The sequence below is a fragment of the Tateyamaria omphalii genome, from assembly GCF_019802125.1.
Classification (GTDB): Bacteria; Pseudomonadota; Alphaproteobacteria; order Rhodobacterales; family Rhodobacteraceae; genus Tateyamaria; species Tateyamaria omphalii_B.
Window position 1 is genome coordinate 226,144 of sequence record NZ_JAHVHT010000003.1, and the last position, 56,015, is coordinate 282,158.

At 60.9% G+C, this 56,015-nt stretch carries 55 protein-coding genes and 2 tRNA genes (2 of these 57 only partly in view); 24 read left to right on the forward strand and 33 right to left on the reverse strand.

Annotated features, from left to right (window positions below):
* The 3 genes in view from KUV51_RS13515 to KUV51_RS13525 are tightly spaced (each overlapping or abutting the next) and all read left to right on the forward strand, a layout consistent with a single transcriptional unit that may run on beyond the window.
* Positions 1-181: the 3' portion of a heme ABC transporter permease gene (locus KUV51_RS13515; protein ID WP_222522167.1), read on the forward strand. Its footprint begins 572 nt before the window's first position; only the last 181 of its 753 coding nucleotides appear in the window; its start codon lies off the left edge, out of view; the stop codon is at positions 179-181.
* Positions 181-336, forward strand: coding sequence for a heme exporter protein CcmD (gene ccmD / locus KUV51_RS13520; protein ID WP_222522168.1), 156 nt, complete (start codon positions 181-183; stop codon positions 334-336). Before KUV51_RS13515 ends, ccmD begins: the two co-directional genes overlap by 1 nt.
* Positions 329-868 carry a DsbE family thiol:disulfide interchange protein gene (locus KUV51_RS13525; protein WP_222522169.1) on the forward strand — a complete coding sequence of 180 codons (540 nt, stop codon included), beginning with the start codon at positions 329-331 and terminating at the stop codon, positions 866-868. The genes ccmD and KUV51_RS13525 overlap by 8 nt, the downstream gene beginning before the upstream one ends.
* Before the next feature lie 301 nt (positions 869-1,169).
* Here the strand turns inward: KUV51_RS13525 and KUV51_RS13530 are convergent, their stop codons facing one another.
* Both KUV51_RS13530 and acnA read right to left on the reverse strand, forming a co-directional pair.
* The gene (locus tag KUV51_RS13530) at positions 1,170-1,871 is read right to left on the reverse strand and encodes an SDR family NAD(P)-dependent oxidoreductase (protein ID WP_222522170.1); all 702 of its coding nucleotides are present in this window, start codon (positions 1,869-1,871) and stop codon (positions 1,170-1,172) included.
* Between the two features lie 62 nt (positions 1,872-1,933).
* Complete coding sequence (acnA, locus tag KUV51_RS13535; RefSeq protein ID WP_222522171.1) at positions 1,934-4,621, reverse strand: aconitate hydratase AcnA; 2,688 nt, start codon at positions 4,619-4,621, stop codon at positions 1,934-1,936.
* A 252-nt stretch (positions 4,622-4,873) separates the two neighbouring features.
* Between acnA and KUV51_RS13540 the strand changes: the two genes are divergently transcribed.
* Positions 4,874-5,566, forward strand: a complete 693-nt coding sequence (locus KUV51_RS13540) for a DUF1223 domain-containing protein (protein WP_222522172.1) — start codon at positions 4,874-4,876, stop codon at positions 5,564-5,566.
* Here the strand turns inward: KUV51_RS13540 and KUV51_RS13545 are convergent.
* The 5 genes from KUV51_RS13545 to purB all read right to left on the reverse strand — a co-directional run bounded on the left by KUV51_RS13545 (position 5,559) and on the right by purB (position 10,165).
* Entirely contained in the window at positions 5,559-6,473 is a 915-nt protein-coding gene (locus KUV51_RS13545) for a lysophospholipid acyltransferase family protein (RefSeq protein WP_222522173.1), read from the reverse strand. The genes KUV51_RS13540 and KUV51_RS13545 overlap by 8 nt on opposite strands.
* Positions 6,474-6,709: 236 nt before the next feature.
* Entirely contained in the window at positions 6,710-7,801 is a 1,092-nt protein-coding gene (locus KUV51_RS13550; protein ID WP_222522174.1) for a flagellar motor switch protein FliG, read from the reverse strand.
* 71 nt (positions 7,802-7,872) lie between these two features.
* Entirely contained in the window at positions 7,873-8,478 is a 606-nt protein-coding gene (locus KUV51_RS13555) for a tetratricopeptide repeat protein (protein WP_222522175.1), read from the reverse strand.
* Between the two features lie 88 nt (positions 8,479-8,566).
* Entirely contained in the window at positions 8,567-8,731 is a 165-nt protein-coding gene (locus tag KUV51_RS13560) for a carbohydrate-binding module family 14 protein (RefSeq protein WP_152612928.1), read from the reverse strand.
* Positions 8,732-8,857: 126 nt separating this feature from the next.
* Positions 8,858-10,165, reverse strand: a complete 1,308-nt coding sequence (purB, locus tag KUV51_RS13565) for an adenylosuccinate lyase (protein WP_222522176.1) — start codon at positions 10,163-10,165, stop codon at positions 8,858-8,860.
* Between the two features lie 148 nt (positions 10,166-10,313).
* Here purB and KUV51_RS13570 point away from each other — a divergent pair, with 148 nt between their 5' ends.
* Together KUV51_RS13570 and KUV51_RS13575 are read left to right on the forward strand one after the other, a co-directional pair.
* On the forward strand, positions 10,314-10,724 hold the full coding sequence (locus tag KUV51_RS13570; RefSeq protein WP_222522177.1) for a DUF6314 family protein: 411 nt from the start codon (positions 10,314-10,316) through the stop codon (positions 10,722-10,724).
* Positions 10,725-10,833: 109 nt separating this feature from the next.
* On the forward strand, positions 10,834-11,433 hold the full coding sequence (locus KUV51_RS13575; RefSeq protein ID WP_222522178.1) for a biotin transporter BioY: 600 nt from the start codon (positions 10,834-10,836) through the stop codon (positions 11,431-11,433).
* Positions 11,434-11,529: 96 nt separating this feature from the next.
* On the opposite strand, the gene KUV51_RS13580 is transcribed toward KUV51_RS13575, so the two are convergent.
* From KUV51_RS13580 to dddP, 4 genes are all read right to left on the reverse strand, one after another.
* Positions 11,530-12,765, reverse strand: a complete 1,236-nt coding sequence (locus tag KUV51_RS13580) for a bifunctional alpha/beta hydrolase/OsmC family protein (RefSeq protein WP_222522179.1) — start codon at positions 12,763-12,765, stop codon at positions 11,530-11,532.
* Positions 12,766-12,882: 117 nt separating this feature from the next.
* Positions 12,883-13,977, reverse strand: a complete 1,095-nt coding sequence (locus tag KUV51_RS13585; protein WP_222522180.1) for a tryptophan 7-halogenase — start codon at positions 13,975-13,977, stop codon at positions 12,883-12,885.
* A complete protein-coding gene (locus tag KUV51_RS13590; protein ID WP_222522181.1) occupies positions 13,977-15,935 on the reverse strand; it encodes a LodA/GoxA family CTQ-dependent oxidase in 1,959 nt (652 codons plus the stop codon). Before KUV51_RS13590 ends, KUV51_RS13585 begins: the two co-directional genes overlap by 1 nt.
* 274 nt (positions 15,936-16,209) lie before the next feature.
* Positions 16,210-17,553, reverse strand: a complete 1,344-nt coding sequence (gene dddP / locus KUV51_RS13595) for a dimethylsulfonioproprionate lyase DddP (protein ID WP_222522182.1) — start codon at positions 17,551-17,553, stop codon at positions 16,210-16,212.
* Between the two features lie 120 nt (positions 17,554-17,673).
* Between dddP and KUV51_RS13600 the strand changes: the two genes are divergently transcribed.
* Positions 17,674-18,420: a heme-dependent oxidative N-demethylase family protein gene (locus KUV51_RS13600; RefSeq protein WP_222522183.1), complete on the forward strand. Its 747-nt coding sequence runs from the start codon at positions 17,674-17,676 to the stop codon at positions 18,418-18,420.
* A 28-nt stretch (positions 18,421-18,448) separates the two neighbouring features.
* Here the strand turns inward: KUV51_RS13600 and KUV51_RS13605 are convergent, their stop codons facing one another.
* The 4 genes from KUV51_RS13605 to KUV51_RS13620 all read right to left on the reverse strand — a co-directional run bounded on the left by KUV51_RS13605 (position 18,449) and on the right by KUV51_RS13620 (position 22,377).
* Positions 18,449-18,892 (reverse strand): glyoxalase superfamily protein, encoded by a 444-nt coding sequence (locus KUV51_RS13605; RefSeq protein ID WP_222522184.1) that lies wholly within the window; start codon positions 18,890-18,892, stop codon positions 18,449-18,451.
* A gap of 195 nt (positions 18,893-19,087) precedes the next feature.
* Positions 19,088-19,891, reverse strand: coding sequence for a lytic transglycosylase domain-containing protein (locus KUV51_RS13610; protein WP_222522185.1), 804 nt, complete (start codon positions 19,889-19,891; stop codon positions 19,088-19,090).
* 710 nt (positions 19,892-20,601) lie between these two features.
* Complete coding sequence (gene glnA / locus KUV51_RS13615) at positions 20,602-22,005, reverse strand: type I glutamate--ammonia ligase (RefSeq protein ID WP_222522186.1); 1,404 nt, start codon at positions 22,003-22,005, stop codon at positions 20,602-20,604.
* A gap of 33 nt (positions 22,006-22,038) precedes the next feature.
* Positions 22,039-22,377, reverse strand: a complete 339-nt coding sequence (locus tag KUV51_RS13620; protein ID WP_039683188.1) for a P-II family nitrogen regulator — start codon at positions 22,375-22,377, stop codon at positions 22,039-22,041.
* Between the two features lie 144 nt (positions 22,378-22,521).
* Here KUV51_RS13620 and KUV51_RS22355 point away from each other — a divergent pair, with 144 nt between their 5' ends.
* Together KUV51_RS22355 and KUV51_RS22360 are read left to right on the forward strand one after the other, a co-directional pair.
* Positions 22,522-23,334 (forward strand): NAD(P)H-hydrate epimerase, encoded by an 813-nt coding sequence (locus KUV51_RS22355; protein ID WP_410001077.1) that lies wholly within the window; start codon positions 22,522-22,524, stop codon positions 23,332-23,334.
* Between the two features lies 1 nt (position 23,335).
* Positions 23,336-24,217 carry an NAD(P)H-hydrate dehydratase gene (locus KUV51_RS22360; protein ID WP_410001078.1) on the forward strand — a complete coding sequence of 294 codons (882 nt, stop codon included), beginning with the start codon at positions 23,336-23,338 and terminating at the stop codon, positions 24,215-24,217.
* On the opposite strand, the gene KUV51_RS13630 is transcribed toward KUV51_RS22360, so the two are convergent.
* The gene (locus KUV51_RS13630; protein ID WP_261385845.1) at positions 24,214-24,717 is read right to left on the reverse strand and encodes a Hint domain-containing protein; all 504 of its coding nucleotides are present in this window, start codon (positions 24,715-24,717) and stop codon (positions 24,214-24,216) included. The two genes, KUV51_RS22360 and KUV51_RS13630, sit on opposite strands and share 4 nt — an antisense overlap.
* 126 nt (positions 24,718-24,843) lie before the next feature.
* On the opposite strand from KUV51_RS13630, the gene KUV51_RS13635 reads away from it, so the two are divergent.
* Together KUV51_RS13635 and KUV51_RS13640 are read left to right on the forward strand one after the other, a co-directional pair.
* Positions 24,844-24,928: transfer RNA gene (locus tag KUV51_RS13635), tRNA-Leu, on the forward strand.
* Positions 24,929-25,028: 100 nt separating this feature from the next.
* Positions 25,029-25,889 (forward strand): YihY/virulence factor BrkB family protein, encoded by an 861-nt coding sequence (locus tag KUV51_RS13640; RefSeq protein ID WP_222522187.1) that lies wholly within the window; start codon positions 25,029-25,031, stop codon positions 25,887-25,889.
* Here KUV51_RS13640 and KUV51_RS13645 read toward each other — a convergent pair.
* From KUV51_RS13645 to KUV51_RS13675, 7 genes are all read right to left on the reverse strand, one after another.
* On the reverse strand, positions 25,849-26,778 hold the full coding sequence (locus KUV51_RS13645) for an AEC family transporter (protein WP_222522188.1): 930 nt from the start codon (positions 26,776-26,778) through the stop codon (positions 25,849-25,851). The genes KUV51_RS13640 and KUV51_RS13645 overlap by 41 nt on opposite strands.
* A 68-nt stretch (positions 26,779-26,846) precedes the next feature.
* Positions 26,847-27,650 (reverse strand): MBL fold metallo-hydrolase, encoded by an 804-nt coding sequence (locus tag KUV51_RS13650; protein WP_222522189.1) that lies wholly within the window; start codon positions 27,648-27,650, stop codon positions 26,847-26,849.
* Positions 27,647-28,447, reverse strand: coding sequence for a TatD family hydrolase (locus tag KUV51_RS13655; protein ID WP_222522190.1), 801 nt, complete (start codon positions 28,445-28,447; stop codon positions 27,647-27,649). Before KUV51_RS13655 ends, KUV51_RS13650 begins: the two co-directional genes overlap by 4 nt.
* Positions 28,444-29,562: a DNA polymerase III subunit delta' gene (locus tag KUV51_RS13660; protein ID WP_222522191.1), complete on the reverse strand. Its 1,119-nt coding sequence runs from the start codon at positions 29,560-29,562 to the stop codon at positions 28,444-28,446. The genes KUV51_RS13655 and KUV51_RS13660 overlap by 4 nt, the downstream gene beginning before the upstream one ends.
* Positions 29,563-29,635: 73 nt before the next feature.
* Positions 29,636-30,271, reverse strand: coding sequence for a dTMP kinase (tmk, locus tag KUV51_RS13665; RefSeq protein ID WP_222522192.1), 636 nt, complete (start codon positions 30,269-30,271; stop codon positions 29,636-29,638).
* Complete coding sequence (locus tag KUV51_RS13670) at positions 30,268-31,434, reverse strand: D-alanyl-D-alanine carboxypeptidase family protein (RefSeq protein WP_222522193.1); 1,167 nt, start codon at positions 31,432-31,434, stop codon at positions 30,268-30,270. Before KUV51_RS13670 ends, tmk begins: the two co-directional genes overlap by 4 nt.
* Positions 31,435-31,451: 17 nt before the next feature.
* Positions 31,452-32,348 (reverse strand): SPOR domain-containing protein, encoded by an 897-nt coding sequence (locus tag KUV51_RS13675; protein ID WP_222522194.1) that lies wholly within the window; start codon positions 32,346-32,348, stop codon positions 31,452-31,454.
* A 216-nt stretch (positions 32,349-32,564) separates the two neighbouring features.
* Between KUV51_RS13675 and KUV51_RS13680 the strand changes: the two genes are divergently transcribed.
* The 7 genes from KUV51_RS13680 to KUV51_RS13710 all read left to right on the forward strand — a co-directional run bounded on the left by KUV51_RS13680 (position 32,565) and on the right by KUV51_RS13710 (position 42,427).
* A tRNA-Ser gene (locus KUV51_RS13680) sits at positions 32,565-32,654 on the forward strand.
* 858 nt (positions 32,655-33,512) lie between these two features.
* A complete protein-coding gene (locus tag KUV51_RS13685) occupies positions 33,513-37,652 on the forward strand; it encodes a calcium-binding protein (protein WP_222522195.1) in 4,140 nt (1,379 codons plus the stop codon).
* 224 nt (positions 37,653-37,876) lie between these two features.
* Positions 37,877-39,004: an ABC transporter substrate-binding protein gene (locus KUV51_RS13690; RefSeq protein ID WP_222522196.1), complete on the forward strand. Its 1,128-nt coding sequence runs from the start codon at positions 37,877-37,879 to the stop codon at positions 39,002-39,004.
* A gap of 88 nt (positions 39,005-39,092) precedes the next feature.
* Positions 39,093-40,010: a branched-chain amino acid ABC transporter permease gene (locus KUV51_RS13695; RefSeq protein WP_222522197.1), complete on the forward strand. Its 918-nt coding sequence runs from the start codon at positions 39,093-39,095 to the stop codon at positions 40,008-40,010.
* Complete coding sequence (locus KUV51_RS13700; protein ID WP_222522198.1) at positions 40,010-40,993, forward strand: branched-chain amino acid ABC transporter permease; 984 nt, start codon at positions 40,010-40,012, stop codon at positions 40,991-40,993. The genes KUV51_RS13695 and KUV51_RS13700 overlap by 1 nt, the downstream gene beginning before the upstream one ends.
* A complete protein-coding gene (locus KUV51_RS13705) occupies positions 40,986-41,741 on the forward strand; it encodes an ABC transporter ATP-binding protein (protein ID WP_222522199.1) in 756 nt (251 codons plus the stop codon). Before KUV51_RS13700 ends, KUV51_RS13705 begins: the two co-directional genes overlap by 8 nt.
* A complete protein-coding gene (locus KUV51_RS13710) occupies positions 41,738-42,427 on the forward strand; it encodes an ABC transporter ATP-binding protein (protein WP_222522200.1) in 690 nt (229 codons plus the stop codon). Before KUV51_RS13705 ends, KUV51_RS13710 begins: the two co-directional genes overlap by 4 nt.
* 14 nt (positions 42,428-42,441) lie before the next feature.
* On the opposite strand, the gene KUV51_RS13715 is transcribed toward KUV51_RS13710, so the two are convergent.
* Positions 42,442-43,671, reverse strand: a complete 1,230-nt coding sequence (locus KUV51_RS13715) for an FAD-binding domain-containing protein (RefSeq protein WP_222522201.1) — start codon at positions 43,669-43,671, stop codon at positions 42,442-42,444.
* 132 nt (positions 43,672-43,803) lie between these two features.
* On the opposite strand from KUV51_RS13715, the gene KUV51_RS13720 reads away from it, so the two are divergent.
* The 6 genes from KUV51_RS13720 (at position 43,804) to KUV51_RS13745 (ending at position 47,645) form a co-directional block, all read left to right on the forward strand.
* Entirely contained in the window at positions 43,804-44,445 is a 642-nt protein-coding gene (locus tag KUV51_RS13720; RefSeq protein ID WP_222522416.1) for an ATP-dependent Clp protease proteolytic subunit, read from the forward strand.
* 162 nt (positions 44,446-44,607) lie between these two features.
* Positions 44,608-45,873: an ATP-dependent Clp protease ATP-binding subunit ClpX gene (gene clpX / locus KUV51_RS13725; RefSeq protein WP_147110934.1), complete on the forward strand. Its 1,266-nt coding sequence runs from the start codon at positions 44,608-44,610 to the stop codon at positions 45,871-45,873.
* Between the two features lie 111 nt (positions 45,874-45,984).
* Positions 45,985-46,347, forward strand: a complete 363-nt coding sequence (locus KUV51_RS13730; protein WP_222522202.1) for a RidA family protein — start codon at positions 45,985-45,987, stop codon at positions 46,345-46,347.
* A gap of 95 nt (positions 46,348-46,442) precedes the next feature.
* Positions 46,443-46,826 carry an NADH:ubiquinone oxidoreductase subunit NDUFA12 gene (locus tag KUV51_RS13735; protein ID WP_222522203.1) on the forward strand — a complete coding sequence of 128 codons (384 nt, stop codon included), beginning with the start codon at positions 46,443-46,445 and terminating at the stop codon, positions 46,824-46,826.
* A gap of 1 nt (position 46,827) precedes the next feature.
* The gene (gene mlaD / locus KUV51_RS13740; protein ID WP_222522204.1) at positions 46,828-47,280 is read left to right on the forward strand and encodes an outer membrane lipid asymmetry maintenance protein MlaD; all 453 of its coding nucleotides are present in this window, start codon (positions 46,828-46,830) and stop codon (positions 47,278-47,280) included.
* Positions 47,277-47,645 (forward strand): DUF2155 domain-containing protein, encoded by a 369-nt coding sequence (locus KUV51_RS13745; RefSeq protein ID WP_222522205.1) that lies wholly within the window; start codon positions 47,277-47,279, stop codon positions 47,643-47,645. The genes mlaD and KUV51_RS13745 overlap by 4 nt, the downstream gene beginning before the upstream one ends.
* On the opposite strand, the gene aat is transcribed toward KUV51_RS13745, so the two are convergent.
* The 9 genes from aat to KUV51_RS13790 all read right to left on the reverse strand — a co-directional run.
* Positions 47,609-48,244, reverse strand: a complete 636-nt coding sequence (aat, locus tag KUV51_RS13750) for a leucyl/phenylalanyl-tRNA--protein transferase (RefSeq protein WP_222522417.1) — start codon at positions 48,242-48,244, stop codon at positions 47,609-47,611. The two genes, KUV51_RS13745 and aat, sit on opposite strands and share 37 nt — an antisense overlap.
* Before the next feature lie 108 nt (positions 48,245-48,352).
* Positions 48,353-49,699 carry an acetyl-CoA carboxylase biotin carboxylase subunit gene (accC, locus tag KUV51_RS13755; RefSeq protein WP_222522206.1) on the reverse strand — a complete coding sequence of 449 codons (1,347 nt, stop codon included), beginning with the start codon at positions 49,697-49,699 and terminating at the stop codon, positions 48,353-48,355.
* Positions 49,700-49,709: 10 nt separating this feature from the next.
* On the reverse strand, positions 49,710-50,204 hold the full coding sequence (gene accB, locus KUV51_RS13760) for an acetyl-CoA carboxylase biotin carboxyl carrier protein (RefSeq protein WP_222522207.1): 495 nt from the start codon (positions 50,202-50,204) through the stop codon (positions 49,710-49,712).
* A gap of 173 nt (positions 50,205-50,377) precedes the next feature.
* The gene (locus tag KUV51_RS13765) at positions 50,378-51,568 is read right to left on the reverse strand and encodes a calcium-binding protein (RefSeq protein ID WP_222522208.1); all 1,191 of its coding nucleotides are present in this window, start codon (positions 51,566-51,568) and stop codon (positions 50,378-50,380) included.
* Positions 51,569-51,758: 190 nt separating this feature from the next.
* Positions 51,759-52,514 carry an ABC transporter ATP-binding protein gene (locus KUV51_RS13770; protein ID WP_222522209.1) on the reverse strand — a complete coding sequence of 252 codons (756 nt, stop codon included), beginning with the start codon at positions 52,512-52,514 and terminating at the stop codon, positions 51,759-51,761.
* A gap of 12 nt (positions 52,515-52,526) precedes the next feature.
* Positions 52,527-53,291: an ABC transporter ATP-binding protein gene (locus KUV51_RS13775; RefSeq protein ID WP_222522210.1), complete on the reverse strand. Its 765-nt coding sequence runs from the start codon at positions 53,289-53,291 to the stop codon at positions 52,527-52,529.
* Positions 53,292-53,303: 12 nt separating this feature from the next.
* Positions 53,304-54,503, reverse strand: coding sequence for a branched-chain amino acid ABC transporter permease (locus KUV51_RS13780; RefSeq protein WP_222522211.1), 1,200 nt, complete (start codon positions 54,501-54,503; stop codon positions 53,304-53,306).
* A 3-nt stretch (positions 54,504-54,506) separates the two neighbouring features.
* Positions 54,507-55,538 (reverse strand): branched-chain amino acid ABC transporter permease, encoded by a 1,032-nt coding sequence (locus KUV51_RS13785; RefSeq protein WP_222522212.1) that lies wholly within the window; start codon positions 55,536-55,538, stop codon positions 54,507-54,509.
* Positions 55,539-55,664: 126 nt separating this feature from the next.
* Positions 55,665-56,015, reverse strand: the end of a protein-coding gene (locus KUV51_RS13790) for a substrate-binding protein (protein ID WP_222522213.1). The gene runs 987 nt beyond the window's last position; 351 of the gene's 1,338 nt are visible here — the last part of the coding sequence; the start codon falls outside the window, past its right edge; the stop codon is at positions 55,665-55,667.

Genomic DNA, 56,015 nt, shown 5'->3' on the forward strand with positions numbered 1-56,015 from the left:
CAAGGAAGAGAACGTGGCGGACGTGTTCTATTTCCCGCTGCTGGTCTGCATTGGTGGGTTTGTCCTGCTGTTTCTGGCGCTGGTGCTGTACCGGACGGGGACGGAGATACGGGTACGCCGGACGCGCGCCTTGATGGCGCGTGAGACGCGGGGCGCGCCCCTGCAGGCGGAGGAAGCGTGATGCCTGATCTGGGGAAGTATGCTGAAGCGGTGCTGTCGGCCTATGCCGTGTCGATTGTGCTGCTCGTGGCCATTGTCGTGCTGACCGTCTGGCGTGGGCGCAAGGTGCGCGCCGAGATGGAGGCGGTTGAGCGGCGGAGTGCGCGCAATGGCTAAGCTGTCGCCGTTGATGCTGGCGCCCATTGGGATTTTCGCGGGTTTTGTGGCGCTCGCGGCCGTGGGGATGTTCCGTGAGAACCCGAACGAATTGCCGTCAACCCGGATTGGCGCGCCTGCGCCGCCGCTGACCGATGCGCAGCTTGCAGATTACGCGCCGGTGGCAGCGGGCGACCTGGTGCGGGGTGAGGTGACGCTGGTGAACTTCTGGGCGTCATGGTGCCCGCCCTGCCGGGCCGAGCATCCTAAGCTTTTGGAGATGGCGGCGGAGGGGATGCCGATCATCGGGGTGAATTTCCGCGATACCGAGGGGCCCGCGTCCAAATATCTGGAGGAAGATGGCAATCCGTTTGTGGCTGTCGCCTTTGATCCGGCGGCACGGTCGGCCATCGATTGGGGGGTGACCGCGCCGCCTGAGACTTTCATTCTGGATGGGGACGGGACGGTACTCTACCGCTTCCAGGGGCCGCTCGTAGGGTCGGATTATGAAAACCGTTTCCTGCCCGCGCTGGAAAAAGCGATGTCAAATTGAGCGCCTCAGGGCGCATTCTATTCTGATCCGTCCTGTTTCTTCTGACTGAAAATACGACTGCCCACTGCCCGGCAGGTGGGTTTCCCCACCGAGAGGGGAGGCTCCTGCCGCTTATGACGGGAGCCTCCGGCGGGGATTTTTTGAAACAGGGAATTCGGACCGGTCCGCGCAGCGGCAAACACTCTGGGAGAGTGTCCCTCTCGCGCATCGCTTTGCGATACACTGCCGGGCATCGCGCGCCGCTGTGCGGCACGCTTGTTGAGGTCCGACTGGGCGGGGCGCCTGGACGGTCCCGCGCTGGTTACAGGCGGTAACCCGCGTTAACGTCGAGGATTGCGCCTGTGATCGCGCCTGCCGCGTCGGAGGCGAGGAAGCGGACGGCGGCTGCGATGTCGTCTGGCTTGGCCATGCGGCGCAGGGCGCTGTCGTTGATGATCATGTCGGTGATGTCGTCTGGTCGCGTTGCTTCGGGGGTGTTGACGGCGCCGGGGGCGACAGCGTTGACGCGGATGCCTTTGGGGCCGAGCGCTTTGGCGGCGACCTTGGTCCATGTGTCAAGCGCGGCTTTGCTTGCGGAATAGCTGTGCGCGACCATGGCGGGCAGGCGGGCGTTTTGGGACGAGATGTTGACGATGGCGGCACCAGGTTCGAGGTGCGGCAGTGCTGCGGCGACGAGGCCCATGGGGGCGTTTACGTTGACGTTGAAATTGGTTGCGATCTTTTGGGCATCGTAATTTTCCGCATCATCGGTGAGGATGCTGCCTGCGTTGTTCACAATCACGTCGAGACTGCCGAACCGGTCGATGACACGTTTGGGCAGGGCCGCCGTCGCATCCGGGTTGGCGAGGTCGATCTGGAAGTCTGCGGTATTGGGGTGATCGGTGAGCAGGCCGGTCGGCGCGGTGCCGCGCCATGTGATGGCGACGTTGTGGTCCTTGGCGAGATCGAGGGCGATGGCGTGTCCGAGGCCACGGGTGGCGCCGGTGACAAGTGCGGTTTTCATGGTATTCTCCCAACAAAAAGGGCGCCCCGAGGGGCGCCCGTTCTGGTAGTATCACACCCGCTTTAGGCGGCGGAGGCAAGGTTGCGCAGCACGTAGTGCAGAACGCCGCCATGTTCGATGTACTCGATCTCGATCGCGGTATCGATCCGGCACTTGAGCATGATCTCTTTCACGGTCCCGTCACCCATGGTGATGGTGCAGGGCACTTCCTGTAGCGGCTGGATGGTGTCGAGGCCGGAAATGGAGACGGTTTCGTCGCCCTTGAGGCCCAGCGATTTGCGGGTGTCGCCGTTCGTGAACTCGAACGGGATGACGCCCATGCCGACGAGGTTCGAGCGGTGGATGCGTTCGAACGATTCCGCGATAACCGCCTTGACGCCCAGGAGGGCTGTGCCCTTGGCTGCCCAGTCGCGGGACGACCCGGCGCCGTATTGCTCGCCGCCGAAGATCACCAGCGGGGTGCCGTTTTCCTGGTGCGCCATGGACGCGTCGAAGATCGAGGTCTGGTCGCCGTCCGGCCCAAGCGTGTAGCCACCTTCGACCCCATCCAGCATCTCGTTCTTGATGCGGATGTTGGCGAAAGTGCCGCGCATCATGATCTCGTGGTTGCCGCGGCGGGAGCCGTAGGAGTTGAACTCGCGCGGTTGAACCTGGCGGTCTGTCAGGTAGCGACCGGCGGGAGTCGATTCCTTGAACGAGCCCGCGGGGCTGATGTGGTCGGTTGTGATCATGTCGCCGAGGATGGCCAGAACCTTGGCCCCTTCGATGTTGGTGATCACGCCCGGTTCGGGCGACATGCCCTGGAAATACGGCGGGTTTTGCACGTAAGTGGAGGTTGGCGGCCAGTCGTAGGTTTTCTGGTCGGTCGTTTCCACGCCCTGCCACTTTTCGTCACCGGTGAAGACTTCGGCGTATTTCTCCTGGAAGGACGCGCGTGTCACGGTCGCTTCGACCAGTTCGGCGATCTCCTGGCTGCTGGGCCAGATGTCTTTGAGGAAGACATCGTTGCCATTCTTGTCCTGGCCTAGCGGTTCGGACGTGAGGTCGATGTCCAGCGTGCCGGCAAGTGCGTAGGCCACCACGAGGGGCGGGGAAGCGAGGTAGTTTGCGCGGACGTCGGGGCTGATCCGGCCCTCGAAGTTGCGGTTGCCGGACAGGACCGAGGTGGCGACCAGATCGCCGTCTGCGATGGCCTTGCTGATCTCTTCCTGAATCGGGCCGGAGTTGCCGATGCAGGTGGTGCAGCCATAGCCCACGAGGTTGAAGCCGATCTTGTCGAGGTCTTCTTGCAGACCTGCGGCTTCGAGGTAGGCGGAGACGACTTGGCTGCCGGGGGCCAGCGAGGTTTTGACCCATGGTTTGCGGTCGAGACCCAGGGCCGCGGCCTTGCGTGCCACGAGGCCCGCGCCGATCATCACATAAGGGTTCGACGTGTTGGTGCAGGAGGTGATCGAGGCGATCACGACCTTGCCCGATTCCATGGTGTAGTCTTCGCCCTCGACCGAAACCTCTTTGCCCATGGGGCGCTTGAAGGTTTCTTCCATTTCCTTGGTGAACGCCGCCTTGGCGTCGGTCAGCGCGACGTAGTCCTGCGGGCGTTTGGGGCCCGAGATGGCGGGCACGATCGTGCCCATGTCGAGGTGCAGCGTATCGGTATAGATCGGCGCATAATCCGCGCCGCGCCAGAAGCCGTTTTCCTTTGCGTAGGCTTCGACCAGCGCGATGCGGTCCTCGTCCCGGCCGGTGTTGCGCAGGTAGCGCAGGGTTTCGTCGTCGATGGGGAAGAAGCCGCAGGTGGCGCCGTATTCGGGGGCCATGTTGGCGATGGTCGCGCGGTCGGCGAGCGGCAGGCGGTCGAGCCCTTCGCCGTAAAATTCGACGAATTTGCCGACGACGCCTTTGGCGCGCAGCATTTCGACCACTTTCAGGACGAGGTCGGTGCCTGTGGTCCCTTCGACCATGGAGCCGGTCAGCTCAAAGCCCACGACTTCGGGGATCAGCATGGAGATCGGTTGGCCGAGCATGGCGGCTTCCGCCTCGATCCCGCCGACGCCCCAACCAAGGACTGCGGCGCCGTTGACCATGGTGGTGTGGCTGTCGGTGCCCACCAGCGTGTCGGGGTAGGCGACTTCGGCGCCGTTCTGGTCGTGGTCGGTCCAGACGGTTTGGGCGAGGTATTCGAGGTTTACCTGGTGGCAGATGCCGGTGCCGGGCGGCACGACGCGGAAGTTGTTGAACGCCGACTGGCCCCATTTGAGGAACGTGTAGCGTTCCATGTTCCGTTCGTATTCACGGTCCACGTTCATCTGGAAGGCGCGCGGGTTGCCGAACTCGTCAATCATCACCGAGTGGTCGATCACGAGGTCGACGGGGTTGAGCGGGTTGATCTTTTCCGGGTCACCGCCCAGGGCCACCAGACCGTCGCGCATGGCGGCGAGGTCCACGACCGCAGGCACACCGGTGAAGTCCTGCATCAGCACGCGCGCTGGTCGGTAGGCAATCTCGCGGGGGTTCTTGCCGCCCTGTGCGCCCCATGTCGCGAAGGCCTTGATGTCGTCGACGCTGACGGTCTTGCCATCCTCGAACCGCAGCATGTTTTCCAGAACGACCTTGAGCGCGGCGGGCAGTTTGGCGAAATCGCCCAGGCCTGCTTCGGTCGCGGCGGGGATTGAATAGTAGTCTACGGACTGACCGCCGACGGTCAGCGTCTTGCGCGTCTTGGCGGTATCATGGCCTACGGTGATGGGCATAAAGTCTTCCTTTCCTGAAACGGATGGGGCAACGAATTGGGTGCGTCATGCCCCAACTGGGCGGATTCGATCAACTGTATTTGGGGCTTCTGCGACGATTTTGTATACTATTGCATACAATTTATTTGCTCGGACCCGTCCAGGGGCTGTCACATACGCTCAACAAACCTTGATTGGCGCTGTGACCGAGTCTCCCATAGGTACGCTATACTGCTCGAACATCTCTCCCGACACAGGTAGCTTGCGACCTTGATGAAACGTCTGATTCCCTATGCCCTTGCGGCTCTTTCCAGTCTTGTCATGCCCGCTGCCGCGCAATCGCCTGTGGTGGTCGAGTTGTTTACCTCGCAGGGTTGTTCGTCTTGCCCGCCTGCTGACAAGCTGATGCATGAACTGGCAAAGCGCGACGATGTGATCGCCCTGGCGCTGCACGTGGACTACTGGGACTACATTGGCTGGAAGGACGAGTTTGCCGACCCTGATTATGCCAAGCGGCAACGCGGCTATGCGGTCGCGGCAGGGCGTCGGTCCGTCTACACTCCGCAGATGATCATCAACGGGCAAGCGGACATTGTCGGTGCGCGTCCGATGGAGTTGTCCAAGGTCATTTCTGAATACGCGGTCAAGACAACGCCGGTCAGCCTGGTCGTCACCAAATCCGGTGATCGCGTGCGCATCGTCGCCGAGAGCGCCGAGCCAGCCGGACCGTTGGTTGTGCAGATGCTGCGCTATACCCCCGAGCGCACGGCGCGGATCACGCGGGGCGAGAATGCGGGTCACACGATCACCTATGCGAATGTCACCGAGGGTTGGAAGATCTTGCAGCAGTGGGATGGCATCACCGATCTGGCGATCGAGGCGGATGCCCCCGGTGACAAGCCGCTTGTGGTGCTGGTGCAGCAAGGGGTCGATGGCCCCATTCTGGCAGCCACTCAGCTCAGGTAGTCATGTCGGGGTAGTACTCGTCCGTGCGCCAGCGTCTGGCCACCCACAACCACTGCTCTGGATTGGCTCGGATACGTGCACCGATGCTGTCGTTCATCGCTTGCGTCATCGTTTCAGGATCGGAATGCGCAATGGGCGCTTCCATCACGCAATCAAAGCTGAGCCCGTCGGGTCTGCGGATGCCGTAGAAGGGGATCAGCAGCGCTTTGTAGCGCAGGGCCAGTTCGGCGGCCGAGACGGCTGTGCGTGCCGGATGGCCGAGGAAGTCGAGAATAGGTGCCTTCTGCACGTGTTGATCAAAGAGCAGGACGAGTTGGCCGCCTGATTTGAGGTGCCGGACAAAGCCCGCCGTGCCCTTGCGTCCCTGGGCAAAGACGGGACCACCAAAGGCCTGCATCGTGCGCACGTAATGGGCGTTGAAATAGGGGTTCGACATGTCGCGGTAGAGCCCGCCGACGTCATAGCCGCGCCCGACAAGGGTGGCGCGCAGCGCTTCGTAATTGCCGAAATGGCCGGTGACGAGGATGACCGGCTGGCCGGTTTGCGCCGCCTGCTCAAGCGCATCGATGCCGGGGCCGTCGATCTGGGCCGTCTTTTGGCGCGCCAGCAGCGCGCCGGTCGAATAGTTTTCGATCAGAGTACGACCCGCATTGTTCAGGCTTTCACGCGCGATGCGCTCGTGCTCGGCGGTGGGCAGGTCCGGCAGGACAAAGGCGATATGTTCGGTGGCGCGCCGTTTGAAGCCAGCGGCGGGTCCGACGATGTGGGACAGAATCCATCCCATGAAGGGGACGCGCCATTTGTAGGGCAGTGCGAGTGCCGCGCCGATACATCCACGTGCCACGGCGTTCGTTGCCAGATAGGCCAGTCTGGTCTGCCACGGCAAAACTTCTGGGTCGTGTCGCATTCGGGTCCATGTGTTGAGCGCACTGCCTGGCAATGCGCGAAATCACGGACAGACATAGAACCAGGCCCACAGGTTCACAAGAAGACCGTTCGGTGATCGCCGTGTCAGCGATGTTTCCGCGCGTGAGGGGGTGTTTCGATACGCTTCTGATCAGGCGTCTTTACCAGTGCCGGATCCGTGCGCGTGGTGCCTGCCAACCTGGGTCACCTACGGTGCGCATCCATGCCGGTTATGCCCTATTCTTCCTCTTCGGTGATGAGCATGAGGTCGCCGCTGGCTTCCATGTCGCGGATCGCCTTGACGATACTGCCCATGGCCTCTTCGACCTCTGCCGGTTTCTGTTTGCCGGCGTCCTGTACCTCTTCCCTGAGTTGGTCGGCCATCCGCGCCGACATGTTGTTCAGCACGAATTCCACTGATTGATCGAGCCCCATGTCTGGTGCGCCCGCGAAGGCCGTGATCAGATCTTCCTGTTCGACGTTGCGCAGAATGCGTGGGATATCGCGCGGTGCGATGCGGTTGGGGATGTTGGCGAAGGTGAAGATCGCCTTGCGGACTGCCGTAGCGAACCCTTCGTCCGTTTCTTCAAGCCCTGCGAGCATGTCGTCGCGCGTGGACGAGGTAGAGGAGTTCAGAATCGCGCCCACACGCTCGACCGGGCCGTTGTCGAAGGCGCGCAGCGGTTCTGCATCCATCTGGCTGGCAAGCGAAAGACCAATGCGTTCGACGGCCTCGGGCGTCACAGCGCCGGTTTGCGAAACGGCATAGGTGATCGCGCGGGCGCGCGGGCCGGGCAGAAGGCCAAGGAGTTCGGCTGCCTTGGCGACATCGAGTTTCGAGAGCATGACGGCTGCGATTTCAACGCTTTCCTCTTCGAGGATCGGGAGCAGTTTGTCCGCGCCCATGTCGCGAATGCGCTGCCAGGGATCGCCGCCCCGTTTCACGCCCGCCTCCTTGCGCAGCCGGGCGGCGGTTTGGGCGCTGATCTTTCCATCCAGCGCGTCGAGCGCGCCTGCCATGCTGCCCGGCAGGCTGAGCCCGATGCGTTCAACTTCTTCCGCGAATTCGGCGGCGACCAATTGCAGCGTGTCGCGGTCAACGACACGCATGGAGCCCATCGCCTTGGTCAGATGTGCTTGAAGGTCCTCTGGCAACTCTTCGAGCGGGATGTCGGCCCCTTCGTTCAGCAAGAGCCGCACGACGATGGCCGCCTTGGCACGGCGGGACAGGGTCGCGGGCGGCCGCGGTGCCGGAGCAGGGGTCAAAGAAGCGCCGCCGCCCGGCTGCATGGGTGCAGGGGCGGCGGACATGGGTACCAAGTCTGTCATGTCCTGCCTCGAAACGATTTGGCGTCGTTGTGGCAGGCAAAGGTTGAGAATCCCTCAACCCGGGCGCGGGTTTAGTAGTTGTAGGTGGTACCGGTTTCGATCGCGTCGCGCAGGCTGGCTTCGGCCCATGTGCCGGCCCCACCGCGCTCTTGGATCTCGCGCAGCTGGATCATGGCCGCCACGGTGTCCCCTTCGACGACCTTTCCCTGACCCATGTAGGAACGGGCGAGGATGTTGTCGGGGTTCGCGTCGATGGCCTGCTTGTAGTAGACGTTTGCCAACTCGAGCTGGCCGGTCTTGCGGGCCGTGAAGCCGCGATAGGTCAGCACGCGGTCTTCGGCCTGATCAGGCATCTGGTCGAGCACGGTGTTGGCTTCGTTGTAGCGCCCGGCATAGGCCAGCTCGCGCACGGCTTTGTAGAGCTCATCGGCGTCCAGATAGGACGTCTTGTCGGGGCGCACGCACTTGCCGATCTTGGCGTCCCAAACCCCGTTCACGGGCTGCGAAAAGCGGACATAGGCGTTCTTGTCCGGGTCCCACTGGCGCACGTTCAGGCAGTTCTGCGTGGTTTGGGTTTTTTTGGGCTTTGCGTTGTCGTCGCTGCCTGCGGCAAAGCCGGTTGTGGGCAGGGCGAGCGCCGAAGCGATGGCGGTGGTCAGGATCAGCGTGCGCAACATTTTAAGTCTCCGTCGTGAGGTGCGTCAGGTTCGATGTTGAGGTAACCCGTCGCACCTCGGTCTTATGCGATCACGAAAACGTGAGCGGTCAGCCTGTCGTCGCCACGCAGCTGTTGGTGTCGGCGTCATAGACAGTGCCTGCGGCGCAGGACATCGCCTGCTGTTCCAGCTTGCCGTAGTTGCAGCCCATCGCGAGGCTGAGTGTGGGGGCGAGGGTGAGGGCCAGCGCCACCAGAACGGTTTTGGTCTTCATCTTTCGTCTCCTTTGTCTTCGGGTGACGTAAGGGTAGGGCAACGCTGCCGTTCTGCAAAAGGAAAACGGGTTTGGGCGCATCAGGATGCGCCTTACTGCATAGAATGCGGGCCGTGTTGGGGCCGGTCAGTCCTCGGCAAAAACGCGGGCGAAGATCGTGTCGACATGTTTGGTGTGGTAACCAAGGTCGAACTTTTCCTCGATCTCTGCGGGGCTGAGCGCTGCCGTGACGTCGGCGTCTGCGAGCAGCTCTTCCTTGAAGTCGGTGCGGTGTTCCCAGACTTTGAGCGCGTTGCGCTGGACGTAGGTATAGGCGTCTTCGCGGCTGACGCCTGCTTGGGTCAGGGCCAGGAGCACCCGCTGGCTCATCACGAGCCCGGGGAACTTGTTCATGTTTTCCAGCATGTTCTCGGGGAAGATCAGCATCTTGTCGACGACGCTGGTCAGACGCGCGAGCGCGAAGTCGAGCGTGATGGTTGCGTCGGGGCCGATCATGCGTTCGACGGAGGAGTGGCTGATGTCACGTTCGTGCCAGAGCGCCACGTTCTCCATCGCGGGGATGACAGCGGAGCGGACCATGCGGGCCAGGCCGGTGAGGTTTTCGGTCAGCACGGGGTTTTTCTTGTGCGGCATCGCCGACGAGCCCTTTTGGCCCATGGAGAAGAATTCGGCGCCTTCCAGCACTTCGGTCCGCTGCATGTGGCGGATTTCGACGGCGATGTTTTCGATGGAGGACGCGACGACGCCGAGGGTGGCGAAGAAGGCCGCGTGACGGTCGCGAGGGATCACCTGCGTGCTGATCGGTTCGGGGACGAGGCCCAGTTTGGCGCAGACGTGATCCTCTACGCCCGGGTCGATATTGGCGAAGGTGCCGACCGCGCCGCTGATGGCACCCGTTGCAATCTCCGCCCGCGCGTCGCGCATGCGGCTGAGGTTGCGGTCCATTTCGGCGTAGAAGCGGGCGAAGGTCAGGCCCATGGTCGTGGGTTCGGCGTGGATGCCGTGGCTGCGCCCGATGCGGACCGTGTCCTTGTGCTCATAGGCGCGGCGCTTGAGGGCGGCGAGCAGCCCTTCGAGATCGGCGATCAGGATGTCGGCGGCGCGGGTGAGCTGGACGTTGAAGCAGGTGTCGAGCACGTCCGAGGATGTCATGCCCTGGTGGACGAAGCGCGCTTCCTCGCTGCCGACATGTTCGGCAAGGTGTGTGAGAAAGGCGATGACGTCGTGTTTGGTGACGGCTTCGATCTCATCGATGCGGGCGACGTCGAACTCGACATCCTTGGCTTTCCAGACGGCGTCGGCGTTTTCGCGGGGGATCACGCCCAGATCGGCCATGGCGTCACAGGCGTGGGCCTCGATCTCGTACCAGATGCGGAACTTGGTGGCCGGGTCCCAGATCGCGACCATCTCGGGGCGGGAATAGCGTGGGATCATGGGGCACCTTTTTATGTCTGTCGGATCGGTTGCCGCGTCCTTAGACTGAGGTCCGGTGAACGACAAGACGAAGGCCGTGATATGAGACGCTTTGCCCTGCTGCTGATCGCCTTGCCGGGTCCGATCTGTGATATCGCCGGGACGAGACATGCCTGTTGAACGGACTCTTGGGGATTTCGAGGGGGCTTGGGAGATCGAGCGGAGCATCACGCCGACGGTTGGACCGCCAGCGCGGTTTTCCGGTGTGGCGACGTGGACGGCGCAGGGCGAGGATCTTGCCTATGCCGAGACTGGCACGCTGTATATGGAGGGTGCTGCGCCAATGCAGGCGGAGCGGCGGTATCTGTGGACGCCGGGGCTGCATGTCTATTTCGATGATGGGCGGTTCTTTCATACGGTGCCTGCAGCCGGGGGTGAGGCATCGCATTGGTGCGACCCGGATGCGTACCGGGTGTCTTATGATTTCGCGGACTGGCCTGCCTTTCGCACGACATGGACCGTGGAGGGGCCGCGCAAGTCCTACGTGATGACCAGTCACTACCGACGTACCGGGCGCTGACCCCACGCCGCAGCGTCTGTGATCGCAAACATCGGCTTTGCACTTGCAGAAAGCGGACGTGCTTGGCACAAGATGCGCAAATTTTTGCCACTTGGACAGGTGAGACCTCATGGAAGCGACATGGAATAACAAGGTGCTGAGCGAAGCGTTCGGCGCAAACGAGGGCACCGCCCTGCGGATCAAGCAAGCTGCTTTGGTGGTGCTGGGCATCGCCTTTCTTGCGGTTGCAGCAAAGATCAAGGTGCCGATGTGGCCCGTTCCGATCACCATGGGGACCTTTGCCGTTCTGACTGTTGGTGCGGCCTATGGCGCGCGTCTGGGTCTGGTGACCATCATGGGTTACATGATCATTGGTGCGCTGGGCTTTGACGTGTTTGCAGGCTCGTCGGCCGAGAAGTTCGGTCTGGAATACATGATGGGCGGCACCGGCGGTTACCTTGTCGGTTACGTTCTGGCGACGCTGGCGCTGGGCGCATTGGCGCGCCGTGGCTGGGACCGGTCGGTTGTTTGGATGGCCGTCGCCATGCTGCTGGGTAACGTGCTGATCTATGTTCCCGGCCTGGCGTGGCTGGGTCAGCTTTATGGCTGGGACAAGCCGATCCTGGAATGGGGTCTGACGCCCTTCCTGATCGGTGATGCGCTGAAACTTGCGCTGGCAGCGCTGGTTCTGCCCCTGGCCTGGAAGCTGGTGGGCCGCGCGCGCGGCTGATCCAACGCTTGAGTTAAAATGAGAGGCGCGGCCCCGGATGGGACCGCGCCTCGTTTCATTTTGGGGGACAGGTGATGGGACTGAGCCCCCACTTTCTCAGGTTGCTTCCAGAACCTCGCTCGCGGGCGCCAGCTCTGTCAGCACCTTTGAACTGCGCTCCAGCGTGCGGTGCACCGGGCATTTGTCGGCAATCTCGAGCAGGCGTTGGCGCTGCGCGTCGTCGAGCTGGCCCGTCAGTGTGATCCGGCGTTTCCATTCATCGACCTTGTCGCCCTCCACGGCACTTGCGTCCTGCGCGTGGACCTTGTTGTGGCTGACGTCCACATGCACGTGGTCGAGCGGCCACTCCTTGCGCCGCGCGTACATGCGGATCGTCATGGACGTGCAGGCGGCGAGGCCAGCGGACAGAAGTCCATAAGGCGATAGCCCTTGATTGGTGCCGCCATAGGCGCGGGGTTCGTCGGCGAGGATGTGGTGCCGCGTGCCGTGGGTGATGTCCTGCAGGAACCCTTTCGGGTCCGCTTCGGAACTGCGCACGACGCCTTCGGGGGCGCCGATGGGCGGGGCGGGGGGCTTCAGCTGCAGGTATTTCTTGGCCCAGGTGGCGATGATGTCGGCGGCGTATTCGGCGTGATCGGCGTTGGTTACGAGGTGGTCGGCATCGTCGAGGGTGACGAAGCTTTTGGGGTGTTTGGCAGCGAGGAAGATCTCGCTTGCGTTGTCGATGCTGACGATGGCGTCGCGGGGGGCGTGCAGGACCAGAAGCGCCGCGTTCAGCCGGGCGATGGCGGGCTGCAGCGCTTCTTCGGTCACGTCCTCGACGAACCCTTTGCCGATGCGGAAGGGGCGGCCGCCGAGGTTCACCTCGGCTTCGCCGTGTTCGAGGATCTTGGGCAGCGCGTCGGAGAAGTTGTGGGTCACGTGTTCTGGGTCGAAGGGTGCGCCGATGGTGGCGACCGCCTTGATCTGATCGAGTTGGGCTGTCGTTTTGAGTACCGCGGCCCCGCCAAGCGAGTGGCCGATCAGCAGTGCGGGCGGCATGTTCCGGTCATTCAGGTAGTCCACCGCCTTGACCAGGTCCTGCACGTTCGAGGTGAAGGACGTGTTGGCGAACTCGCCGTCGCTGTGGCCGAGCCCTGTGAAATCGAAGCGCAGCACGGCGATGCCCATGGTGGTCAGCCGTGCGGCGACACGGCGGGCGGCGGGGATGTCCTTGCCGCAGGTGAAGCAGTGCGCAAAGACGGCCGTGGCCAGATGCGGCCCTTCTGGCAGGTCGAGCCGGGCGTCGAGGGTTCCGGCGTGGCCGGCAAAAGTGATGCGTTCGGTGGGCATATGTCGTCTCCTTGGCATGGAGAATGGGCGCGGCGGGCCGTGCTTGGAAGGGGTTTGACACGTATCTCACGCAGAGGTGTGAGTCTGACACAGTGTGCCGAGGTGCGCGCGGCGGCGCTATTGGCAGTGCGCTTGGGTTTGATGTGTCTTTTCTGCGTGAGGGCGCATGTCGTGTGAAGCCGCACGGTCGCGCCAGAACGGTGTGTCGAAGGGGAGGGCTGCGTATTGAAGGCGAGTGCTGGCGTGGGTGCGTTCGGCAGTGCGGGCAGCCAGCGCGGCGTAGACCATGGGGGCGTCGGTGTTTCCCGCGATGGCATCAGCGACTGCGTTTCCGGCGAAGAACCCGCCGGACAGCGCGTTGAACAGCCCTTGGGACGAGATCGGGTCGAAGGCGGCCATGGCGTCGCCAGTGGCAACCCATCCCATTTCGCAGGCGCGGTCGAGGACGGCACTGCGGCAGTCCATGGTGGCGCTGGGGCTGGCGTTGTTCGGGATTGGAATGCGAGTCAATGCGCGGACCGCACGATCGAGCGTGGAGCCGGGTGACTTCAACATCTGTTTGGCGTTCGCTGCGCTGGTGACAAAGCCGATGGTTGAGCCGGTGCGGCTGGGCACAGCGTACCACCAGCCATCCTTGGCAGCCTCGGCGACCATGATTGGCTCAGCCTCGCTGGGGATATGCCAGAGCAATGCGACCAAGTTCGGTCCATGTAGGGACGTCGCGCCGTTGCGGCGGGCGATGTGGCTGGGGCGGCCGGTTGCGTCGATCAGATACGAGCTTTTGACGGTATGAGCGGTTCCGTTTTCGGAGATGTCCACGTGCCAGCCCGCGCCCATTTTCCGGGTGTGCCCCACCCGCCCTTTGACAATCTTCGCGCCCAAGGCTGTGGCGCGGGTGCGCATGGAGAGGCTCAGCGTGCGACGGTCAACGCCCCAACCGTGCAGACCAAGCCCCGGGATTGCGCCGTGAGACTGCAGATGCGCGCGGCCCCAGACGCTTTCGACAGCCTTGATATGGAGGGCGTCCCGCAACGCTTGGCCGAGGCCAAGGCGCTGCATGATCGCGCCCGCGCCCTGTGCCAGCATTTCGGCGCGCGTTTGAACCACGCCGCCGGTTGGGTCGACGACGGTGACAGCGATGTTGCGTTCAGCTAGCGCGATGGCAGCGGCAAGCCCGGCTGGCCCGCCGCCTGCGATCACGACCTGTGGCACTAGACCTCGCCGCGATCGAAACGCTGGAAGGTCTGGGTTTCGAGTTCTTCCTCAACCTCAACCTTGGGGGCCGTGCGCAAGGCCAGCGTTGTGACCTGTTCTTCTGTCGACTGCAGTGCGACCACGTCCTGAGCAAGCTTGAGGCTCGGATCCCCTCGGGTGAAGGTCGGTGAGCGGCCCGTTTCGACAAAGCACGGATCGGGCAACCCGGACCCTTCGGGCGGCGTATGCGCCTCGACCAGGCCGGTCATCCACCATTTGTGGACCATGTTGTCGATCCGTGCTGCATAGCCCGTGCCCTGAAGATCGCGCAGCCAGAAGCGGCGATGGCTGAAGTGGCGTTGTACCTGAAGCGGGGCCAGTTCCGGAGTGGTGGCAATAGTATAGGCCTCGATCGGTAACACCTGATTCGGGACACGGGCGCCCCAAAAGCTGGGTGAGGAAAGGTACAGGCTGGGGGTATAGACCAGACCTGAATTGCAGGACGCTTCGTCCGTCTGCCAGGGCACACCCATCCAGCGGGTCAGGCTGCCGGGGCCTGTCGGGCCCCATGGGCCGTCCCATGCGAGTGCCTGTTCGCGGCTGAGTGTGTCGCCGTAATCCTGGCGCACGGGCTTGCCTTCGGGCAGGGGGCGCAGGCGGTAGGGGACATCGGGGTTCCACATGGATGCAAGGCGCATGGGCCATGTCAGCTCGATCCCCGGATGGAACGGGCCGCCCAGGCATTCGTGCAGCGCCGCGCGGTCCAACTCGCGCGGTTGGTCGCAGGTGGGGATGTCGTCGAAGGCCGGGATGGTGGGGATGCCCGTCCAATCGGCTTCGAAATTCCCGGCCGCCCAGTTTTCCAAATGCTTGTACTGGGTTTTCGTCAGAAACAGATCCTCGCGCGCTGGGTCCACCAGTTTGCCCTTGTCGGGGCCGTTCAGATACCGGTCCCCGTAGGTGTCGCCGAAGAATGGTGGCAGGGCGGCGTGGTTCAACGCTTCGGTATTGCTGTTGCGGAAGAGTTTGAACACCGCCTGTCGATAGGTGGCGCTTGCCCCGGTCGGGTCGGCCATTTGCGCAATGATGTCTGGATCGCGGGCATCGAGGGGGGTGCCCTGACCGGCCAGCAGCAGGACACCGTCGCAGACCCATTGGTGCCCAGTCATGCGGTCGAAGATGGGCCAGACATCGCGGGTGAAGCTGGTGCTTGTCGGTGGCTCCAGGATCCCTTCCCGAAAGTAGAGGTCCCGCACAACGTCATCCATCGTGACAACCCCGAAGAGGCCCGGTCCGAAATTGGGGGGTGCGACGATCACATGGGCCGGTGTCGCCTCGAACGCAGTGTCGCCGATGGTGACGGTTGCCCGCACGGGGCCATCGCTGGTGTCATCGTGCCAGCCGTCATTGTTGGCGAAGGTTGTAGGGGCCGTGCCCGGAACCAGCGGCGCGGAGTGGCCGTGGCCGCCAAAGAACAGGAGCCGCCCGGCATCGTCGGTACGCAGTTCGCCGAGGTAGACGGGTTTGCCAAAGAATGTCCCGTCGTCGAAGGGCACAGAGGTTTGGTTGGGACCCGAGATGTCGCGCGGGGAGGGCCGGATGCTGAGCCGGTCGCGGTCGTCACCGTTGAAGGTGGCGTTGCGTCTTGACGGCTCGAAGACCTCGTCCGGTGGCAGGTCCATCGCGTGCTGGAAGTCATACCAGCCTGCCTTGAGATTGGCGATTTCGACGCGCCAGTTGATCTGGGCGTCGGCCGTCGTGATCTCGCGCACTTCGCCGGAATTCAATGTGGCGTAGATGCGGAACCGTGCAACTTGGCGTTTCAGCCGCCCTTCGGCATCGCGGAAACCATCGCTATCTTGAGGCGTTGCGCTAATGACATCTGGTGCAAGGAAATAGCCATTTTCCGAATTGCCGACCCGCGCGACGCCAATCGCTGGATGGATCGAAATGCTTTTTATCTCACCGGCTTGCATTTCCAGGTCCTTCAAAATGCGTTGATAAAAATCAAATACTTGTCTGGGTCGATTTCAGAATCGTTTACAAACTTCACGTTATGCGAGAATTCCCAATTGGCCTATGATTTGTTTTCAAAAAAATCGCTTGCACGCAAAAATAGAAAAAGAATCGGGCTTTTCTGTTCGGATGCGTTGGGTGTGGGCGCCTTGCGTCCGCGTAGCCGGACGGGATGTCATTGCATGAGCACTGGATGTGCGATGCGGTATGGTTGCAACAGGCCTGCTTAGGCGATCAGGCCTGTCCCATCAATGCGGCGTCGAATGGGTATGTGATCAGGTTTTCGTACCCATCTTCCGTCACCAGCACCTGATCCTCGAGCTTGATGCTGAAGTCGCCGCCCACTTCGCCGACGGCTGCCTCCACGCACAGGACCATCCCGGGTTCGAGCGGGTAGTCGTAGGCGCCCGCGACGGCCTTGTCGGGGTAGGCGACCAATGGCCACTCGTCGCACAGGCCGACGCCATGCATCAGGCAGCCGTATTTCTGCGCCTGGAACTTGTCATCCAGCACATGCGTGTTTGCCGTAAGCTCCGGGATCATGACGCCGGGTTTGATCATCTCCATGTTCTGCATGATGTGCTCATGGGCGTGCTGCATGGCGTAGACCATGTCGGGTCGTGGTGTCCGATCCCCGATCCACCAGCTGCGCGAGATGTCGACGCAGATGCCGTAACTGCCGATGAGGTCGGTGTCGAAGCTGATGATCTCGTTCTGTTGGCACACGCGCGGGCCGCATTCCTGAAACCACGGGTTGGTGCGCTGGCCGGAGGAGAGGAGCCGTGTTTCGATCCATTCCCCGCCGCGTTTGATGTTTTCAGCGTGCAGGATGGCCCAGATGTCATCCTCGCAGGTCTTACCGTCGCCCACATTGGCGCGTGCGAAATCCTCCATCGCCTGCACCGAGGCTTCGCAGGCGTTCACGGCGCAGCGCATGGCGAGGATCTCGTCCGGTCCCTTGATCGAGCGGGATTTCTCCGTGACCTCTTCGCCATCCATCACCTCGAACCCCTGCGCTTCGAGCGCGCGCAGGCCGTGCACCATGGGTTTGTCGACCGCCAGGCGGTTCAGTCCGGGCGCGTGTTCGGCGCAGATCTCGCGCACGCTATTGGCGAACACATCTGCGGCCACGTCGATCTTGTCCCCGCGGTCGAAATAGAACAGGTCGGCACCGTGCCTGACCTCGCGCACCAGCGGGTTGAATGAGGACAGGAAGGGCGCATTCTTGTAATCCCAGATCACCATGTAGCCATCGGCGCAGAGCAGTACGGCGCGGAACGGGTTGTGCGCGTTCCAGAGCTGCATGTTGGTCGTGTCGGTGGCGTAGCGGATGTTGAGCGGGTCGAACATCAACAGCCCCGCATAGTCGCGGTCCACGATGTGTTGGGTGAGCCGCCGCCAGCGGAAGTCACGCATTTTCGCGAGGTTTGGCAGGGTCAGCCCGGCAGCGTTCCACTCCTCAAAGGCAAGTTGGGTGGGGCCGATTTCGATCCGGTTGGCATCGTTTGGTGTGCCGTCGCCCAATGTGGCGCCGCAATTCGGGTCGATCTTGCGGTTGTCCCGGTAGTGTTGGTTCATTTGGCCTTCCTCCCCCGTGCCAGCGTGCAGCGGAATGCGCGCTGCGAATTGCCAAATTCCGACAGGCTTTTGGCGTTTTTTTCCACTGGAGGGGTGGTGGGCTGCGTGGCACAACGGGCCATGACAGCGATTTTGCAGACGCATTTGCCCGATGACATGCGCATGGCGCGTGCCTTGCCCGGCATCCAGCCCGAACGTGGACATTGGTTGCGTGTCGATGAAGCCTATGCCGCCCAGATGGCGCGCCGGGAAGTGTTGTTGGCGGAGCAACCTGCCGATGTGCTTTACCTTGATCCGGAGGCGCGGCCTGCGGCGGAGGAGCTGCTGGGTAGCGTTCTTGAGTGCCTGCCTGCCCTGGACTTCGAGGTGAGCGAGGAGCGCGCGATCTGCCCGGATGGGCGCTGTATTGCCCTGGACCGCGCCGCGCCGTTGGAGACCCTTGGCCGGCTGTGCCAGAACGATTTCGTGCTGATGGAACAGCGCGAGGATGAGCATGTGTTGACCGGTGCGGTGCTGTGTTTTCCGGCCTCCTGGCGGCTGAGTGAAAAGGCGGGGCGTCCCCTGACCGACATACATGTCCCGGTCGCGGAGTATACCGGCGATGTGGCCCGCCGCGTTCAGCGGCTGTTTGACGGGATCCAGGTTGGGCGCCCGCTGTGGCGGTTCAATCAGCTTTGGTACGAAGACCCCGAACTGTTCCAGCCCCGCTCGCAATTCGAGCCGCGTCGGGTGGGGGCCGGGTTGCGGAATGGGCCGTATTACCGGACCGAACGGCAAACGCTGTTGCGCCTGCCGCAGAGCCGTGCGGTGGTCTTTGCCATTCACACATACGTGCTGGCCGGTGCTGACGTGCCGCCCTTGGATTAGACGGGCGGCACGCCCGCGTTACGACATGTCATTCACCTGACCACGCGTCGTGGATGACAACATGGGGTTGCCCGTTCGAGGTCACACGCAGCGAGCGGCCCTTGCCGTTCACCACGCAATTCACCTGTTTGCGCCAGGCCGAGAATTGTCGTGACTGCACCACGTCAATCGCATCGTCAAACCGCAGGGTCAGCGCGTGTCGGCCACCCGGCATGAGCCGCGCGGCCTTGACGAACCCGCTGAAGCGATGGCCGAGATAGCGGCCGGTGACGCGCTGCCCGGGCGCATAGCCGTGTTGCGGCGCCTCCTGCGCCCGCGCGCTGAGCGTGTTCCAGTCACGTGCGCCCCACTGGCGCGCCACGGTTTCAAGTGCCTCTGCATGCGTCAGTGGTGTGCCTGCCGCGTTGACTGCCTGTCGCAGACGTTTGGCCTGCGCCTTGAGCGCAGATCGTGAGGGTAGGGGGATATCCATATCCAGCTCCGTTGTCCGGTCGCGTGGGTTTGGCGTTCGGGGCTCCGCGTTGCCGAGGCTGCGACCGTTGAAGAGGTCGGACAATCAGGACTTCACCAAGATGCGGAGGGCAGGAGCCTGAACCCTATGGGGCGAATACGCCGATATGCCCGAGGGCGCAAGCGTCGCTTTGCGCTTGCGCCTCTTGATCGGGGTTCAGCCGTCGATCCGGGCACCCATGATCGCGATGGACTGCTGATAGACGGTGGCTGCATTCCACTGCTTGATCACGGCAAAGTTCGGTTGGCCCTGCTGGTAGCCCTGACCGGGTTTCCAGCCCTTTTGACGCAGGAAATTAGCCGTCGACGCAAGGGCGTCCGTTTGGTTGTAAAGATCGACGCGGCCATCGCCGTTGGCGTCGACACCATATGTCAGCGCGTTGCCAGGCAGGAATTGTGTATGTCCCAATTCGCCATGTTTCGCGCCCTTGGTGGCACCGGTAATGGAGCCTTGATCCACCAGTTTCAGTGCGCCGATCGCATGTGGCTTGAAAAAGTCGGAGCGGCGGCAGTCATAGGTCAGGGTTACGATAGCGGACACCACAGAGCTGTCGCCCATAAACCCGCCAAAGGCGGTTTCCATGCCATGAATGGCAATCAGAACACCGGCGGGCACACCGTATTGGCGTTCGAGCGCGGCGTAGAATTCAGGATTGCGGGCCTTGCGTTTGCGCCCTTGCGCGACGATCGTATCGGCCCCTCGAACCTGCATGAACTTGTCGAGGCTGTAGCGGAACGATTTCTGGTTCCGATCGGCGGCGATTGTCCGGGTGGCGTAGGTTGCATTTGCGAGTGCCTGCAGGCCAGGCGATTGGACACCTGCACGTTTTGCGTCCGCGGCAAAACCGGACTTCCAGCTTTCAAACCCAGCGGATGAGTTGCCGCATTGTGCGTATGCAACATGTGCCGACAAAGCGAAAACGGCGGCAAGGGTGCCGCCGGTTAACCGTTTTAAACACATCTGTCTCTCTCCCTGTGAACGTTCCGGGCGAGGGTACAGCGCTTTGACGCGCGCGCCCAAGCCCATTCTTCGATGTGATCAAGCCATGTGTGCAAGGATGATGTTCAGGCCCATAATAACGGAGGCAGCGACGCAAACGCGAAAGCAGAATTGAGTTGTGGTCATAAATTTCACCATTATTAAATTTTCAATAACAACATCGTCGGCCTCTACAGCATCAGATGCAAGTCAGGAATACACGACCCCTGCTGCAACGCAGCAAGATAGGCGAGAGTACGCTCATTTATTCAGCGCTGGCAAGTCATGAATCTGTTTTTAAACGATTTTTGGTCGCTCACAATAGCGGCAGCAAGCAAGATATTCCCGCAAAAGTAGAATTATGGTGCTCGGCCAGGGCGCGTATCGAGGACATGTCACACCGCTCAAAGCCGTTTTGGGCGATGGTTGGCAGAGCGGTTCAGGGCAGCTTATTCAAGGCGCAAAGGTTAACTTCGGATCCGTCGAAAATCGTGTCACGAACGCCTGCTCACGTTGCGCAACGGTGCCTTTGCCCCGACTTTCCCTTCGCTTTGGTTGAAGGACGAAATGCGGTTCTGTGAGACGCAACCGGTCCAGAGAAGCCCGAACCGGGAGTCGGGTGGAAGTATTTCGCATGCAACAAAAAAGGCGCCCCGAAACGGGGCGCCTTGAGTTTCAACTGCCAGGGAGGATCAGCAGCTGTAGTACATGCCGAACTCAACCGGGTGCGGTGTGTGTTCGTATGTTTCGATCTCTTCCATCTTCAGCGCGATGTAGCCTTCGATCTGGTCCTTGGTGAACACGTCACCAGCCAGCAGGAAGTCCATGTCGGCTTCCAGCTCTTCCATCGCTTCGCGCAAGCTGCCGCAGACGGTCGGGATACCGGCCAGCTCTTCTGGCGGCAGATCGTACAGGTCCTTGTCCGACGGATCGCCGGGGTGGATCTTGTTCTGGATGCCGTCGAGGCCAGCCATCAGCAGGGCCGCGAAACACAGGTAGGGGTTGGCCGACGGATCGGGGAAGCGTGCCTCAACCCGCTTGGCTTTGGGCGACTCGGTCCATGGGATCCGGACGCAGCCCGAGCGGTTGCGGGCCGAGTAGGCGCGCAAAACGGGGGCCTCGAAGCCGGGGATCAGACGCTTGTAGCTGTTGGTCGACGGGTTGGTGAAGGCGTTGAGCGCCTTGGCGTGCTTCAGGATGCCGCCGATGAAGTACAGAGCTTCGTCCGACAGATCAGCATACTTGTCGCCAGCGAACAGCGGCTTGCCGTCTTTCCAGATCGACATGTTGCAGTGCATACCGGTGCCGTTGTCGCCCGCGATGGGCTTCGGCATGAACGTGGCCGACTTGCCGTAGGCGGCGGCGACGTTGTGGATGACATACTTGTACTTCTGCAGCTCATCGGCCTGCTTGGTCAGGCTGTCAAAGATCAGACCCAACTCGTGCTGACAGGACGCCACTTCGTGGTGGTGCTTGTCCACTTTCATGCCCAGACGCTTCATGGTGCTGAGCATCTCGGACCGCAGATCCTGGCTTTCGTCCGTGGGGTTCACGGGGAAGTAGCCGCCCTTCACGCCCGGGCGGTGGCCCATGTTGCCCATCTCGTATTCGGTGTCGGTGTTCCAGGACGCATCGGTTGCGTCGACTTCGTAGGAAACCTTGTTGATCGAGTTCGAGAAGCGAACGTCGTCGAACAGGAAGAATTCGGCTTCGGGGCCGAAGAAGGCGGTGTCGCCAACGCCCGAGGATTTCAGGTAGGCTTCGGCTTTCTCGGCGGTCGAGCGCGGGTCGCGTTCGTAGGCTTCGCCGGTGTCAGGCTCAACGATCGAGCAGTGCACGCAGATCGTTTTCTCTGCATAGAACGGGTCGACATAGGCGCTGGCCTGATCAGGCATCAGCTTCATGTCGGAGGCTTCGATGGATTTCCAGCCCGCGATGGACGAGCCGTCGAACATGAACCCTTCCTCAAGGAAGTCTTCGTCGACCTGGTCGGCCATGACGGTGACGTGCTGCAGCTTGCCGCGCGGGTCTGTGAAACGGATGTCGACGTACTCGGCGCCTTCTTCCTTGATCATATCGAGAACGGGGTTGGCCATTCCTATTGGTCCTTCCTGACGTTTGGTATTGAGTTACAGCGCGTCCGAGCCGGTCTCGCCGGTACGGATGCGGATGGTTTGTTCGATGGGGGTGACGAAAATCTTGCCGTCGCCGATTTTCTCGGTCTTGGCCGCATCAACGATGGCAGCGATTGCAGCGTCGACCTGATCGTCGTCGAGGACAACCTCGACTTTGACTTTGGGCAGGAAGTCGACGACATATTCTGCGCCGCGGTACAGTTCGGTGTGCCCCTTCTGGCGGCCAAACCCCTTGACCTCGATGACCGAAAGCCCCTGAACGCCGACCTCTTGCAGGGCCTCTTTCACCTCATCAAGCTTGAAGGGCTTGATGATTGCTTCGATCTTCTTCATGGGGCTGGCCTCCCTTTGTCGCGCCTTGAGATGGGATGGACCATTTCCGGGTTTGGAAGGTCCATGGGATGCGGTAGAGATTAGGTGTGCCGGGCGTCGATTGTGAGTTGTGCGCACTTTGATTGTGCAGGGCGCACAAAAAATGTGCGAAATGAAAACTTTGGGATTTTCAGCATGACGGAACTGCTAACGGCTGCGCAGATGCGAGCGATTGAACAGGCGGCAATTGAGTCGGGACAGGTGACGGGCCTTGAGCTTATGGAGCGCGCCGGGGTCGGCGTGGTCGAGGCGGTGTTCGAGGAATGGCCCGAGTTGGGTGAAGGCGTGCACCGGGCGGTGGTCTTGTGCGGGCCTGGCAACAACGGCGGTGACGGGTTTGTCGTGGCGCGATTGTTGCGGGCGCGTGGATGGGATGTCGATGTGTTTTTCTACGGCAATGCGGGGAAACTGCCGCCGGATGCTCGGGTAAATTACGACAGATGCCGCGCCGTTTGCTCTGTGCAGGATTTGGGGTTTCCTGTTGCCGGTGATGCCGAGCAGATGATGTTTAGAGATGCCGCAGTTCATCGCGGCGATGAACTTCCCGTTTGCGACGATGACATCAAACCGCCCTTTGTCGTTTTTGATGCTCTGTTTGGAATTGGCTTATCCCGTCCCATCACCGGTTTGAACGATGTGATGGTACACTTAGATTACCTCGGTCTGCATCGCGATCTCAACGAAACCCGCCTCGTGGCAATAGATGTGCCCAGTGGATTTGAAACCGATACCGGCGAAATGATCTGGGATAAGGTGCCGGAGAGCACGCCGTTTCCTGCAATTTGGTCTGATCTGGTGGTCACCTTTCACGCCCGCAAACCCGTCCACGATGTCATTGCGCGTGACCTCATGAAGACGGTGGTTAAAGATATCGGCCTGGACCCTTTCGTCACCGACAACGATCCAAGCCGTGTCTAAAATGTCATCGGCTGAAAAGATCGTGCGCAGTGCGCTGCCCAACCTTGCTAAGCGTCATGGGCACAAGTTCGACCACGGGCACGCGCTGATTTTATCTGGCGGTTTTGGGCGCACAGGTGCTGCGCGCCTGGCCGCGCGTGGGGCGTTGCGCATCGGCGCAGGTTTGGTGACGTTAGGTGCACCACCGTCGGCTCTGATGGAGGTCGCAAGCCAGATCACTGCGCTCATGCTGGCCCGGGTTGCGGATGCAGCCGCACTCGGAGCGATCCTGGATGATGGCCGGATCAATGCGCTGTGTCTCGGGCCGGGGTTGGGATTGCATGATCGTGCCACATCGCTTGTGGACGCGGTGCTGTGCGGAGGGCACCTCCGCCTTACGAGGCGTGTTGTTTTTGACGCAGATGCGTTGACCCTGATTGCGCGCGAACCGCAGCGCATGGAGGCCCTCAACGAACATGCGGTGCTGACACCGCACGGGGGGGAGTTTGCGCGGCTGTTCCCTGACATCTCCGAAAAGCTGAGCGTCGTGCCGGACCGGGGTCCGGCTTACTCGAAGGTGGATGCCACGCGAGACGCAGCGAAACGATGCGGGGCTGTCGTTCTGTTCAAGGGGCCGGATACCGCCATTGCGCACCCGGATGGCCGATGCTCCGTCCATACCTCGACGTATGGTCGAGAGGTGCCTTGGCTTGCCACCGCTGGGGCGGGCGACGTACTTGCCGGATTTATTACCGGCCTTATGGCGCGCGGATTTGAACCCATTGAGGCCTGCGAAGCTGCCGCTTGGCTGCACGTCGAATGCGCGCAAGCCTTCGGACCCGGCCTGATTGCCGAAGACCTGCCGGAGATGCTTCCACAGGTGTTGCGCGCGCTGGACACCTAGGCGGCTTCTGCGCCCGTCATCGTCATCGCGGGCACCGACAACTCCAGACCGTCAGCATAGACCACATGCGGTGCCTCGAACCCGAGCCGGACGAGCGTCATCTGGCGGGTGCCGAGCGAGGTGATGTATTCATCGTCGATCAGGCACCCGGCCGGCATCACCGCCTGTGCCGCACCGCGCATGGCCCGTGCCCGCCAGTCGCGGATCAGAACCATCTGGGCGGCGGGAATGATGACGTGATGACTGGGCTTGGTGTCGCCCAGAGAGCCCGCGGCGATTTTCACCGCCTCGTCCGTCGTTCGGTAGGACTGGGTCGCGGTGAGCGGGACCAGACCTGCATTCCGTGTGATCACGCGATCCCCCGCCGAGAGATACTCGACCGGAATTTCACCGTCAGCTGTCAAAAGAAGCGTGCCGGACACAAGTCCGACATGCGCGATATCAATGCGCAAAGGGGGCATCCGCCCGACCGTTTCGCGCCCGACCGTTTTCGGTTTCATGGCGTCTCTTTCTGTAACCTGCCTCTAGGTTGGGCATATGATAGTTGAACGGGCGCTTAATGTCGCGTCATTTTTCGCAAATACGTCTCGCCTCCCTCCGCCCTCTTTGCTATTGGGGCTCGTGTTGCGGGCGTGGCGGAATTGGTAGACGCACCAGATTTAGGTTCTGGCGCCGCAAGGTGTGGGAGTTCGAGTCTCCCCGCCCGCACCAGACACGGCAGGAACGACGTTGAGAAACTATTGCGGGTTTCGTACGTTCCCACGTCATGACACAGCTAGAAACAAGCAGCGTCCCGCCGAAAGATCCCGCCATGTGGTGGCGTGCCATTCGACATGTCGCGCGGCTGAACGACGAAAAACATCTGGGGCTTATCGCGGCGGGTGTGGCGTTTTATGCCATTCTGGCTGTCTTTCCCGGCATTGCGGCCACGATTGCACTGTGGGGGATCATTGGTGATCCCGGCTTGGCGCTGCGGCAGATGGAAGAGTTTCAGGCTCTGATCCCGGCGGATGTCTATGCGTTGCTCGCGGCTCAGCTGGTCAAGCTTGCGACGACGGATGGGCTGACGCTGGGGTGGGCATCGCTTTTGTCGTTCGGGTTTGCGCTCTGGTCGGCACGTGCGGGGGTGGCTGCTTTGATGCAGGGTCTGAACGCGATCTACGACGCGCCGAACCGGTCGGGCGTGGCCCACTACATCCGAGCGTTCCTGTTGACGTTGAGCCTGATCGGCGTGGTCCTTACGGCCATGGCCTGCATTGTTGTACTACCCGTGGTCCTCGCGTTTCTGCCGCTTGGCCCATGGGCCAATTTTGGTGTTGAAGTATTGCGCTGGGCCGTTGGTATCGCCGTTCTGCTGGCGGGGTTCTCGGTGATCTACCGGTTGGGGCCGAACCTGTCCGGGCAGCGCCCGCGCCTGATTTCGCCCGGTGCTGCCTTTGCCGCGATCTGCTGGATTGCTGCGTCGACCGGGTTTTCCGTCTATCTGCAGAACTTCGGTAACTACAACGAGGTATACGGGTCCATTGGTGCGGTGATCGTCATGCTGTTGTGGCTGTTCATCAGCGCCTATCTGGTGTTGCTGGGGGGCGCCTTGAACGCGGAACTGGCGCGGGCGCGGCGCGCCAAGCTGTCTATCCCAGAACCATCAGCCACATCCACGCCGTCAGAATAGTCAGTGCCGTTGCGACAAGCACTGACGTCGCCGCCACCCGCTTTGCACGGCCGTACATGTTGGCAAAGATATAGCCGTTGACGCCCGGAGCCATGGCGGCTGTCAGAACGGCGGTCTTGTGGGTGCCTTCAGGCACGGAAAGGGCTGTGCCAAGTCCGTAGGTGATCGCCGGATGCAGCAGGAGTGAGATCGCGCAGATCATGGCGATGACCCGTGCGTCACCTTCAGGTTTGTATTGGATCAGGACCCCTCCGAGGGCGAAAAGGGCGGTGGGAAGTGCCGCACGGATCACGAGGTCCAGCCCGTCGCGCAGAACGTTCGGCAGCACGATGCCGCTGAGGTTGACGATGAACCCGGCCAGGATCGCCAGGACAAGCACGTTGCGAAACATCGCCCGGATGACCCCACGCGCCATCGTCAGAGGGCTTTGACCGCGATTGCGCGCAATCTCCATCGCGGTGATGCCCAGCCCGTAGCAAAAGGGGGAATGGAATGCGATGATGGCGTAGGCACCAGACAGCGCCTCGGGTCCGTAGGCTCGTTCGTTGATGGCGAGGCCCAGCAGGACCGAATTCGAAAACAGGCAGCAAAAGCCGATGGCGATGCTGTCTTCGATATCGCGTTTGAAGAAGTAGAAGGCACCTGCCGTGCCAAGGACAAAGCCGGTGGCGGCGCCAACGTAGAAGCTGGTCAGCAAGCGCAGATCGAGGCTGGTGGACAGGTCCAAGTTGGCGATGGCGGAAAACAGCAAGCAGGGGATCGCAAAGTTCTGGCTGAACTTCATCAGCGCGTCGATGCCATCGGCCGTAAAGAAACCGCGCCAGACCGCAACGTATCCGAACCCGATCACCAGAAAGACGGGCAGGATGACGTCGAGAAGCGCTTGCATGTTCGGGCCTTTGCGGCGGGGTCAGAGGACGGGAGCCTCCGGCGGGGATTTTTTGAAAACAGGGAAGGTCAGGACACGGGGCGCGTCACCGTCAGGCCGTCATAGGCGGGTTCAATGTGGGCGGGTGTTTCGTTCAAAACGGTGTCGTAATCGAGGTCGATGTGCATGTTGGTCAGGATCGCGCGTTTGGGTTTGACCCGTTCGATCCAGTGCAGCGTGTTTTCAAGATGGCTGTGCGTCGGGTGCGGGTCGCGGCGCAGCGCGTCGACGATCCATGTGTCGAGGTTGTCCAAAGCGGGCCAAACGCTGTCAGGGATGGTGGCCACGTCCGGCAGATAGGCCACGTCGCCGATACGGAAGCCAAGCGCGTCGATGCTGCCGTGGTTTACCTTGAACGGGGCGAAGGTGATGGGGCCGCCGGGGCCGTCAATCACCGTGTCGCCGTCGATCGTATTCAGTTCGAGGATCGGAGGGTAGGGCGAGCCTTTGGGCTGGACAAAGGCATAGCCGAAGCGGCTGATCAGGTCGTCCTGCGTGTCGCCGTCGGCCCAGACCTGCAGCCGTTCGCGCATGTTGAATACGATCATCCGCAGATCGTCGATACCGTGCACGTGATCGGCATGGGCATGGGTGTAGATCACGCCGTCAAGGCGCCCGGTTCCGGTGTTCAGAAGCTGGTTGCGCAGATCGGGAGAAGTGTCGACCAGTACGGTGGTCGTGCCTGTTTCGCCGATGCGCTCGACCAGCAGTGAACAGCGTTGCCGACGGTTCTTGGGATTGTCAGGGTCGCACGCCCCCCAGTTGCCACCAAGCCGCGGCACACCGCCGGACGATCCGCAGCCAAGGATCGTGAACGTCAGAGTATCCGTCATGCAGCGACCTTGTAGGCTGCAGCCTTGGCGAACAGGCGGTCGAAGTTCCTTTGCGTTTGCGCGGCGAATTCAGCGTAGTCGAGGCCCATCGTCTCGGCCCCTTTGCGCGCTGTGTGGGCCGTGAAGGCGGGTTCGTTACGTTTGCCGCGATAAGGGGGCGGTGCGAGGTAGGGGGCGTCGGTTTCGATCAGGATGCGGTCCACAGGCGCGGCGGCGAAGATGTCGCGTAACTCCTGGCTTTTCGGAAATGCCGCGATGCCGGACATCGACAAATAGAAGCCGAGGTCGAGTGCGGCGCGCGCGAGGTCCAGAGACGAGGAAAAGCAGTGCATGACGCAGCTGTAGGCGCCTTGCTTGTACTCTTCGGTCAGGATTCGGGCCATGTCATCATCCGCTGCCCGGGCATGGATGATGAGCGGCAGACCGGTTTCGCGCGCCGCTGCGATATGGATGCGCAAGGATTTTTTCTGAATGTCGGCACTTTGAGACGTGTAGTGATAGTCCAGTCCGGTTTCGCCTATGCCCACGAATTTCGGATGCCGCGCCAAAGCAATCAACTCATCCGTTGTCGCAAGCGGTTCGTCGGCCGCACTCATGGGGTGGGTTCCGGCGGCATAGAAAACAGGGTCGTGCGCTTCGGCGATGGCGCGGACCTGTGGCTCCAGCCGCAACTTGGTGCAGATCGTGACCATTCGGGTGACACCAGCCTCGGCGGCGCGCGCGACGATATCTGGCAGCTGACCCTCGAAATCCGGGAAGTCGAGGTGGCAGTGGCTGTCGGTGATTTCTGGGGTCATCGGGCGGGGGCCGTCTCGGATAGCTTGAACAGCGTATCTAGGACCAGCGCGGCAGGGTCAAGGTTGACCGCTCTGCCGTGGCGGGCGCGGGCCAGTGCGGTCTGTGCAGTTTGTGCCCACGCGCGGGCTTGATGGGCGTGGGGTGCGAGGCGCATGAGGATCGCGGCCTCGTCCGGGGCGGCCTCGACAGGGGGAGGGTGGCCCAGAGCGCCGGTGCGGGCCAGACGTGACAGGGCGACGTCGATCAGAGTGTAGAGCAGGTCGAGCTTTTCTTCGGCGCCACGACCGGCCGCTGCTTCCGCCAAGGCGAGTGCCCGCCCACGGTCGAGGTTGGGTAGCGTGCCAAGCAGGTGGATCACTTCGCGGTAGATTTTGAGCCCGTCGAGAAGCGATAGGCGCAGGGCATCGCCGACCGATCCCGCGCTGAGTTCCGCAAGCGCCGTTGCATCGGGGCCGGGGTCCACACCGGCTTGCGCCATGGCCTGCTCCATCTGCTGAAGATCAAGCGTGCCCAATCGAAGCGTTCGGCAGCGCGAACGGATTGTGGGCAACAGGCGGCTGGGCTGATGGCAGATCAACAGGAGTGTGGTGCGCGCCGGCGGTTCTTCGAGCATTTTCAAGAGGGCATTGGCGGCGTTGACGTTCATGTCGTCGGCGGCATCGATGATCACGACCCGGCGTCCACCATCCGTCGCACTGAGTTGGAAGAACGAACCGAGCGCGCGGATGTCGTCGATGGTGATCTGATCGCGCAGGCGCTTTGTCTTTTCGTTTTCTGTCCGATGCACGGATTTCAGCCCCGGATCGGATCCGGCTGCAATGCGTCGCGTGACCGGGTGGTCGGGCGAGACATCAAGCGTGCTCGGCACCGGGGCACCGAACATATCGTCGGGATCCGGGTCGGGGGTGGCCAGCAGGAAACGCGCGATACGCCAGGCGAGCGTAGCCTTGCCTACACCACGCGGGCCGGTCAGCAGCCAGGCGTGATGCACACGGCCCCCATTGAACGCGTCCAGGAATGCCGCCTGCGCCGCGTCCTGGCCGATCAGGTTCACAGTTTCACGCGGATGCGGTGCGCCGGGGATGCGCGTCGGGTCCTGGGTATCTTCAGCCATGAAAGTGACCTAGCATCGGAGGCGGCAGGGGGGCCAGCCCCCCGGCGCATATGCGCCTCCCCCCGTCGTATTGTCAGTCAGAAGAAGCCAGGTATGCGGCAGCGACGCTCTGAACGTCGTTGGCCACTGCGCTGACGTCCTGCGCACCATTGATCGTGCGAAAGCGATCCGGGAATTCGTTGGCAAGCGCAAGGAACCCTGCACGCATTTTTTCCTGCAGATCGGTTCCGAAATCTTCGAACCGTTCTTCGATACCCTGCCGCCCCTTGGCGCGGGCAAGGCCCTGGGTCGGGTCCATGTCGATCAGGATCGTCAGGTCGGGTTCCCGCCCAATCATCAGGTCGTGGAGCGTGTCTACCTTGGCGCGAAGATCCCCGCGGCTGAGACCTTGATACATGCGGGTGCTGTCGGCGAAGCGGTCACAGATCACGATCTTGCCGGCATCGACAGCCGGTTGGATCAACCGTTCCATGTGATCCCGCCGGGCCGCCGTAAAAAGCAGCAGTTCGGTTTCTGCGGACCAGCGATCCGGATTACCCTGCAAAACAAGCGCGCGTATTTCCTCGGCCCCCGGGCTGCCGCCGGGTTCGCGGGTCAGGACCACGTCATGGCCAAGGCCGCGCAAGTGGTCCGCCAGCAACCGCGCTTGCGTGGATTTGCCGGAGCCGTCGATGCCTTCGAAGGTGATGAAGTGCCCCTTGGACGTCACGCGCCACCTTCGGGCGCGGTTTCCTCGTTGAAGCGCTCGATCAGTGACAGGGCAGCGGTCGAAATCTTGGCAAGGAAGCCGCCATGGGCAATGTCGTCCTCGGCCAGCAGCGGGACGCGCACCTCCGGCAACCCTTCTGGCTGGATCACCAGTTCACCCAAGGGCGTTCCGGCGGCAATCGGTGCCTGGACCGGGCCGGTGTAGACGACCTCGGCATTCACGGTCTTGCCAGCGAGGATGGGCAGAAGGACGGTAACGTCTTCCTGTGGGACGAGACCCACTTCGGGTTCCGCACCTTCCCACACGCGGGCGGTGGCGACACGCGTTCCGCTTTCCACCACTGTACGTTCGGCAAACTGGCGGAAGGCCCAGTTCACAATCGCCTCGGATTCCTGCGCGCGGCCCTCTACCGTGTCGAGGCCCGAGATGACGAATACGACGCGGCGCTCGCCTTGCTTGGCCGAGCCGGTCAGGCCGTAGCCGGCTTCTTCCGTGTGCCCGGTCTTCAAGCCGTCGGCGCCAATGCCGAGCGTCAGAAGCGGATTGCGGTTGAAGCGGTTTGAGCTTTCGTTTGCGTCAAACAGGAACTCGGTTTCCGAAAACATCGGATAGTATTCGGGATAGTCGGATATCAGCCGTTGCGCCAAAAGGCCCAGGTCGCGCATGGACATCCGGTGCCCTGCGGCGGGCCAGCCGCTGGAGTTCGCGAATGTCGAATTGGTCATACCCATCTCCTGCGCGCGCCGGGTCATGAGGCGGGCAAATCCGGCCTCGGTCCCGTCGGGGCTGAGCGCTTCGGCAATGACAACGCAGGCATCGTTGCCAGACAAGACGATGATGCCGCGTATCAAGTCCTCGACCGTGACACGCTCGCCCTGCTGCAGAAACATGGTCGAACCACCAAAGCTCGCTGCATGCGTCGATGTCACCAACTCGTCCGTCATGGCCAGTTGCCCACGCTCCACGGCTTCGAACGCCATATAAAGCGTCATCAACTTGGACATTGACGCAGGCGGCAGTGGCTCGTCTGCGTTCTTGTTCAGCAAAACGGTGCCGGTGGTGTGGTCAATCACATAGGCCGCCGTCGCGCGTGTCTCAAACGCAGTGACGGGCAGGGCGGTGCTGGCAATCAGCAGGGCGGCAGCAGCGAGGGGGCGGATCACGGGTGATTTGCTCCTGGTCAGTTTGTGACGGCGTATGCGTCGGTGAACCCTTCGCCCTTGATGGTTTTCAGCAACTGGCTGCGTTCCGAAGCGGTGCCAGCAGGGCCGACAACAACGCGCCAGAACGCTTTGCCATCGCGTTCAAAGGATTTCACGGTTGGAATGACCCCGGCGCCGCGCATCTGCTTGGCGGTTCGTTCAGCATTTGCCTCGATTGAGAAGATACCGATCTGGATGAACGGTTTGTCGAGGCTGGATGCCGTTGGTCGCGTCGTTGCTGCGGCAGGGGTGGGTTCAAGTGTGGCGGCAGGCTGAATGCCTTGCGTAGAAGGTGCCGGAGCGTCGAGACCCGCTGCAGCGCTTTCGATAGGATCGAGTGTTGTCGTTGAAACGTCCGCAGGTGCGGCGACGGTTTCTGCATCGACAGGCGCTGCCTCGGGTTCAAGGGATACTTCTTCTTTCCGGAGCGCTGTGACATTCAACTGCGCAGGTGCGCCAGCCAGCATTCCCAGTGCTTCCGCCGCATCAGAGCTGATCTGGATGCGTGGGCCGGGAATATCACGTTCACGACGGAACAGAGCGCCCACGACGAATTGGTCGTTTTCGGTGTTGCGGATAATTACCCGCTCAGGGTCGGTGACATCCGGGTGCGCCACCCACACGCCGCCAAGAGACGGACGGCCATCCCAGAGCCCTGCTTCCGTTGCCGAGAACACCTCGGGTGCTTCGACGTCGCGCTCGACTGTCTTGATGGCAGCGCCAGGTTTTGGCGTGTCTTCTACCGACGTGTTGGAGCGTTTGAACGCATCCATGGCGACGAATTGGCCACTTTCGTTGCACCCGGCCAACAGGCCAAGCGCCAGAACTACGGCTGTGCCGCTGCGAAATATGGAACGGGATGAATGTCTGCTCATGGACCAAGTCCTTGCCTGCTGTTGCCTGTGCGCCCGATTTCGGGCTGTTTTGGTGCCGCTTGCGGCACAGGATTTTTCCCCGCTTATGCAGGGTTCTGGGCCGATCATAGCCTGAACGTAACGTTCTGAAAAGCGCGCGATTCGCACATCGGCAAATTTCCACGGCGCTGTGGGCATTTGCAGAATCGCATCTGCGCCCCTAAAGCACGTCGCACCGGAGGTTTGGCAGAGTGGTCGAATGCGGCGGTCTTGAAAACCGTTGGGCGTGAGAGCGTCCCGTGGGTTCGAATCCCACAGCCTCCGCCACAAGCCCAGATGCTGGTCGAGATTTGAGAAAGGGTGGCGTCAGCTTCTTGCGCATCGTCTTGGATCACCCGGTTTCTGACTGATCTAGGGAGCTTTGTTCCGTGCCAAGAACGGCAGGACGTGTTTTTCCGCTTCGTTCGACAAGATTGACAGCGCAAAGAATGCATTCCCGCGCGACAGCAGGATGCACGGCATTATAGCTGCAGCCGCGAGAAGCGCACACTGTAGCCATCGTTGATCCTGTCACCTGTGTCGGTGCAAAAGAGGCAGCCAGTCAAAGGTAGTCTCGCCATGACTTCAAGCATCCATGACAGCGGCAGTGACATGGCGATGACAACGAAGAGCAAAGCCGGGAATGGCCAGAACCTCGCAGGCCATTTCGACAGGCCGCGCGAAGCCGACCAACACGCGCTGGTTCGCCCTTTCGACTGTAGGTCGTTTCAATTCAGGCGCCGGAGGACAGCAGTGGAGTGACATGCCGCGGTGCTGTTGAGTGTTGGCGGAGTTCAGTTGGTCGTTCAATACACCGCAGTTGAGACAAGCCGGGCCTTGGTTGTTCGCCGCTCTTCCAAGGCGAATCTACCTCGGCACGAAGTGAGTGAACAATCTCATTTGCAAATAGCATGTTTCTGCACGAGACATTTCTCCGGTATTTGAGGTGAATTAAATTCGCTGATCGATGTCTCAATTCAGCTTGTGCTTGCTTGGCGTTTTTGATCGTATCTCCAAAAGAGAAAAGTCGGAAAAACAGGGGTTTCTGTGCGTTATTCTTTCAAGGAAAGTGCTGGCATCTTCGTGAATTGGCCGAATTGGCCTTTGAATGACGATGTTGACGCAACGGCATCTGGCTCGGCAGTTTTGACCAAAACCAGAGCCGCAACGGAAACTGGAACATCAAGCGACGACTCCCTCACTGGAACCAATGGGTCCGATCTGTTGGATGGTGGCGGTGGAAACGACGTCATTACCGGCTTGGGTGGGCGTGACACTCTGATTGGTGGCGCAGATGACGATGATCTGCTTGGCGGCTCTGGCAACGACCTCTATTTTTTTGACCTTGGATGGGGAAGTGACCGTCTTCTGGATGTAGATGAGAGTGGGGGCGGTGGCGGCGTTCTGGATGCCATCGAATTCGGCGTTGGCATTGATCCGAACGACATTGCGCTGAAACGAGACGGTCAACACCTTGTTGTTGAACATGAGAATGGTGACCAGATCTCGGTTTTCTACCAGTTCGGCGTCACATTTTTGTCGATGGATACCGCGTATCAGATTGAAGAAATCCGATTTGCTGATGGGACCGTCTGGGGCGATGCAGAACTCCATGCAATTCTGACGACGGGCACATCTGGTGACGACTACATCGTTGGAAATGACGCTGATGAGCTTTTGCTGGGTCTCGAAGGCGATGACTACATATTGGGCGCTGATGGTGAAGACACGATAAATGGTGGCGCAGGCAATGATTTCCTCGGCACTGGTGCGGGACAAGGCCAGTTTGTTTTCGATCCCAATTGGGGGCAAGATACTGTTTCGGCGCGTTTCGGCGACTCCATTGTTTTTTCCGACGGCGTGCATTCAGATGAACTGACGGTGAGAAGGTCGGGCAGCGACCTCCATATTGATCATGCCGATGGCGCGTCGATCCGCGTCCTCAATTTCTTCGCGGCCAATGCAGCAGGTGACTTGGCGGCAGTCCATTTCGCCGATGGCACCATCTGGACGGCGGCGGATCTGGTTCAGATGGCGCGCATACCGACCGAGGGCGCAGACGTCATCGTAACTGATGACAACGGCGCCGTGATTGACGCGCTCGGAGGCGAAGACACCGTTTCCGGCGGCGCTGGCAATGACACTATTTCCGGTGGTGTCGGTGATGATGTTCTTTCGGGGCGTGACGGAAACGACCTGCTGTATGGGGGTGTCGGCAACGACACGTTGGGCGGTGTTGTCGGGGAACGTGGCGACGACCAACTGTTTGGCGGCGCTGGTGACGACCTGTTAGCTGGCGGATCGGGCAATGACACCCTGACAGGAGGTTCAGGCAATGATGTTCTGAGCGGTCTCGATGGAAACGACGAATATCATTTCTCCGAGAATTGGGGCAGCGACACGATCAACGCTGGCGACGGCAGTATCAGTTCAACTGTACAGACAACATTTGACGTCATCCGTTTCGATGCGACCGTTTCAGTGTCTGATATTTCTATTTCGCGCGTCGGCAGCGACCTGATCCTGAGCCATTCGAATGGCGATGAAATTCTTGTCCGCGACCAATTCGCGAATCCGCAACTCGATAGCCTCTATGTAAATGTCTCCGAGGTTGTATTTGCCGACGGCACAGTTTGGACTGCCGGCTTTCTGGATCTGCAATCCAACCCGGCCACAGCTGGCAATGATGAGCGCAACGGCGGAACGGCTGATGATTTCATCGATGGCTTGGCAGGCGACGATACGCTCTACGGGAGAGAAGGGAGCGATACGTTGTCAGGTGGCGCTGGGGACGATGAACTGAGAGGCGGCGCCGGGCTGGACACATATGTGTTCGAGCTGGGTTGGGGACAGGACACGATTTTTGACACGTCAGCCGCGGTTGGCAGCGCGGCCCCTGACAGTATCGGTCTGCTTTCATTCGGCGACGGTATTCACGCCAGCGATTTCACCGCACAGATACGTGACCTTGCCATCCTGCTCATTCACGCAAGCGGCGCAACGATTGAGCTGGGCGAGTTCTTTCTTCTGGACCTGCCGGGAGAGGCCGTGACGGCCAGCTTCATGGATGGAACGGTGTGGACCATTACGGAGATCGAAAACCTGACGACGCGTGGTACGCAAGGTGACGACAGCATTTCTGGATTTGACCGGGACGAGACACTCGCGGGTGAGGCCGGTGACGATACGATTTGGTCCAATGGTGGCGACGATACAGTCAGCGGTGGTTCAGGTTCCGACATCCTGAATGGCGGCGCTGGCAACGACATGGTTTCAGGGGATTTCGGCCACGACAGCCTTTGGGGTGCCATTGGGGACGACACGCTGATCGGTGGCACAGGCAATGACCGGCTTTCGGGTGGGGCGGGCGCAGACACATACGTGTTCGAGCTGGGCTGGGGCAATGATACGATTGTCGACTTCGGTACGTCGCAACCGAACAGCCCGGACGTCATTCAATTCGGCGCCGGCATTCAAGCGTCGCATATCCAAGTACACTATGCCTTTGCAGATATGTTCCTGACATATGCAAACGGAGACCGCATCGTCATCCAAAATGCGCGCACGACGGAAAATGTGGTCAGAGAAATACATTTCGCGGATGGCACGGTCTGGACGAATGCATATCTGGACGCGATCTACCAGGCAGGGACCTGGCCTCTCGAGGTGTTCATTGCATCCGACGCGGATGATGAGGTTCTGGGCACATCGATGGGTGACTCCCTACGTGCTGCGTCCGGTGACGACATCATCGTGGGTTTCGAGGGCCCTGACACGCTGGATGGAGGAGAAGGCGACGATATCCTGATCGGTGGTCTCGGCAATGACAGCCTGATTGGTGGGCTGGGCGAAGACGTATATGTCTTCGATCTTGGCTGGGGTTGGGATTTCATCGATAACACCGAAGCAAATGCAACTGACGAGACGGCGGCCGCCAGCGCCGAGTTTGTGTATTTTCGCAGTGCAGTGTCCTTCGATGACCTCGCCTTTTGGTGGCGCGAGGATGATTTGCTCATATTGCACGAAAGCGGCGATAGAATCGTCATCGAGTACCATTTCCTGCATCCGGCCTATGCAATTTCGGAACTGGTGTTCGAAGTTGGCGCTGATGATCTGGAATTCATTTCGGTCGATGAGCTTCAAATTGGTTTGATGGGCACGGACGGCCAAGACAGCATTGTGGCGAGTGTTGGTGACGACACGATCATCGGCCTTTTGGGCGACGACACGATTGACGGGGGCGCCGGGCACGACATCCTGCAAATCCGCGGGAGCAGTAGCGACTATCAGTTGCTCCAGGCAGACAATGGTTTCTACGAATTGCGCTCAGTTGACGGCGCGGATTTGATCGTCGGCATCGAAGAGGTGCAGTTCCAAGATGCAACTATGACGCTCGGAGAAATGCTGACGTTGCTTGAAACACCCGGTCTTGTCCTTCAGGGGACATCGGATGCGAACGACTTGCTGGGCTCAACCGGCGATGACTTGATCGCTGCCGGGGCCGGCAACGATACGGTTCACGCCGGGAGCGGGAACGACGCCTTGAACGGCGGTATCGGGGCAGACGTTATGAATGGTGGTTCCGGGAATGATACACTGACAGGTCTGAACGGCTTTGACAGCCTGTCCGGGCAGGGCGGGGACGACAACCTGAGGGGAGGGTTCGGCAACGATACTCTGGACGGGGGCGATCTGAACGACCTGCTTCATGGTGGTGTCGGCTTTGACAGCCTGCTGGGTGGTGCTGGTTCCGACACGTTGTTTGGCGTGAATGGGCGGGATACGTTGCTGGGTGGTTCGGGCAACGATGATTTGTTTGGGGGCGATGGCAACGATCTACTTGATGGAGAAGCGGGCAACGATCAGTTGAATGGCGGCCTCGGTTTCGACACGCTGATTGGCGGCGCCGGTGATGACGTCTTGAGCGGCCTGAACGGTTTCGACCTTCTGCGCGGTGGAACAGGCAATGATAGCCTCGAGGGCAACTTTGGGAGCGATACGCTGGATGGTGGTGCTGGCAATGACACGTTGCGCGGTGGGCTTGGTGCGGACACATTCGTGTTTACGGGCGGGGCTGATCTGATCCGGGATTTTTCGCTTGTGGTGGATCATTTGGAAATAGCCGCTGCCATACTTCCAGACGGGGCATCCCAGGTCAGCGACCTTGTCGACTTCGCGTCGGTCATTGACGGGAACCTGGTGTTTGACTTCGGGGATGGTGATCAATTGCGCCTGAACGGGGTCACAAACATTCAGCTGTTGCTGGATGAGATCACGTTTGTCTGACGGCCAGACGTCGACGGCTGACCATATCCGAGTCTTGTTCAGCGTGTTGCGCCATCCCGCGACCCTTTTCACCTCTGGGCTGTCATGCGTGCCCAGTTGTGGGACGATCCGGCTCACAATACCCACCATGGTGCCACCTAGGGCTTGACAGAACCGGGTGTGATAAGCGCCTCTTGGGCATGAATGCAGGCCGCGAGAGCCTCGTAGACAAGGGAGACACTTCAATGACATTCAAACAGCTTCTGGCTGCGACCTGCGTCGTGGCTCTTGGTGCGGGTGCACAGGCCGATGGCGTGAAGGTTGGCATGATCACCACGCTATCAGGCGGCGGTGCAGGCTTGGGCATCGATGTGCGCGACGGGTTCATGCTGGCGGTGAGGGGCAATGACGACATAGAACTGGTGATCGAGGACGATCAGCGCAAGCCGGACATTGCTGTGCAACTCGCCGACAAGATGATCCAGTCCGAAAAGGTCGATGTGATGACCGGTATCATCTGGTCAAACCTCGCCATGGCGGTCGTGCCTGCGGCAACGGCGCAGGGAAAGTTCTACCTGTCACCAAATGCGGGTCCCTCGGCCCTTGCAGGCAAGGGATGTCACGAAAACTACTTCAATGTGAGCTGGCAGAACGACGCCTTCTCAGAAGCGGCCGGCACTGCGCTGAGCGGCGAGGCAGGGAAGGTGTTTCTGATGGCGCCGAACTACCCCGCAGGCCAGGACATCATGGCGGGCTTCAAACGAACCTATGAGGGTGAGATTGCGGCCGAAGTCTATACCAAACTTGGCCAGACCGACTATGCGGCTGAAATCGCACAAATGCGCGCAAGCGATGCCGACCAGATCTATTTCTTCCTGCCCGGCGGCATGGGGATTTCGTTTATGAAGCAATATGCAGGGTCTGGTGTGGACAAACCCGTCTCCGGACCGGCGTTCAGCTTTGACCAGGGTATTCTGGGTGCGATCGGCGATGCAGCCGTCGGCGCCAAGAACACGGCGCATTGGTCCAAGGATCTTGATGTGCCCGGCAATGCAGAGTTCGTGGATGCGTTCCAGGCCGAGTACGGACGGCTCCCATCAATCTATGCGGCGCAGGGGTTCGACACCGGTTTGCTTCTGGCCTCTGCTGTCGCCAAGGCGGATGTGGATGATGCCGACGCATTCCGCGCAGCCCTGAAAGAGGCGGAATTCCAGTCGGTGCGCGGCAAGTTTTCCTTTGCCGACAACCACCACCCGGTGCAGGACATCTACATGCGCGAGGTGATCAAGGAGGGTGACCTGGTCACCAATCGGATCGTCGGTACGGCGGCTACGGATCACAGCGACCCATACGGCGCGGATTGCAAATTGTGACCCGGTTGGCCCCGGTCGTGTCCGGGGCCGTCTTTTCCATGAAAACAAAAGGCTTGCTGGACAAAAGTGATCCTGCAGGACGGGGTGAATGACGACGCTTCTGTTGATCGAGCAGGTGCTAAACGGTCTGCAATCTGGGATCATGCTGTTCCTGATGGCGGCCGGCCTCACGCTGATCTTCGGGGTGATGGGGCTGATCAATCTTGCACACGGCTCGCTCTATATGATCGGAGCCTTTGCCGCGGCGGCTGTGGCGGCGGCCACCGGGTCATTCCTGTTGGCCCTGATCGCCAGCCTGGTGGCGGCGGCGGCCGCCGGGGTGGTGATCGAAGTTGGCGTGATCCGCAGGCTTTATGACCGTGATCATCTGGACCAAGTGCTGGCCACTTTTGCACTGATCCTCATCCTGTCCGAAGGCACGCGCTGGCTGTTCGGGTCTTTTCCGCTTTACCTTGACGTGCCTGCGGCACTCGCCGGACCGGTGACATTGCCCGGCGGCATTGCCTATCCCGCGTACCGTCTGGTGATCATCCTCGTGGGCCTTGTCCTGGCGGTGGGCTTGTTCCTGCTGATCGGTCGGACACGCATCGGCATTCAGATCCGCGCGGGCGAGGCCGATCGGGAGATGATCGCGGCCCTTGGCGTCAACATCTCGCGCCTCTACACACTTGTCTTTGCCCTGGGCGCTGCCCTTGCCGGGCTGGCTGGTGCCCTGGTGGGGGCCATTCAATCTGTTCAGGTCGGCATGGGTGAGCCTGTGCTCATCCTCGCCTTCGTGGTCATCGTGATTGGCGGGATCGGGTCGATAAAGGGCGCGCTTGTCGGCGCGCTGCTGGTCGGGTTGACCGATACGCTGGGGGGCGTGTTGCTACCGCTGGCGCTGAGTGGGATCATGGATGCGTCCTCGGCCACGACCGTCGGGTCGGCTCTTGCCTCCATGCTGATCTATGTGCTGATGGCGGTGGTCCTGATCTTCCGTCCCACCGGCCTGTACGGAACAGCGTGATGCTGCGCGAACGAACCTTCAATATCGTTGCATTTCTTGCTTTGCCACTTGTGGCATCCATCGCTCTGGCTTTGGACGAACCCTTCATCATTTCACTTGCCACCCGAGCCGCCATTCTTGCCTTGGCGGCCGTCGGACTGAACCTGGCCCTGGGGTTGGGCGGACTTGTCAGCCTGGGCCACGCGGTGTTTTTCGGGCTCGGCGGCTATGCCATGGGCATTCTGGCCAGCCATGCCCAAAGCTACGTGCCGCTCGATCTTGGGTTCATTGTGATCGAGGGGACCAAGTCGATGCCGATCATCTGGCTTGTGGCCGTCGTTGTCAGCGCTGCAACGGCTCTGCTGATCGGGCTTTTGGCCCTTCGTACCGCTGGCGTGTACTTCATCATGATCACACTCGCCTTTGGCCAGATGTTCTATTACTTCACCATCTCCTGGCCTGCTTACGGAGGTGAAGACGGGCTGAGCATCTATGTGCGTAACGACTTCCCCGGATTGAACACGCTCGATCCAATCCAGTTCTTCGGACTGGTCTTTGCAGTATTGGCGGCTGTTCTTTGGGTGATGGGACGGATCGAGAGGTCTCCGTTCGGCCTTGCCCTTGGGGCGGCGCGTCAAAATGCAGTGCGGGTCGAAACGGTCGGGCTCAGCCCGTTTCGCTTGCGTTTGGTGGCCTTTGTCATCTCGGGCGCTGTAACCGGGCTTGCAGGGGCGCTTTTTGCAGATCTGAACCGGTTCGTATCGCCCACCATGTTCAGTTGGCAGATGTCGGGTGAGTTCATCATCTTCATCGTGCTCGGCGGCATCGGCCGCCTGTATGGCCCGGTCGTGGGTGCCTGCCTGTTTGTTCTGCTGGAACACCTGTTGAGCGGGATCAGTGACTTCTGGCTGATTTACCTTGGTACGGTGTTGCTTTTGGTCGTTCTGTTTGCCCGTGGCGGCGTGATCGGTGCGCTGTCGAAACCGGATGCAACTCATGACTGACCCGCTTCTGGACATACAGGCGCTGTCCAAATCCTTCGGCGCCCTGCGCGCCACGGCGGATGTTTCGCTTGCGCTGGTGCCTGGCGAAATTCATGCGCTGATCGGACCGAATGGGGCGGGCAAGTCGACCCTGATTCAACAGATCGCGGGCGGGTTGGCCCCGGACGCTGGGCGGGTCATTCTGGATGGCCGGGACGTAACCGGGCTAAACACCGCAGATCGTGCCCGATTGGGCTTGGGGCGGACGTTTCAGATCAGTGCGCTCGCGATGGAAAACACGGTGCTGCAGAACGCAATGCTCGGTTCGGTCGGCGCGGCGCGAAATGCTTGGCGTTTTCTGCAGCCGGTCATGGGCGACGCGCGCCTGCGCAAACAGGCCGAGGCCTCCATTGAGCGCGTCGGCCTGGAGGAAGCTGCCAACACGCCAGTCAGCGCTCTGAGCCATGGACAACGTCGGCTGCTCGAGGTGGCCGTCGCTCTGACCTTGGACCCCAAGGTGTTTCTCATGGATGAACCCATGGCCGGACTTGGGGCCGAGGGTACGGCACGCATGACCGACTTTCTGGGGGATTTGCGCAAGGAAGCCCCCATCCTGCTTGTGGAGCATGACATGGATGCGGTTTTTGCCCTGGCCGATCGCATTTCGGTCCTGGTTTCGGGAAAGATCATCGCAACCGGCACGCCCGATCAGATCCGTCGCAACGACGACGTGCGAACGGCCTATCTCGGGGACGAGGTGCTCCCATGACGCTTTTGCGCCTCGACCAAATCGCGGCTTCCTACGGAGCAGCACAAGCTTTGTTTGGGGTAGATCTCCATCTCGAAGAAGGGGAGGTGCTGGCCCTCATGGGCCGCAACGGTATGGGGAAGTCGACCACTATCCGAGTCATTTGCCGATTGATGAAGCACAGTGCCGGACACGTGCAGTTCCTGGGGCGGGACATGGCGCAGGTGTCCCCCCATGAGGCCGCCCGGGCCGGTCTGGGCCTCGTGCCAGAGGGGCGACGCATCTTTGCATCGCTGACGGTACGCGAAAACCTGATGGCAGCCGCACGTCCGGGCTTATGGGACTTCGCGGCCGTCACCCGATTGTTTCCGCGTCTCAAAGAACGCGAGGGACAGATAGCACGCCACTTGTCGGGCGGGGAGCAACAGATGCTCGCCATCGGGCGCGCGCTGATGACGAACCCGCGCCTGATGCTGCTGGATGAGGCGACCGAAGGTTTGGCACCGGTCGTGCGGCAAGAAATTTGGGATGCTCTGGATGCCGTACGGCGCGACACGGGTATGTCTTTGATCGTTGTCGACAAATCGTTGACCGAATTGGGCCGGATCGCGGATCGTGCCACGATCCTTGAGCGTGGTCAGTCAGTATGGACGGGTTCGATGTCGGATGTCGCGGGGGATGTGGCGAACACTTATCTTGGCGTCTGAAGATCTGGGCGGCGCTACTCCGCCGCCCGCAACCCGCGCAGTTCGCCCAGCAAGCGCGGAATCTTGTCCTTGAATCGAAAGAACCCATGGGTCGCGTTGGGCCACGCCGTGCTGTCGAATGTCCGACGAATGCGACGCAGCGGCGGCGCAGCGTCTTGCCCGCTGTACCGGGACAAGACATCGGCAGCTGGCCCCACGGGCGCATAGGCTGTGACCACTTGATCAACACCCGCTGCCTCGGCCCAGGCCGACAGGGCCGCTGCGGTCGGTGCGACATGAGACACCGCGCCCAAGCGTTCGCCAAAGCGATCAACGGTATCCTTGGCCGCCGCGTCTGCAAATTCTGTAACATGCGGTGCCATGGCCAAGGGTGACAGGCCGCTCCGCGTTGTGATGATCGCGGTGGCGGTCGGTGCGATCCCCGCGTCCAGGATGAAACCGGGGCTTAGATCGTCGTCATGCAGGATCAGGCCTGTGCGCGGGCTGGGGATCGGCAGGTCGGCCTCGGGCAGGAGCATTGCATCCGGCTTCGGCGGGGCGGACAGGGCGGGTGCTTCGCCTGCCAACTGCCACTTGGGCGCAAAGCGTCCCTCGGTGTATTTCGATATGTTCGAGGTGCGCGCGAGGTAGGTCTTGCCCGGTGTCTGGATACCCGCCACCCACCGCCAGCTCAGCGTATTCGATGCGGGATCGCCATCAAGCAGATGACGCAGGAAAAAATCAGCGCCCAACTCCCAGGGCAGTCGGAGCGTGAAAATCCAGATCGAAGCAAACCACATCCGGGCGTGGTTGTGCATATAGCCGGTTTCGACCAACTCGCGCGCCCAGGCGTTGAAACACTCGATATCCGTTTCGCCCTTGCACGCCTGCTCCCATCGGTCGCGCAATCCCGATTGGGTCTGAACATTGTCAAGCGCGCCCTTCAGCGATGTCTTGTACTGCCCCCAAGCAGCGGGCCGCATCTCCAGCCATCCTTTCCAGTAGGTCCGCCAGTATACCTCCTGTATGAACTTTTCCGCGGCGCTCGGGCTGTGGCGTAACAGCGTTGCCTCAAGCACTTCAGCTTCGGTCAAGAGACGGGCGCGGATGTAAGGTGACAAGGTCGACACACCGTCATGGTTGTCGCGGCCCAGATCGTAGTTGCGCCGCGCGGCATAATCGCGCCCGGCTCGGGGCACAAAGCGGTTCAACCGTTCAAGTGCGGCGGTGCGGGTCGGAGGAAATCTGGTCAAGGCTTCGGTCATGGGGGGCGAGCTAGGGGGACGTGCGCCCTCTTCAAGCGCCCGCGTGCTCTTGCAGCCCCCGTTGGCCGATACTAAGACTCGGGTAATATCTCTGCGGGTATGGTCCTGCAGACGTCTGACGAGGCAGGACTTATGCGCGATCCCATTGATCAATATGCTCACATCACCAACAACCTGGTCCCCATGGTGGTCGAACAGACCAGCCGTGGCGAACGGGCCTACGACATCTTTTCGCGCCTGCTCAAGGAACGGATCGTGTTTATCAACGGGCCGATCCATTCCGGAATGAGCCATCTGGTTGTGGCCCAGCTGCTGCACCTCGAGGCGGAAAACCCGTCCAAGGAAATCAGTATGTATGTCAATTCGCCGGGCGGCGAGGTGACGGCCGGGATGTCGATCTACGACACGATGCAGTATATCAAGCCCAAAGTGTCGACCCTGATCTGCGGCATGGCCGCCTCCATGGGTTCGGTTGTTGCGATCGGAGGTGAGCCGGGGATGCGCTTTGCCCTCCCGAACTCCGAAATCATGGTGCACCAGCCCTCGGGCGGGTCGCAAGGGACAGCCGCAGACATCCTGATCTCCGCCCGTCACATCGAGAGAACGCGCGAGCGTCTGTACCAGCTCTACGTCAAGCACGCCGGTCAAGACTACGATACGGTAAAGCAGGCGCTGGATCGCGATACCTGGCTGACGCCAGAAGAGGCAAAGGAATGGGGCCACATCGACGAGATCGTGGACCAGAGATCGAAGCCTGACGATGACGAAAAATAAGGCAATTGCGCTGGTCCTCACGGCCAGCGTGATCTGACCGCGAGGTCAGGCAAAAAGACGATTGTGGACCCCGCGGGGCTGTCCTAAGCTGACGGGCAACGCGGGGCGAACCGGAAACCCACCGGCGCCTGAGATGGCGGCATATGCCGGGAAGGACGCGATATGGCGACGAATTCGAGCGGCGACAGCAAGAATACCCTCTACTGCAGCTTCTGCGGCAAGAGCCAGCACGAGGTCCGCAAACTGATTGCAGGCCCGACCGTTTTCATCTGCGATGAATGCGTCGAGCTGTGCATGGACATCATCCGCGAAGAGACGAAGGCATCCGGCCTGAAGTCGACCGATGGTGTGCCAACGCCCAAGGATATCTGCGAGGTACTGGATGACTACGTGATCGGCCAGGCCATGGCCAAGCGTGTGTTGTCGGTCGCCGTGCACAACCACTACAAGCGCCTCAACCACGCCCAGAAGGGCGGGGACATCGAACTGGCGAAGTCCAACATCCTGCTGATCGGTCCCACGGGCTGCGGTAAAACGCTGCTGGCCCAAACGCTCGCGCGCATCCTCGATGTGCCGTTCACGATGGCGGACGCGACAACGCTGACCGAAGCGGGTTATGTGGGTGAGGATGTCGAAAACATCATCCTCAAGCTGCTGCAGGCCTCCGAATACAACGTCGAACGTGCGCAGCGCGGCATCGTCTATATCGACGAGGTAGACAAGATCACCCGTAAGTCCGAAAACCCGTCCATCACCCGCGACGTGTCGGGCGAAGGTGTGCAGCAGGCACTGCTCAAGCTGATGGAAGGTACGGTAGCTTCCGTTCCGCCGCAGGGTGGGCGCAAGCATCCGCAGCAGGAATTCCTGCAGGTGGATACCACCAACATCCTGTTCATCTGCGGCGGCGCCTTTGCGGGCCTCGACAAGATCATCGCGCAGCGCGGCAAGGGCTCGGCCATGGGCTTTGGTGCTGATGTGCGCGACAATGACGAACGCGGCGTGGGCGAAATCTTCACCGATCTTGAGCCCGAAGATCTGCTCAAATTCGGCCTGATCCCGGAATTCGTCGGTCGTCTGCCGGTGCTCGCAACGCTCGAGGATCTGGATGAAGACGCGCTTGTCACCATCCTGACCCAGCCCAAGAATGCGCTCGTCAAACAATACCAGCGCCTGTTCGAGCTTGAGGATACAACGCTCACCTTCACCGAAGACGCGCTGAGCGCTATCGCCAAACGCGCCATCGAGCGCAAGACAGGTGCGCGTGGCTTGCGGTCTATCCTCGAGGACATCCTGCTCGACACCATGTTCGAACTTCCGGGCCTCGAATCGGTGACCGAAGTGGTGGTGAACGAAGAAGCGGTGACATCCGATGCGGCACCGTTGATGATCCATGCCGAAGCAGAGAAAGAACCAGCCTCGGCGGGCTGATCACATCGTGACATTGGATCGGAAGGCGGGTGTCACACCCGCCTTTTTCATGTCGTCATAGTGCAATCGTAAGGCGCACTTACGTGTGCGCCCAACCCCAAAGGAAGCGCCATGTCCATTCAACGCATCCACTCCGGTGGCGAATATGAACCCAAGGTCGGCTATTGCCGCGCCGTGGCGGCGGGCGGCTGGATCCACGTCGCAGGCACAGTCGGTCACGGCACCACTGCGGTTGAACAATGCCGCTCCGCACTCGAGATTATCGGGAATGCCCTAAAGGAATGCGGCGCTGACTTCAGTCACGTGGTGCGCGTGACTTACATGCTCCCTGACCGCAACGAATTCGAACCGTGCTGGCCGATGCTGCGCGAGGCTTTCGGGGACAACCCGCCCGCCGCCACGATGATCGAATGCGGGCTGATCACGCCCGAGGACCGGATTGAAATCGAAGTGACGGCCTACAAGGGAACGTGATCACCTTCATGCCGGATCGGCGCCTGTGCGTCCGTGTCCACTGGACGACGCTGGCATGATGCGGCATAGACGGTTCAAAGCGCTGGAGGCGAAACATGGGCATTCTCAACACGCTGCTGCGGGCAGTCACCTGGTGGAACGGCCAAACTCTGAACACGCAACTCTTCACGGCCCGCAAGGGCGTGAAAGTGGGCGAAGACAGCCAGGGCAACGTCTTCTACAAGACGCAGGACGACAGCAAACGCTGGGTGATCTACAATGGCGAGGCCGAGGCGAGCCGGGTGGATCCCGAATGGCATGGCTGGCTGCACCGCACCTGGGATGAGCCACCAACAGACAGGCCGCTCAAGCGCAAGGAGTGGGAAAAGCCGCACCAGCCCAACCTGACCGGCACGGCGCTGGCCTATGCACCCGCTGGTTCGATCCGCAGGGCGGAGCCGGCGGACCGGTCCGACTACGAAGCCTGGACGCCGGAATAACATGGCCGAGAACACGACCGAGGTGCTGGTGGGCGGCGTCGTGCTTGCTGCGGCCATCGGGTTCGCCGTCTACGGCGCGCAAGTCGCAGGCCTTGGCAACAGCGGCGGGGCGTCCTACCCGCTCACGGCCAGCTTCCGCAGCCTTGAAGGGGTGAATGTCGGCACCGATGTCCGCCTTGCTGGTGTAAAGGTTGGCACGGTCACGGATGTCACGCTCAATCCCGAAACCTACCGTGCCGACACCGTCGTGTCGGTACGATCAGACACGCAAATCCCCGATGACAGCGCCATCGTCATCAGCTCCGAGGGGTTGCTCGGTGGCAATTTCGTTGAAATCATGCCGGGTGGATCACCCTTCTATTTCGAAGGGGGTGATGAAATCACCGACACCCAAGGATCTGTCAGCCTGATCTCACTCCTGCTCAAATTCGTCTCCGGGGGCGAAGGCGAATGATACGCCGCGCCGCACGCATTGCGGCACTGGCGGTCTGCATGGCCACTGGCGCCATGGCCGAGGACCCAACGGAAAGCGCGCCGGGTGCCGTTCTGCGTGGCCTCGACAAGTTCAGCGGCCAGGTCGTCGACATCGAGATGCTGGCGGGGCGCACCGTGCGGTTCGAACGCCTCAACATCACGCTGACCGAATGCCGCTATCCTTCGGGCAACCCATCGGGGAACGCCTATGCGGGGCTGCAAATTTCTGAGGTCGGGCGCGACGGCGTTGTGTTCTCCGGCTGGATGATCGCCTCTGCCCCTGCTTTGAACGCGATGGAACACGCCCGCTACGACGTTTGGGTCATGCGCTGCACGACGTCCTGAAAACTGCCAATGGTCGCGGATGTGAAATCCGCTGAATGGACCCCAAGCGCGTGGTCCAGCCGCGCGTGGTAGGTTGCGCGCGTGATTTCCTGCGCACCCAATGTTGCGAGGTGCGGTGTCAGGAACTGCGTATCAAAAAGGGTGAAACCGGTGCGTTGCAGGTGATCTACAGCCGCCGCCAATGCCATTTTCGATGCGTTCGGTCGGCGAGAGAACATGCTTTCCCCAAAAAACGCGCCCTTCAGCACAACGCCGTAGACGCCGCCGACCAACTGGCCCCCGTCCCACACCTCGATCGACCGCGCCTGACCCCGATCATGCAGGGCCATGTAAAGCCTTCGGATTTCGGGATTGATCCAAGTGTCCACGCGGTCCGCACACCCGTCCACCACACCGGCAAAATCCGCATCTGCGCGCAGCACCCAATCCGTCCGTCGCATCGCCCGTGCAAGCGAGCGTGAGATATGGAACCCATCCAGCGGCAGCACGCCACGCATACGCGGATCGACCCAGAACACCTCCGGATCGTCGCGCGACTCCGCCATCGGGAAGATGCCCGCAGCATATCCCTGCAACAGCAGCTCAGGCGTCAGTCTGATCTCGTCTTTCATGTGTGGGTCCTGCGAATATGCCGCCAGATTACCGCGACAGCCGCGCACAAAAAAGGGACCGCCGCGGCGATCCCTGTTGAAAGCGTGTCCGGCCGATCAGTCTGCCTGCGCTTCAAGCCACTTTTCCAGCCAGTGAATGTTGTAGTCACCGGTGTGGATGTCCTTTTCGGCCAGCAGGGCGTGGAACAGGGGCACCGTCGTGTCGATCCCGTCGATGATCAATTCGCCCAAGGCCCGGTTCAACCGTGCCAACGCCTCTGCCCGGTCGCGTCCATGAACGATCAGCTTGCCGATCAGGCTGTCGTAATAGGGCGGGATCGAATAGCCGTCATAAAGCGCCGAATCCATGCGGACCCCCAGGCCACCCGGGGCATGGTATTGCGTGATCCGTCCCGGAGAGGGCGAGAAATCGGGCAGCTTCTCAGCGTTCAGCCGCACCTCGATCGAGTGGCCGTTGATCTCCAGATCCTCTTGCGTGAACGACATGTCCATGCCGGACGCCACACGGATTTGCTCGCGCACAAGATCGACGCCAAAGATGGCCTCCGTCACCGGGTGCTCCACCTGCAGCCGCGTGTTCATCTCGATGAAGTAGAACTCACCCTTTTCGTACAGGAACTCGATGGTGCCCGCGCCGATATAGTTGATCTTGGCCACCGCATCCGCACAGATGCGCCCGATCTCGGCCCGTTCTTCAGGGCTGATCGCGGGGCCGGGCGCCTCTTCAAACACCTTCTGGTGGCGCCGTTGCAGCGAACAATCCCGCTCGCCCAGATGCACGGCGCGGCCCTTACCGTCGCCAAAAACCTGGATCTCGATATGGCGCGGTGTGGTGAGGTACTTCTCAATATAGACTTCGTCGTTGCCAAAGGCGGCCTTGCCCTCGGCTCGCGCGGTCATGAAAGCGCTTTCCATGTCGGCTGCGGTCTGCGCCACCTTCATCCCACGTCCACCGCCGCCAGCAGTGGCCTTGATGATGACGGGATAGCCGAACTCTTCGCCGATGGCCTTGGCTTCTTCCAACGTCGCGACGCCCCCGTTCGAACCGGGCACGCAAGGCACGCCGAGTGCCTTCATCGTGTCCTTCGCCGTGATCTTGTCGCCCATGACGCGGATATGCTCGGCGGTCGGACCAATGAAGGTCAGCCCGTGATCTTCCACGATCTGCACAAACTGCGCGTTCTCCGACAGGAAGCCGTATCCGGGGTGGATCGCTTCGGCGCCCGTGATCTCACAGGCGGAGATGATAGCCGGGAAGCTGAGATACGATTGGGGCGAGGCCGGAGGGCCGATGCAAACGGACTCGTCTGCCATACGCACGTGCATGGCGTCTGCGTCAGCCGTCGAGTGGACAGCCACCGTCGCAATACCCATCTCTCGGGCTGCACGGATGACGCGCAGGGCGATCTCTCCGCGATTGGCAATCAGGATTTTGTTGAACATGGTGCGCCCCTTATTCGAGGATCACGAGCGGGGCGCCAAATTCCACGGCTGCGCCGTCATCGACAAGGATGCGCTTGACCGTGCCTGCGCGTGGGGCAGGGATATGGTTCATGGTTTTCATGGCTTCGACGATCAGCAGCGTGTCACCTTCGCTGACCTGTTGGCCGACCTTGATAAACGATGGCGCGCCCGGTTCCGCCTGCATGTAAACGGTGCCCACCATGGGTGACGTAACGGCGCCCGGATCGTTTGCGGGGTCTGCCGGAGCCTCGGCGGGTTCTGACGCAGCGACTGCTGCAGGCGCAGGGCTGGCGACGGCTTGTGGGGCGGGGGCGGCGACCTGGGTCACCACCTGTTGTGCAGTGTGGCGCGACACGCGCACATTCAGGCTGTCGTCTTCGCCATATTCGCGTTTGACCTGCAATTCCGTCAGATCATTTTCACGCAGCAGCTCGGCCAAGGCCTGGATAAAGGCCACGTCGGCGTCATGATTGCTTTTTGTCATTTTGTCCTCAACCGGTGGGCGGCGGCGCTTTCCGAACAGGGTTGGCGCATGCTCAGCGCCGCTTATAGCGCTGCTTATTCGCCGTGGAAAGCGCAGTTGGTGACGTTAGGACAACACCCGCACCAGCATGCATCCGAAAGCTGCATGCTGGTGCGGATTGACGTCAGGCGGGATCACAGAATGAAGTCGTCCGCCGTCAGGCTGTTCTGCTCGATGTCCAGCAGAGTAATCGAGTTGATGTGACCGTTGCTCAGATATGCCAGGTCGACAGCCTCATAGAGCCCATCGAGGTCAATCACCGCATCACCATCGGCATAGGTGATGAAGGCCGAAACGTCGTCAAAGTCGATCACCGCTTCTGTGATCCCGGTTTCGCTGTTGGTGCGCTGGACGGGTGGCAACCGAATAAGGTCGCCGTCACCAAAGTCGGTGATAACGTCTTCCCCGCTGCCACGGCTGAAATAGAACGTGTCCGCGCCGGAACCGCCCTGCATTGTGTCGTTGCCGCGCCCGCCAAGCAGATTGTCCCGACCGCTGTTGCCGAGCAGAAGGTCATTGCCATTTCCACCTGCCACGAAGTCGCTGCCACCACCGCCAATGAGGGTGTCGTCGCCTTCGCCGCCGCGCAGCGTGTCCTTGTTGCCATTGCCGACCAATCGGTCGTCGCCGTCGTTGCCTTCCAGCACGTCGCGACCGCCGCCGCCGAACAGCATCTCGTCGCTGGCGCCACCCCGCATTGTGTCGTTGCCCGCGCCGCCAAGAACCCGACCGGATCCGCCCAGCAGTTCATCGGCAGGGAGGGCCAGATACAAATCATTGCCGCTGCCGAGATTGACCTCGCCGATGGTGCCCGTGTTGACCACGACGTCGTTGCCGGAACCGGTATCGAGCCGCCCGGCAATATTCCCATCAAATGTTGTCCCTGCGCTCTCGAAGGAGAGAACCAGAACGATATCATCCCCTCCACTGGTACTGACATCGCCATCGACAAGACCGGCCGTATAGACGAAGTCATCCCCCAATCCCAACTGGATGTCGCCGATGATTATGCCTTCGTTCAGTATGGCACGCTGCCCGGTTTCAGTCAGTGAAATGGATGTCTCTGCGCGTCCGCTGCTCCCTATGACACCGGTGTTGCTGATGACGACATCGGTCGCACCGGCACCTTCAACGAAATCCCGGACAAAGCCATCATTGAGAAACAAGGCTTCGTTATCTTCCAGAAAAACGAAATTGCGTGCCTGTGTGCTGGTCTGCTCAATTTCCAGAACAGGAGCGAAGTCAAAGATGAAACCCTCAGGCAGGAAGGCGTTATTGTACAGGAAAGATGCGCGGTCAAACAGACCGCGTGCAAAAGTAGTCATATTTAAACCCCCAGGTTAACAGGGTAGTTTATGCCTTATTTTTGCCATAGTTTCTACAGACGCGAGCGTAGGTTTCCGAATTGAATACAATATCGAAAGCGGCCACGAATTAATTAAAAAAGAGGGCGTTAAGCCCTCTATTTCAACCGAAGATAGGTAATATCCTCAACCTCAGATAGATAATTGATGCCTAAATTGCGAGATATTCAGACCGTAATTCCTCATTTTCCAAAACTTCCGCAGCGGTTCCGTCAAAAACAATTCCGCCGGTGTCCAAAATAACGGCACGATCCGCCAGTTGAAGCGCGCGCACGGCGTTCTGTTCGACGATCACGGTGGTGATTCCCTGTTCCTTGATCACGGTCAGTGTCTTCTCGATCTCATCCACGATCACGGGCGCCAGGCCTTCATAGGGCTCGTCCAGCAACAGGACCTTTATGTCACGGGCAAGCGCCCGTGCGATGGCAAGCATCTGCTGTTCCCCGCCCGAAAGCGTGGTGCCCTCTTGAGTGCGGCGCTCGCCGAGCCGTGGGAACAGATCGTAAAGCCGCTCGATGGACCAGCCGATGGGTGGGGCGATCTGCGCAAGTTTCAGGTTCTCTTCCACGGTCAGCCCGGGAATGATGCGCCGATCCTCGGGCACCAGCCCAAGCCCAGCCTGGCTCGCCTCGTGGCTCGACATGTTGTGCAGCGGTTGGTGGTCCAACCAGATCTCGCCATGGGTCACTTGTGGATCACCGATCCGCGCAATGGACCGCAGGGTCGACGTTTTGCCAGCACCGTTTCGACCCAGCAGGGCAAGGATCTCACCCTCGTGGACGTTAAAGCTGATGCCCTGCACGATGTAGCTTTCGCCGTAGTAGGCGTGCATGTCCCACACGCTCAGAAAGGCGGGCGCTGTGGCTGCGTGGTTTGCGTGCTTTGAAAAGTCGGGTTTGACGTTCATCGGTCAGGCTCCTTACGCGGCATCTTGGGTTTCGCCCAGATACGCTTCGCGCACCTTGGGATGGCCCTTGATATTGTCGGGCGTGTCTTCGACCAGCGGGGTGCCCTGCGCCAGCACGGTGATCCGCTCGGCGAGGGAGAACACAACATGCATGTCGTGTTCGATGATCGAGATGGTGATGTCCCGCTCGTCCTTGATCTGCTTGAGCAGGTCGATGGTGTTGTTGGTGTCGGCGCGCGCCATACCTGCCGTCGGCTCGTCCAGCAGCAGCAGGCGCGGCTCTTGTGCCAGGCACATACCGATCTCCAGCCGCCGCTTGTTACCGCGCGACATGGTGGCGGCGTTGTCATTGCGCGCGTCGGCCATGTTCATCTCTTCCAGCATCTGCTCGGCACGTTCAACGATCTCGCGATCCTTGAACATGTCGATGAACGCATTGGGCGTGAACGCCCCGTCGCGCTTGGCGAAACAGGGGATCATCATGTTTTCCATGACGCTCAGCTCGCCAAAGATTTCCGGTGTCTGAAACACGCGGGAAATGCCCATCTGGTTGATCTCGTAAGGCTTCCGCCCCAGTACCGACTGCCCGTCGAACATGACGGACCCGGTGTCGGGGATCAGCTTGCCCACCAGACAGTTCAGCAGCGTGGACTTGCCCGCCCCGTTGGGGCCGATGATGGCATGAACCGTGTTCTCGGCCACACTGAGGTTCACGTCCCCCAACGCTTGCAGACCGCCGAACCGTTTGCCCACGTTTTTGACTTCAAGAATACCCATCGGTTTCTCTCCTTATTCCGCAGGCGTGGTTTTGCCGTCCGGTCCGTCTTCGGCCGGTTTCTTGCGCTTGAAGAGGCGGGCCACACGTTGGCCCCCTTCGACAAGCCCACCAGGCAGGAAGATCACGACCAGCATGAAGATGATGCCCAGCGTCAGGTGCCAGCCCTTGCCAATGAACGGGTAAACTAGCGACACGAGGATGTCCTCGATCCCGTCCGGCATGAAGGCGAACCACTGGTGCAGGATCTCCTTGTTGATCTTGGACAGGATGTTTTCCATGTACTTGATCGCACCGGCACCGAGCACTGGCCCGATCAGCGTGCCGACGCCACCGAGGATAGACATCAGCACGACCTCACCGGACGCGGTCCAGAACATGCGCTCCGCACCCACCTGCGTATCCATGGCCACCATCAGACCACCAGCCAGGCCGGCATACATGCCCGAGATGACAAAGGCGGCGAGGGTGTAAGGCTTGGCGTTCAGGCCCGTGTAGTTCAAACGCTGCTGGTTCGACTTCACGGCCCGCAGCATCATGCCAAAGGGCGAGCGGAAGATGCGGATCGACATGTAGAACGCAACCAGCATCACGATGGCCGCCACGTAGTAGCCCGCGTTGAAAGTAAAGAGCCAACCACCGACGCTCCATTCAAAGCTCGACCCCATTTCGAGCCCGAAGAGGTTCGCCTTGGGCGTGGCCCCGTTGGCCAGTGTGCCATCCAGAATGCGCGGGTCGGTGACTTTCGGCTGCAGCCCTGTTTCACCGCCGGTGATCGGTGTCAGCACCGAATAGGCGAGCGAATAGGACATCTGCGCAAAGGCCAGTGTCAGGATCGAGAAGTAGATGCCCGAGCGGCGCAGGCTGATCCACCCCACGGCGAGGCTGAAGATGCCTGCAACGATCACCGACACGAAGATCGCCGGGATTACGTTCATTGTGAGCAGCTTCATCATCCAGATCGCGGCGTAGGAGCCGACGCCGAGGAAGGCCGCGTGGCCAAAGGACAGGTAGCCAGTGAGGCCGAAGAGGATGTTGAACCCGATGGCGAAGATACCAAAGATCACGAAGCGCTGCATCAGGTCTGGATAGCCCGCATTGAACTGCGCCATGGCAGACCCTTCAGGGAAGGGGTTCAGCAGGAAGGGGGCCAGTACCACCAGTACGGCGACCAGAAGCAGGAGGCGGAAGTCTTTTTTGTCGAGACCGAACATTAGTTATTCCTCCATCACGCCCTTGCGGCCCATAAGGCCCCGAGGACGGGTCAACAGAATGATGATGGCAACCAGGTAGATGATGATCTGGTTGAGGCCCGGCAGCACCGCGAGGACCTCGCGCATCGAAGCAAAGCTTTCGAGAATGCCGAGCAGGAAGCCTGCGGCGACGGCACCGGGCAGCGAGCCCATGCCGCCGACAACGACCACCACGAAGCTGAGGACGAGGAAGTCCATGCCCATGTGGTAGTTGGGCGAGTTGATGGGCGTGTACATCACACCCGCAAGGCCCGCGACTGCGGCGGCGATGCCGAACATCAGGGTAAAGCGGCGGTCGATATTGATGCCCAGAAGCTGCACCGTCTCGCGGTCGGCCATGCCGGCCCGCACGACCATCCCGAAGGTGGTGAACTGAAGGAAGGCGAAGACTGCACCGATGATGACGGCGGCGAAGGCGAAGTAGATGATCCGCCAGTAGGGATAGATGATGATGTTGGGATCAAAGCCCAGCATCGCGCCGAAATCGAACGAGCCTTTGAAGGCCGCAGGAGCGGGTGTCGGGATCGGGTTGGCGCCGTAGTAGTACTTGATGATCTCTTGCAGCACGATGGCGAGGCCGAAGGTTACGAGGATCTGGTCAGCGTGCGGGCGCTTGTAGAAGTGCTTGATCAAGCCACGCTCCATGATCACACCGATGGCGATCATCACCGGGATGGCGAAAAGGATCGAGAGTGGGACAGCCCAGTCGATGATGGCCGCACCCGTCGTCTCGCCGAACCAGTCCATGACGTAAGGAACATCGACCTTGAGCGGGTTGCCGAGGAAGTCTGTTTGGGTGTCGTCCACAACCGTGTGGCTGAGGGTCAGGATCCGGCTCAGGGTCACGGCGCAGAAGGCCCCGATCATGAACAGGGCTCCGTGGGCGAAGTTGACCACGCCCAGAGTGCCGAAAATCAGCGTGAGACCCAGCGCAATCAGCGCATAGGCCGAGCCCTTGTCGAGCCCGTTTAGAATTTGAAGGATGATCGCTTCCATCGGCCGAACCTCTGGGTTGGGGCAGATGTCCCACGATGGGACATGTTATGTTAAATTATTGAAAGCCTGGGATCAGGTGCCAGAGAAGGGTGGGACACAGGTGCCCCACCCAGCATTTTCAATGGCTTACGCGCCGGGGTTGCAGGACCCCAGTTCGCCACCGAAGATCGACGCGTCGTAGGTCACCTGGCTGACAGGCGTCACTTCCACGATTTCGAGAAGGTCGAACTCGGATGTCGGGTTCTCTTTCCCTTTCACGACCAGCACGTCCTTGAAGCACTGGTGGTCTTCGGCGCGGTAGAGCGTCGGACCGTTGCCCATGCCGTCGAACTCGAAGCCTTCGAGCGCTTCGGCTACGGCGCAGGGGTTGAACGACCCGGCCCGTTCCACGGCGTCCGCGTAGAGCATCGCCTGCACATAGCAGGTGTGTGCCGCCTGCGAGGGCGGGAAGCCGTACTTGGTGCCGAAGGATTTGAC

Coding starts and splice junctions, on each gene's coding strand:
- ccmD (WP_222522168.1), top strand. CDS start 181: ATGCCTGATCTGGGGAAGTATGCTGAAGCGGTGCTGTCGGCCTATGCC.
- KUV51_RS13525 (WP_222522169.1), top strand. CDS start 329: ATGGCTAAGCTGTCGCCGTTGATGCTGGCGCCCATTGGGATTTTCGCG.
- KUV51_RS13530 (WP_222522170.1), bottom strand. CDS start 1,871: ATGAAAACCGCACTTGTCACCGGCGCCACCCGTGGCCTCGGACACGCC.
- acnA (WP_222522171.1), bottom strand. CDS start 4,621: ATGCCCATCACCGTAGGCCATGATACCGCCAAGACGCGCAAGACGCTG.
- KUV51_RS13540 (WP_222522172.1), top strand. CDS start 4,874: ATGAAACGTCTGATTCCCTATGCCCTTGCGGCTCTTTCCAGTCTTGTC.
- KUV51_RS13545 (WP_222522173.1), bottom strand. CDS start 6,473: ATGCGACACGACCCAGAAGTTTTGCCGTGGCAGACCAGACTGGCCTAT.
- KUV51_RS13550 (WP_222522174.1), bottom strand. CDS start 7,801: ATGACAGACTTGGTACCCATGTCCGCCGCCCCTGCACCCATGCAGCCG.
- KUV51_RS13555 (WP_222522175.1), bottom strand. CDS start 8,478: ATGTTGCGCACGCTGATCCTGACCACCGCCATCGCTTCGGCGCTCGCC.
- KUV51_RS13560 (WP_152612928.1), bottom strand. CDS start 8,731: ATGAAGACCAAAACCGTTCTGGTGGCGCTGGCCCTCACCCTCGCCCCC.
- purB (WP_222522176.1), bottom strand. CDS start 10,165: ATGATCCCACGCTATTCCCGCCCCGAGATGGTCGCGATCTGGGACCCG.
- KUV51_RS13570 (WP_222522177.1), top strand. CDS start 10,314: ATGCCTGTTGAACGGACTCTTGGGGATTTCGAGGGGGCTTGGGAGATC.
- KUV51_RS13575 (WP_222522178.1), top strand. CDS start 10,834: ATGGAAGCGACATGGAATAACAAGGTGCTGAGCGAAGCGTTCGGCGCA.
- KUV51_RS13580 (WP_222522179.1), bottom strand. CDS start 12,765: ATGCCCACCGAACGCATCACTTTTGCCGGCCACGCCGGAACCCTCGAC.
- KUV51_RS13590 (WP_222522181.1), bottom strand. CDS start 15,935: ATGCAAGCCGGTGAGATAAAAAGCATTTCGATCCATCCAGCGATTGGC.
- dddP (WP_222522182.1), bottom strand. CDS start 17,553: ATGAACCAACACTACCGGGACAACCGCAAGATCGACCCGAATTGCGGC.
- KUV51_RS13600 (WP_222522183.1), top strand. CDS start 17,674: ATGACAGCGATTTTGCAGACGCATTTGCCCGATGACATGCGCATGGCG.
- KUV51_RS13605 (WP_222522184.1), bottom strand. CDS start 18,892: ATGGATATCCCCCTACCCTCACGATCTGCGCTCAAGGCGCAGGCCAAA.
- KUV51_RS13610 (WP_222522185.1), bottom strand. CDS start 19,891: ATGTGTTTAAAACGGTTAACCGGCGGCACCCTTGCCGCCGTTTTCGCT.
- glnA (WP_222522186.1), bottom strand. CDS start 22,005: ATGGCCAACCCCGTTCTCGATATGATCAAGGAAGAAGGCGCCGAGTAC.
- KUV51_RS13620 (WP_039683188.1), bottom strand. CDS start 22,377: ATGAAGAAGATCGAAGCAATCATCAAGCCCTTCAAGCTTGATGAGGTG.
- KUV51_RS22360 (WP_410001078.1), top strand. CDS start 23,336: ATGTCATCGGCTGAAAAGATCGTGCGCAGTGCGCTGCCCAACCTTGCT.
- KUV51_RS13630 (WP_261385845.1), bottom strand. CDS start 24,717: ATGAAACCGAAAACGGTCGGGCGCGAAACGGTCGGGCGGATGCCCCCT.
- KUV51_RS13640 (WP_222522187.1), top strand. CDS start 25,029: ATGTGGTGGCGTGCCATTCGACATGTCGCGCGGCTGAACGACGAAAAA.
- KUV51_RS13645 (WP_222522188.1), bottom strand. CDS start 26,778: ATGCAAGCGCTTCTCGACGTCATCCTGCCCGTCTTTCTGGTGATCGGG.
- KUV51_RS13650 (WP_222522189.1), bottom strand. CDS start 27,650: ATGACGGATACTCTGACGTTCACGATCCTTGGCTGCGGATCGTCCGGC.
- KUV51_RS13655 (WP_222522190.1), bottom strand. CDS start 28,447: ATGACCCCAGAAATCACCGACAGCCACTGCCACCTCGACTTCCCGGAT.
- KUV51_RS13660 (WP_222522191.1), bottom strand. CDS start 29,562: ATGGCTGAAGATACCCAGGACCCGACGCGCATCCCCGGCGCACCGCAT.
- KUV51_RS13675 (WP_222522194.1), bottom strand. CDS start 32,348: ATGAGCAGACATTCATCCCGTTCCATATTTCGCAGCGGCACAGCCGTA.
- KUV51_RS13690 (WP_222522196.1), top strand. CDS start 37,877: ATGACATTCAAACAGCTTCTGGCTGCGACCTGCGTCGTGGCTCTTGGT.
- KUV51_RS13695 (WP_222522197.1), top strand. CDS start 39,093: ATGACGACGCTTCTGTTGATCGAGCAGGTGCTAAACGGTCTGCAATCT.
- KUV51_RS13700 (WP_222522198.1), top strand. CDS start 40,010: ATGCTGCGCGAACGAACCTTCAATATCGTTGCATTTCTTGCTTTGCCA.
- KUV51_RS13705 (WP_222522199.1), top strand. CDS start 40,986: ATGACTGACCCGCTTCTGGACATACAGGCGCTGTCCAAATCCTTCGGC.
- KUV51_RS13710 (WP_222522200.1), top strand. CDS start 41,738: ATGACGCTTTTGCGCCTCGACCAAATCGCGGCTTCCTACGGAGCAGCA.
- KUV51_RS13715 (WP_222522201.1), bottom strand. CDS start 43,671: ATGACCGAAGCCTTGACCAGATTTCCTCCGACCCGCACCGCCGCACTT.
- KUV51_RS13720 (WP_222522416.1), top strand. CDS start 43,804: ATGCGCGATCCCATTGATCAATATGCTCACATCACCAACAACCTGGTC.
- clpX (WP_147110934.1), top strand. CDS start 44,608: ATGGCGACGAATTCGAGCGGCGACAGCAAGAATACCCTCTACTGCAGC.
- KUV51_RS13730 (WP_222522202.1), top strand. CDS start 45,985: ATGTCCATTCAACGCATCCACTCCGGTGGCGAATATGAACCCAAGGTC.
- KUV51_RS13735 (WP_222522203.1), top strand. CDS start 46,443: ATGGGCATTCTCAACACGCTGCTGCGGGCAGTCACCTGGTGGAACGGC.
- mlaD (WP_222522204.1), top strand. CDS start 46,828: ATGGCCGAGAACACGACCGAGGTGCTGGTGGGCGGCGTCGTGCTTGCT.
- KUV51_RS13745 (WP_222522205.1), top strand. CDS start 47,277: ATGATACGCCGCGCCGCACGCATTGCGGCACTGGCGGTCTGCATGGCC.
- accC (WP_222522206.1), bottom strand. CDS start 49,699: ATGTTCAACAAAATCCTGATTGCCAATCGCGGAGAGATCGCCCTGCGC.
- accB (WP_222522207.1), bottom strand. CDS start 50,204: ATGACAAAAAGCAATCATGACGCCGACGTGGCCTTTATCCAGGCCTTG.
- KUV51_RS13765 (WP_222522208.1), bottom strand. CDS start 51,568: ATGACTACTTTTGCACGCGGTCTGTTTGACCGCGCATCTTTCCTGTAC.
- KUV51_RS13770 (WP_222522209.1), bottom strand. CDS start 52,514: ATGAACGTCAAACCCGACTTTTCAAAGCACGCAAACCACGCAGCCACA.
- KUV51_RS13775 (WP_222522210.1), bottom strand. CDS start 53,291: ATGGGTATTCTTGAAGTCAAAAACGTGGGCAAACGGTTCGGCGGTCTG.
- KUV51_RS13780 (WP_222522211.1), bottom strand. CDS start 54,503: ATGTTCGGTCTCGACAAAAAAGACTTCCGCCTCCTGCTTCTGGTCGCC.
- KUV51_RS13785 (WP_222522212.1), bottom strand. CDS start 55,538: ATGGAAGCGATCATCCTTCAAATTCTAAACGGGCTCGACAAGGGCTCG.